Here is a 57,671-nt window from a genome sequence, read left to right on the forward strand (position 1 = left end):
TTTCCGTTGACTATCATGGTGAGTCCTTTGGTAGCAAAAGCGCCAAAACTTTGTCCGGCAGACCCTGTGAAATTCAATTTGAGGGTATTGTCGGGAAGACCGTCCGCACCGTATATTTTGGATATTTCATTACTGATAATGGCACCGACGGCCCTGTCCGTATTGTAGATCGGAAAGTCGAGGCTGGTCTTTTCTTTTCTGAAAAGGGCAGGGTGTGCCTTTGCGATGATTTCAAATTCAATGGATTTACTGATATCGTGCACCTGTTTCTCGGTATTGTAGAGCTTGGTCCCTTCGGGCACATCAACTTGGTACAATATGGGAGTAAGGTCTATTCCAGCGGCCTTGTAATGCTCTATGGCCTTTTTTCTGTCCAATTTCTGTACCTGTCCCACCATTTCATTCACGGTCCTGAAGCCTAGCTTGGCCATGATTTCCCGAAGTTCTTGGGCGACAAAGTACATGTAGTTGACCACATGCTCCGGTTTTCCTTGGAACTTTTTGCGCAATTCCGGATTCTGGGTAGCAATACCCACTGGGCAGGTATTCAAGTGGCAAACGCGCATCATGATACAGCCAGAGGCCACCAAAGGTGCGGTTGCAAAACCAAATTCCTCCGCGCCCAAGAGACAGGCAATCGCCACGTCCCTTCCTGTTTTCAATTGTCCATCGCATTCCAGTACCACCCTATTTCTGAGGTCGTTCAGTACCAATGTCTGCTGGGCTTCGGCAACCCCAAGTTCCCAAGGTAGTCCCGCATGTTTCAACGATGTCAACGGGGATGCCCCGGTACCGCCATCAAATCCAGAGATAAGGATTACGTCGGCCTTTGCCTTGGAGACCCCAGCGGCCACAGTGCCCACACCTACTTCCGATACCAGTTTCACATTGATCCTAGCTTCCCTGTTGGCCGATTTTAGATCGTAGATCAATTGGGAAAGGTCCTCAATGGAATAAATGTCGTGGTGTGGTGGTGGGGAAATGAGCCCAACATAGGGGGTCGAGTTCCTGGTCTTGGCAATCGCGGGGTCCACTTTTGGGCCTGGCAACTGCCCACCTTCGCCCGGTTTTGCCCCTTGTGCCATCTTGATCTGTATCTCTTGGGCATTGGCCAGGTAATTTGAGGTGACCCCAAAACGACCAGATGCTACCTGCTTTATGGCGCTGTTCTTCCAGTCGCCAGTTTGACTTCTATAAAAACGAGCCGGATCTTCTCCTCCTTCACCCGAATTGCTTTTTCCTCCGATCCGGTTCATGGCAATCGCCAGGTTTTCATGTGCTTCCTTACTGATACTTCCGTAGGACATGGCCCCGGTCTTGAACCGTTTTACAATTTCGGTCCAAGGTTCCACTTCCTCGATGGGAATAGGGTCATAGTTCGAAAAATCGAACAGTCCACGGATGGTCATAAGGTTTTTGGATTGCTCATTGACCAGTTCGGAATACTCTTTATAGGTTTCCGGCTCGTTATTGCGTACCGATTTCTGAAGTTTGGCAATCGTCAATGGATTGAACATGTGTTTCTCGCCATTCCTTCTCCATCGGTACTCTCCACCAACCTCAATGTCCAGATTGGCTGCTAATTCCTGTGTTGTGAATGCTTTTTTGTGGCGTTTGGCCACCTCTTTCTCAATTTCATATAGACCTATTCCCTGGATCCGTGTTGGGGTATTGGGGAAATATTTGTCCACTACTTTGGTGTTTATGCCTATGCATTCGAAAAGTTGGGATCCTCGATAGGAGTTCAAGGTGGAAATCCCAATTTTGTTCATCACTTTCAAGATGCCCTTGCCAACTGCTTTGTTGTAATTTTTGATGGCTTCGTCGAAAGTGTAGTCGGTAATGTTGTTTTCGGTCAGTTGTTCGCCTATGATCTCGTTCACCAGATACGGGTTGATGGCACTTGCCCCGAAACCGAACAACAATGCGAAATGGTGCACTTCCCGTGGTTCTGCCGATTCAATGATGATACTCAATTTGGAACGCCTGCCCAATTTGCTAAGTCCACTGTTCACATAGGAACAGGCCAGAAGTGCAGGTATCGCTGCCATTTCAGAGCTTACCATCCTGTCCGATAGGATGATGATGTTGGCTCCTTGGTCAATGGCGTCCAGGGCCTGTTGCAGCAAGGATTGTAAAGCTTCCTCTAGGCCGTTGTGCCCTTTGGCAATTTCGTAGAGCATGGAAATGGACACCACTTTATAATCCGGACTGGCATCGTAGTTTTTAATCTTGTCGAGATCCTCTTTGGAGATCACTGGGTTTTGGATCTTCAATTTTCTACAGTGCAGTTCGGATATGTTGAAGATGTTTTGGTCACTTCCCAGCGTAAGGCTGATATCGGTGATCAATTCTTCGCGGATACCGTCCAAAGGAGGGTTGGTCACTTGGGCGAAGAGCTGTTTGAAATAATTATAGATCAATTGGGGCCTTTCGGAAAGTACGGCAATAGGTGTGTCCGATCCCATGGACCCAATGGGTTCCTTACCGTGTTGTGCCATCGGCATGATGATGGTATTGATGTCCTCTTGGGTATAGCCGAAAGCGGCCCGTCTTGTTTTTAGCGGAAATTCCCCGAAAAATACCGGGCAATCATTATAAGGTATGTCCCTAAGATGGACCAGATTGTCTTTTAGCCATTTTTGATAGGGATGTTTTTTGGCAATGGATTCCTTGATTTCCTCATCGTTGACAATGCGTCCCTCTTCCATGTTCACCAAAAACATTTTACCAGGCTCCAGTCTGCCGTGGAATTCAATGTCCTCTGGCTCCAGCTCCACGACCCCGGTCTCGGAGGACATGATCACATATCCTTTTTTTGTCACTGAATATCGGGACGGGCGCAAACCGTTCCTGTCCAATACCGCGCCAATATAATTTCCATCGGTAAAGGGAATGGATGCGGGTCCGTCCCAGGGCTCCATCAAGCAGGAGTTGTATTCGTAGAATGCTTTTTTGGATTCGGACATTTCGGAATTTTTTTCCCACGCTTCCGGTACCAACATCATCATTACTTCGGGAAGGGAGCGGCCTGTCATCAACAGGAGTTCCACCACCATGTCCATGCTGGCGGAATCTGATTTTCCGGGAAGGACTATGGGCAGTATTTTTTTGATATCGTCCCCGAACCAATCACTTTTCATCAATTCTTCGCGGGAACGCATACGGGACACATTGCCCCTCAATGTATTGATTTCCCCATTGTGACACATATAGCGGAAAGGCTGTGCAAGGTCCCAGGTAGGAAAGGTGTTGGTGGAGAACCTTTGGTGGACCAGGGCCAAACGGGTGACCACTCGGGGGTCCAACAGGTCTTCGTAATATCTGCTGATGTCCTTGGGGACCAAAAGTCCCTTGAAAATGATGATCTTGGTGGAAAGGCTGGGCAAATAGAAAAACTGGCTTTGGGAAAGCTTGCTTTCTATGATGGTGTGCTCGGTGATTTTCCGGGCGATGAAAAGCTTAAGGTTGAACTGGAAATCGTCCAGTGCCTCTCCCTTTCCTATAAATACCTGCTTTAGATAGGGCTCGGTCTCTGCGGCTATCCTTCCGGGCACGGAACGGTTTACGGGGACATCGCGCCAGCCCAGCAATTGCAACCCTTGTGCTTTCATATTTTCCTCAAGGACCTTTATGCAAAAATCCCTTTGATTTTCCTTTTGTGGAAGAAATACGTTGCCCACGGCATATTCCCCGGCCTCTGGTAGGGAGAACCGGCAGACCTCATTGAAAAAGTCGTGCGGAACATCGATCAGGATCCCAGCTCCATCCCCTGTCTTTCCATCGGAACTCACTGCTCCCCTGTGCTCCAGTTTATCAAGGATCTCGAGGGCTTTGTGTATGATATCATTGGATTTTCTTCCTTTTAGGCTGCAAATGAATCCTGCACCACAGTTGTCATGCTCAAATTCTGGCAGATATAGACCTTGCTTTTTCAATTTCATCATTAACGTATTTCCTCAAAAATATCAATTCTGATGAATAAAATACAAGGTTTTAATTGATTATCAGGAGAATAATCAACGTATTCACATAAAGGTTAAAAAATGCTTAAAATGAAAATATGGGGAATGTTAATTTATCATTATCTCAAAATAGTCTCTTTCTAACCCTCTATCCCTTAAAAAAGGAAGGATAAATACAGGTTTGTTGCATATTCTGCGCAGAAGACTTGTGAAAGCGAAGGGGTGTGTCGGATAAAATAACTTTCATCTGATACCCACCCCTTAAATTATAAGGGGGTCAATCTTTAATTATACTTCTGGAGATGACTATCTTCTGTATTTCAGACGTCCCTTCGTAAATTTGGGTGATCTTGGCATCGCGCATCAATCGCTCCACGTGATAATCTTTCACGAAGCCATTGCCACCATGGATCTGCACAGCTTCGACCGCAGTTTCCATCGCCACATCCGATGCATAGAGCTTGGCCATTGCGCCAGATAAGGTGTAGTCGTTGCCATTATCCTTGTCGGAGGCTGCCTGATATACCAGAAGGCGAGCGGCCTGTATCTTGGTGTGCATGTCGGCCAGTTTGAAGGCTATGGCTTGATGGTTGGAGATTTCGGTGCCAAAAGCCTTTCGTTGTTTGGAATACTGTAGTGCCAGTTCGTAGGCACCGGCGGCAATGCCCAATGCCTGTGCGGCTATCCCTATCCGTCCGCCGGCCAGGGTCTTCATGGCAAACTTGAACCCAAAGCCATCAGCGCCGATACGGTTTTCCTTGGGAACTATCACATCGTTAAAGAGTAGGGAATGGGTGTCACTGCCCCTAATTCCCAGTTTGTTTTCCTTGGGACCTATTTCAAAGCCGGGCGTTCCTTTTTCAACGATAAGGGCGTTGATACCATGGTGTCCCTTGTCCACATGGGTTTGGGCTATTACCAAGAAAACTTCGGCCCTGCCTCCGTTGGTGATCCAGTTTTTTGTTCCGTTCAGGAGATAATGGTCTCCCTTATCGATAGCTGTCGTTTTTTGGGAGGTGGCATCACTTCCCGCCTCAGGTTCGGATAGGCAGAATGCGCCAATGATTTCACCAGAGGCCAAGCGGGTCAGGTATTTTTGTTTTTGTTCCTCCGAACCATAGGTTTCCAGGCCCCAGCATACCAAAGAATTGTTCACGGAAACCATTACGGAGGCGGAGGCGTCCACTTTGGACAGCTCTTCCATGGCCAGTACATAGGCTTGGGTGTCCAGTCCGCTGCCGCCATATTTTTCATTGACCATCATGCCCATAAACCCGAGCTCGCCCATTTTTCGGACCAGTTCGTCGGGGAACGTTTGAGAATCGTCCCGTTCTATGACACCGGGCAAAAGTTCGCTTTGGGCAAAATCCTTTGCCGCCTGCTGTATCATCAACTGTTCTTCGGAGAGTGAGAAATCCATAATACTGAAAAATAATTAAAAACGGAGTACAAATATAGCGTTCCAATGATAATCCCACATAAAAATGTCGATATAAACGAGAATGATATAATTGTTTTGAAAACCTTAAGGAGATATTTTTTGCTTTCACAATATTTTAAGGGAATAAGATTATGCGGAAAAACTCATTTTGAATATCTTTAACGCTTATATAACTACTCAACAAAAGATTCCTTAATTAAACCAAACTTAACATGGAGACCCTCTTAGTTGTCATTTTTGTAATTGGATATTTGGCAATTACACTTGAACACAATCTGAAGATAGATAAACTTATCCCGGCCTTGGCCATGATGGCCATTCTATGGGCCATGATGGCTTTCGGACTTGACGGTTTCACCACTTGGTTCGATTCTGGGAACCATGCCTTGTTGGAAAACTTTTCATCCTTTAACCATGAGGAGAAGACACATCTTTTGGAAGAAACCTTGCTGCACCATTTGGGTAAAACCTCGGAGATTTTGGTCTTCCTATTGGGAGCCATGACCATTGTTGAGATCATCGACTATTTTGACGGTTTCTCCACTATAAAATCCTTTGTGAAGACCAGGAGCAAGAAAAAGATCCTTTGGATATTTTCCTTTATGGCCTTCATTCTTTCCGCTATCATTGACAACCTTACTGCGACCATAGTATTGATTTCCATTCTCCAGAAAATTGTTAAGGACAGGGAAGTAAGGATCTGGTATGCAGGTCTGATCATCATTGCGGCCAATGCAGGTGGAGCCTGGTCCCCGATCGGGGATGTTACCACCACCATGTTGTGGATCGGTAACAAAGTGTCCACGGCCTTGTTGATAGAGCACTTGTTGGTGCCATCGCTTGTCTGTATGTTGCTTCCATCGTTTATAGCGTCCTTCCTTCCTGCTTTCAAAGGTGAAATTGATGTGGAGGATGAAGAAGTGTCAAAATCAAAGTACAGTTCCATTATGCTCTACTTGGGCTTGGGGGCCATTGTGTTTGTGCCCATCTTCAAGACCATTACCCACTTGCCACCCTATGTGGGCATGATGTTGTCCTTGGCCGTTGTGGCCACTTTTGCTGAAATATACAGTAACCGAAAAATTGCGATTTCATCCGTTGATCATGACAGTGATGCGGCATCGCACCATAGTCCCGTACACAGTGCACTTACCAAGATAGAACTGCCCAGTATCCTCTTTTTCTTGGGTATTTTGATGGCGGTGGCCGCTTTGGAGTCCTTGGGGCTTCTGTTCAATTTTGCAGAGAGCTTGAAACAGGGAATGCCGTTGATGGGTACCGAAATGGCAAGTACCCACGTTTCTGACTTGGTGGTACTTCTATTGGGAGTCGGTTCTGCGGTTATTGACAACGTGCCATTGGTGGCTGCGAGTTTGGGGATGTTTTCGGAACCTTTGGATGATCAGTTGTGGCACTTCATCGCCTATTCTGCAGGTACAGGGGGCAGTATGCTCATTATCGGTTCCGCGGCAGGTGTTGTGGCCATGGGAATGGAGAAAATAGACTTCTTTTGGTATCTCAAAAAGATATCTTGGTTGGCCTTTTTGGGCTTTATAGGAGGAGCAATATGCTTCATGGTGATGCGATATTTGTTCTAAATCATACTTTAGTCCAAAAATCTCCGTTATAATTGCAACTTAAATTGGGGATTTTATATGATTATTTTTCAGGAAGCAACGGAGGGAGCCGAGGCAATGGCCTCTATTTCAGAAGAGAAGACCCTTTCCGTAATAGACCTTATCGTTAATGGGGGTACAGGAAGTATTTTGATCATTATTGTGCTTTTTGTGCTTCTGTTCGTAGCTATGTACATTTATTTTGAACGGATTTTTGCCTTGAAGGCGGCGTCCAAGATCGACAAAAACTTCATGAACCAGATTCGTGACCATGTCATGAACGGAAAGTTGGAAGCGGCCAAATTGCTTTGTGCCCAAACCGATTCTCCTGTGGCGAGACTCACAGAAAAAGGCGTGTCCAGGATAGGAAAACCTTTGGACGACATCAACACCGCTATAGAGAATGCAGGTACGCTTGAGGTTTACAAATTGGAGAAAAACGTGAGCGTGCTGGCCACCGTGGCAGGAGCGGCGCCCATGATCGGGTTCTTGGGAACCGTGATCGGGATGATCTTGGCCTTCCACGAAATGGCAAGCAGCGGCGGACAGGCCGAAATGGGGTCGTTGGCATCGGGTATCTACACTGCAATGACCACAACGGTCGCCGGATTGGTCGTGGGAATCATCGCCTACATTGGGTATAACCACTTGGTGAACAGGACGGATAAAGTGGTCCACCAGATGGAAGCCAATGCGGTGGAGTTCTTGGACCTATTGAACGAACCCATATAGTATTCTGCTATGAAACTGAAGGGAAGGAACAAGATAAGCCCGGAATTCAGCATGGCATCCATGACGGACATTGTGTTCCTGTTGTTGGTGTTCTTTATGCTGACGTCCAATGCGCCCAATGCACTGGATTTGCTCTTGCCAAAGGCGAAAGGGAAATCTACCAACACACAGAATGTTTCGGTGACCATAAACAAGGACCTGAACTATTTTGTGAACAATCAGCAGATCAACAAAGAATACATTGAAATTGAATTAAAAAAGGCACTTGAAGGTCAAGACAAGCCTACCATCATCCTAAGGGCAGAAGAAAGCGTAGCCATTAAAGAAGCGGTCAACGTCATGGACATTGCCAATAGGAACAATTACAAGGTCATCTTGGCTGTGCGGCCAAAGTAATGTCATTTTTAGATACGAGACACAAGAAAAAATCCTTCACGCTTACCACACTTCTGTTGAGCGGGCTTTTGCTTTTGCTTTTTTACATAGGTCTTACATACCTTGACCCACCTATAGAAAATGGGATAGCGGTGAATTTTGGGACCATGGAATTTGGCAGTGGCCCGGTCCAGCCCAAGGAGAAGGTGCGCTCCGAACCCAATGAGGTGCCCAGTGAGCCCGTGCAACAGGTGCAAGAGGTGCAACCACAGGAGGAAACCGTGGAAGAGGCTCCCGTGGAAAAGGTCCTCACCAGCGAAAACGAGGAGAGCATCAAGATAAAGCAGCAGCAAGAAGCCAAACGCAAGGCCGATGAGGCAGCGGAAAAGGCCAAGGCCGAAGCAGATCGGATTGCCAAGGAGAAAAGGGATGCCGAAGAGAAAAAACGACAAGAGCAGGAGGCCAAGAAAAAGAACATAGACGCCCTTATTGGAGGCATTGGAAAATCTGATGGTACCGCCACGGGCAGTGAAGGCGACGACAATAAAGCTGGAGACAAGGGACAGCCCGATGGCGACCCCTATGCAACCAGTTATTATGGCGCCCCAGGTAGTGGAAGTGGTACCGGAGGTTATGGATTGAATGGAAGATCATTGGCCAGTCAGGGCAAAGTGCAGCAAGAGTGTAATGAAGAAGGCAGGGTGGTTGTCAGAATAGTAGTGGGAAGAAACGGACAGGTGATCGAGGCGACGCCCGGCGTCAAAGGCACCACCAACAACGCACCGTGCTTGTTGGAGCCCGCTCGAAAAACCGCTATGCTCCATAAATGGAACGCCGATTCCAAGGCACCGAACGAGCAGATTGGGTTTGTGGTGGTCAATTTTAAACTGGGGCAGTAGTGACCTATAAGGAAACCCTGGACTGGATGTTCGGCCAGTTGCCCATGTACCAGCAAAAAGGTGCCGCGGCCCTGAACGCCAAGTTGGACAACATTATCCTTTTTTCCGATGTTTTGGGCAATCCCCACACAAAGTTCAAGACCATCCATGTGGCCGGGACCAACGGAAAAGGATCCAGTAGCCATATGCTGGCATCGATACTCCAAGAAGCAGGCTACAAGGTAGGACTGTACACTTCGCCACATCTCAAGGATTTTAGGGAGCGCATCAAGATCAATGGAAAACCCGTGGATAAGAAGTTCGTAAAAGAATTTATTGACGCGAACAAAACCTTTTTGGAATACCACAGACTGTCCTTTTTTGAGATGACCGTAGGAATGGCCTTTGGCTATTTTGCCAAGGAGGAAGTAGATGTTGCCGTTATTGAAGTAGGGTTGGGAGGGCGATTGGATTCTACCAACATCATAACTCCGGAAGTGTCCCTCATCACCAACATAGGGTTGGACCATACTCAGATATTGGGGGATACGCTGGAAAAGATAGCGCTCGAAAAAGCAGGCATCATCAAACCGAATGTACCCGTGGTGATCAGTGAACGACAACCCGAGACGGAGACCATTTTTAGCTTGATCGCCCATCAATTGAAATCAAAAATTGTCTTTGCGGATGAACTGTCCCTCCCTGCCTATACTACAGATTTGCTGGGAGATTATCAGGAGCGCAATATGAAAGGGGTTCTGGCCTGTGTCCGACAGTTGGAAAGTTTTGCCATTTCAGCGGATAACATCTCCAATGGATTGAAGAGGGTAGTGGCCAATACGGGACTGATGGGAAGATGGCAAATTTTGAAGGAAAGCCCATTGGTGGTCTGCGATACCGCCCATAACAAGGAAGGACTTACATGGGTATTGCAACAAATCAAAAAGCAACAGTATAAGCAACTGCACATGGTTTTGGGTTTTGTGAATGATAAAGATGTAAAAGGTGTATTGGGGATGTTTCCCAAAGAAGCCAAATACTACTTCGTGAGACCGAGTATTTCTCGGGGCATGGATGTGGAAGAGTTGGCGTCATTGGCCTTGGGACAAGGGCTGGAAGGACAAGCATACAAGACGGTGAAGAAGGGCTATAAGGCGGCACTTACCAGTGCGGAAGCGGAAGACATGATCTATGTGGGAGGTAGTACTTTTGTAGTTGCTGAAGTGGTTTAATGGATCAAAGCCCAAGAGCGGAAAAAAAATTTGCTTTGTGGCTCTCACCAATCGGTATCCGTACATCATTGATCACAATCCTGTTCCGTTGTACCGTTTTTATGCGGCTAATATTCACCACAAATGATTTGTGCACTCGTAAAAACTGATTGGCCGGGAGTTTGTCCAAGATCTCTTTGAAGCTCATCAGGGTAAGAATGGTCTTGTTGGTGCCCACGACATGGATTTTTAGATAATCCTTTAGGCCTTGGATATACTCAATGTCGTCCAGATTGACCTTTACACTTTCATATTCCGCTTTTATAAAAATATAATTTGGGGCTGATTTTTGGTTTTCCCCGATGGATGGGAATACATTCTCTTTTGTCGGTGTGTCCTTATATGCCATCACTTCCTTTACTCTGGATATGGCCTTGATGAACCTGTTGTAGGGGATGGGTTTTACCAAATAATCGACGGCATTCAGGTTGAAGCCTTCCACGGCGTATTGGGAGTAGGCGGTGGTAAAGATGAACATTGGGATGTTGTCCAGAGAGGTTATGAAATCAATACCGTTGATCTGCGGCATTTCAATGTCGCAGAAAATAAGGTCTATCTTTTTTTCCTTGATGACTGAAATGGCTTCCAAAGGATTGGTAAAGGTCCCTTCCAGTTGGATAAAATCCATCTTTTGGCAGTAGTCCATCAAAACATCAATGGCAAGGGGCTCGTCGTCAATTATAATACATTTCATATCTTCTTTGGTTTAATGATCATCGTCTATAAGCTGTATAAGCTCAAATCTACAATATAGTTTTTCCCATTATCTGTAATGACAAGGTTGTGGGAATCTGGAAATAGGAGTTTCAACCGGTTTTTTATGTTCTCCAGGCCAACTCCTGAGCTCTTGTCGTTTTTCTTGTGGGAGCCTATTTTATTCTCTACCCTAAAGGATATGGACTTCTCTTCTATTAAAAAATTGACCCCCACATAGGTCTTTCCTTCGTAATCCGTTCCGTACTTAAATGCATTTTCTATAAATGAAATGAAGAGCAATGGCGGAATCTGCTTACCTCTGTCATCACCAGAGATCCGTAAGTTCACATTTGCACTGTCCGATAACCGGAGTCTTTGCAATTGCACATAATTTTTGATGTATTCCAGCTCCTTTGCCAAGGGAACCATTTCCTTATCGGCTTCATAGAGCATATAGCGCATCAACTCGGATAGGGAGATGATGGCTTCGGATGTTATGTTGGAATTTTTTACTGCCAAGGAATAAATGGCGTTCAGGGAGTTGAACAGAAAATGTGGGTTCAACTGAGTTTTTAGGAATTGAAGTTCAGAGGTCACCTTTTCGTTTTCGACCTTCTTTCTAATATCCTCATTCCTTTTCCATTCCAGATATACCCGAAGAAAAGCACTCACAAAAAATGGAGCGCTGAGATTCAATATGTTGACAAAAAAAAGTGCGGTGTGTCGATTTTCTGGCGGCACAAACCTATCCATTCGGACATTGGGAGATGTCCTAGGCCCAGGATCAAAACCTAGATTAGAGATAAGCCCTGTGGCTACAATCAATATCAGGCAGATTAATATATAGGATACCGTTTTCTTCTTTAGCAAGATCATTGGTACCAGTAAAAAGTAATTGATATAAAAAAACACAATTACAATGACAAGCCTCAAGGGCAGGTCAGGAGGTATTTGGCGTAGTTGGAAAAAAAAGGGAAAAAGGAAGAGGCCATAGAAAAAGCTCCATAGCAATAAATGGATGACAAATACCTGTATGTTCTTGCGGTTTAGGGTCATACGGAAGTTATTGTCCCAAAAGTACAATATCCAGTTGGTTGAGTTCCTGTAAAGTAATCTCAGGTGAAATTTTCCCTTGTATTTTCCGTATGACACTTTTTGCCACTTTTTCTGCATCTTTTTCGGATTGGAAGGGGGTTTTGCCCTTTATGGCAGGGATGAATTCTTGCTGGACCAATAATTTGTCATTCATAAAAATCTGGTAGCCATAGCCTTCTTCAAGCTTGATGACCTTAGAATATAGAGGCGGTGTCTGTTCCCTTTTTTTGTATTTGAGCAAGAAGAAGACCGATAAGGCGAGTCCTGTCAAAAGACAAACCGTGGTGATTTTTATGGCTTTTCCCATAACGGCTTTTTAAAGCAGTGGCTAAAATGGAAGGTGTTTCTTGTTCCTGTCGTTTTTATGAAGGATCAATCTTCGTCATCGTATTCAACAAACGGGAAAAATTCATCCAAGTCGTCCAAATAAAGTGATCCTGTTCGGCCAAGGCCCACAAATACCCTGCTGGAGTTTGAAAATGCGATGGCATCCTGTCTGGTGGAACCTTCAAAACTGGTTTTTTGTTCCCAAGTGTCGGATGAGGGGTCGTACTCCCATACAGTACTGGATGTACCGTTTATTTCGCCACATGCCACATAACCGTACCCATTTAATTCAAATCCCACCGCATTGCTTCGGGTAATGGCATAATCATCCTCTTCGTCCAGGTCCAACTTTCTGGTCCAGGTTTCACTGGAGATGTCGAATGCCCAAAAGTCATCCAGATAAGTGCCATTGGAGGTCCCGGTTCCTAAATACACGGTTCCATTTATCGTAAAAGTTGTGGCCGATCTTCTTTTGTTGCCCCCAAACCCTTCCAGTTCGGTCCAAGTGTTGGATGAAGGGTCATACTTCCAGAAATCCTTCCTATCGTTCTCGCCATCATACCCTGTTCCGAAATAACCAAAACCATTTCCCCCAAAGGCAATGGCGCTTCTCCTTTTTGTATCGGGCAAGGAGGCGATCAGGGTCCAGCTATTGCTCGTCGGGTCGTAGGAATAAAAATCATCAAGTTCGTTCACTCCATCATAACCGGAACCTATGTAGCCTTTGCCATCCACTTCAAACCCAACTGCCGCATTTCTGGCCACACCGGGAAAATCGGCTTTTTGTGACCAATAATCCCCATCCATATTATAAGACCAGAATGAATTCAGATAATCATCCCCATCATATCCTGTGCCCATGTATCCAATGTTGTTTATCACAAAACCTGAAACACTGCTACGGGGGCTCCCGTCAAAAACAGACCTGTTCACCCAGTTGCCCAGTTCCTCATCATCCGAATCATTGGAACATCCTGTCAGTAAAAGGAGTGATAGTATGGTGAAAAGAATGGGTCTGTGATAATGTGCTGCTTTTTTCATGCCTAACGTTTAAATTTTTTTCAAAGGTAATTTTCGGTACTAAGCTCCTATAAGGGAATATATGAAGCATGGGTTTTAGTATATGAACAAGGGCAAATCATCTACGAACGTGCAATTTGGGTTTGTAGGTAGATTCCATGTTTTCGTCTTTAAAGAAACTGGATTGGTCCATTCGCATTTTTAGACTTTGGGCCATCATATACTTTTGGGAGCAAACAAAGTTTATGGGAAAATATTTAGGACTCTTGTGTCCATTGGTTTTGATGTTTGCATCGTGTAGCTCGGAGAACATCAACACATCAGATTTTTTGGCCGGCGAAGCTTTCACCGGTAGCAATATGCGGGTAGTGTTACTGGATACCCTTACCGTGGAAACTTCGACCATGAAGTTTGATAGTATTGTCAGTAGTGAATCAACCAGGATCCTGGTAGGGAAGTATACCGATTCCATATTTGGAACTGTGAGGACGTCAAGTTATATGGGGATGGTTCCGGGTAATTTTACCATTGACAGCGAGGCGGAATATGATAGCATTGCCCTCTACCTGAAGTTGGACAAATACTATTACAATGACACCCTTCGCACCAACACCATTCACATAAAGCAGTTGTCCAAGACCTTGAAACCGGACGAAGGGAGCTATTTTTATAACACCGCGAAGGCCGATTATTTTGAAGAAGACCTGGGTTCCATCACGTATGCTCCCAGACCACTGGATGCAGATACCTTGGAAATCAAGATTTCCGATGAACTGGGCTTGGATTTCTTTGAGAAGTTCCAGGAGAAATTGATTACCAACACGAATCAGTTCAAGGATTATTTCAAAGGACTGGCCCTTTTACCGGGGGAGGACGACAATGGCTCCGTCATTGGATTTTCAAAAGAGACCGGGGCAAGTTTCATGCGGCTATACTTCAGTACTTCCGAGGAGAACGAACAGGTGCAGAGTTTTATAGACATCAATTTGGACCAATCCTCATCACCAGTTCCCTTTTTCAATCAGGTCATTGCGGAAAACCCCATTGCGCCATTGCAGGGACTGACCGACAAAGAGGTCAACCTGAGCAGCTCAGACTCCTACAACTTAAGTTTTATACAGTCAGGTGTGGGAATGGCCACCAGGATAAAGTTTCCATACATAAAAACCGTCTATGATATCCGGGGCCAGGGGACCATTTTGGACGCTGTGCTGAAGTTGAGGCCCGCCATGGGTACTTTTGACGATAACCTTATGCTTAGGGACACCCTTTCTGTCTACTTGGTGGACCAAAACAATGACCTCACGGGACAACTATTGTACTTGGATGGCGCCACTTCGGTCATGGGCATCCTTAACCGGAACAATGAGGAATTCAACGATATCTACTATGAAATTCCCTTGGGCAGCTATATCGAAAAAATATTGTTGGAAGATCGTGAAACCGATGAAGCCCTCATTCTGTTGCCGGATAATTATATTTCAACTGTGGACCGATTTGTTTTGCAAGGCATGGACCATTCGGAATACAGTGTTGTTCTAGAACTTACTTATGCAATTTATGACGAAGATGATGAATAGATACGTGATCATGGCCTCCATCCTCCTGATTCATATGGGTGCCCGATCACAGTCTGAAGGATTGACGAGTTCCCCTTACTCCCTTTATGGGCTGGGGACTATTAACCAGACCAGTATTGGGCAATCCAACGGCTTGGGATATTCGGGTATAGCCCATAGAATGGATACGGGGATAAACAATCTTAACCCGGCCAATTATGCTTTGGTGCCCCAAAATTCTTTCTTTTATGATATTGGGGTGGTCGGGGAATACAATAACTATAGCAATAGGGGTGATGATGAGTCCAAGACAACGTTCAACTTCTCCAATATAGCCTTTGCTTTCAGGATAGCCAACAGGCTGGGGGCAGGTATATCGCTCATCCCATATAGTGCGTGGGATATACGCTTTTGGGCTTGGTGTCCAACATAGAAGGGTCCGATGAGACCTTTGAGAGCAATGTTTCAGGGATTGGTGGGCTAAATGACTTTGGTATTAACCTTGGTTATGGGATAACGGACCAATTGCGTTTGGGAGTCAGGGCCTCGGTGCTTTTTGGCAATATTGAGGAGAAAGAGAATTTTGTGATAAGCAATAGCTATTTTGAACTCAATGAAACCACTAACTATAGCGCCCTGCGTCTTGGGATGGGCATGCAATATGACATTACGGACAAGATTTCGGTGGGGGGCACCGTTCAGTTACCTGTTACCTTGACTGGAAACCTCACACGTTCGGTAAGTAAGACCTTGGACGGGGAGGAGATCATCGTTGAGGACGAAGAAGAGGATGATGTCTCGGACTTTAAGCTTCCAATGGAGCTGGGGTTTGGCATCAGTGCAAAGATTCTTAAATCCTTTACCTTGAACGCAGACTACAAAAAGAATTTTTGGGACGCCACCGATCAATCCGAGAGTATAGGAACGTATGCTGACCAAGATATCTATGCCATTGGGTTGGAGTATGTCAATAAATCCAGGGGGTATAAATATTGGGAGCGCATAAGGTACCGCGCAGGGTTTAATTATGACAATGGGTATCTGGCCATCAACAACAATAAGATCGATGGATACAACATTACCATGGGGATTGGACTGCCCACAGGATATACCTCGAATTCTCTCATTAATTTGTCATATGCATATGGAAGCAAAGGGCAGATAAACAATATTCTGATCAAGGAAAACTATCACTCCATCACCCTTAATTTGAGTCTCGAAGATCTTTGGTTTGCAAAACGAAAAATAGATTGATTGCTTTTTTAATTTTTTTCTTTCGGGGATTCAAAAACTATTTTATATTTGCACTCCAATTCAGGAAAATGAATGGGCGCTTAGCTCAGCTGGTTCAGAGCACCTCGTTTACACCGAGGGGGTCGGGGGTTCGAACCCCTCAGCGCCCACATCAATAAAGATAAGGCCTCCGAAAGATTCGGGGGCTTTTTTTATAGATGCTTTTGGATGAACAAGATGATTGGGGGTAGATGAATTTCTTAGGCTAAGGACCATGACAGTTCCCAACTTTTTTAGTTGCTTTGCAATATGATTGCCACAATTTGTAGAAAGGCCCATTTTAATGCAGCGCATAGGCTCCATAATCCCAAATGGAGCAAGGAAAAGAACATCGAAGTTTTTGGTAAGTGCAATAGCCCGAGCTATCATGGCCATAACTTTGATCTTGAAGTGCGGATCAAGGGGGAGGTAGATCCAGATACAGGTTTTGTGATGGATCTTGCGGTATTGGGGAGTTTGATAAAAGATGAGGTGGAGGAGCGGTTCGACCATAAAAACCTCAACGAGGATTGCCCGGAGTTCCAAGACCTGTTGCCCACCACGGAACATTTTGTGAAGGTCATCTATGATATTTTGAAGCCCAAGCTGAAAAAGGACCAGTTGTTGCAAATTATTCTGCACGAAACACAAAAGAATTCGGCAGAGTATGGAGATTGGTAACTTTTTTCCGATATTGCACCGCTTTTTAATGGGATATTAGCTCAGTTGGTTTAGAGCGCTGCCTTGACAGGGCAGAGGTCACTGGTTCGAATCCAGTATATCCCACTTTTTCTACTCATATTTAGCTACCTTTTTTCTTAATTTTTGGTTACTGTGCTCCAAGCGCTCGTTTTGGTGCCGTAATCGGGCCAATGCCTTTTGTATAGCTTGTAGGCTCTCTTGTTGTAGGCCGATGATTTGTTCCAGGTCGGATTTGGTGAAGGTTTTACTCATAGTGAACGTTTATATTCAAAAAATACTTTAAAATGCTAAAATGAATCTTTAAAAGCAGCATAAAGATATTTATAATATTTCAATGAATATAATAAAGCATAAAATTAAGCGAATTTCATGTGGGTTCAAGTGGCTATTTTTGAGATGAAACACCTTCCCATATGGAAAAAGAAGTATTCAATCGTATTAAAGCAGTTTTGGCCGAAAAAGGAAAAACCAATAATTGGTTGGCGGATGAATTGAATATGAACCGAACTACAATTTCAAAATGGTGCCGGAATGATATGCAGCCAAGGGTTGAAACATTGTTTCAGATTGCCAATGCTTTGGATGTGGATGTACGGGAGCTTTTGGTCTCGACCAAATAACGATCTTATCTAATAAGAGATGATCAAATACATCGATTTTATGTCATTTTGGGGGTATATAGATGTATTTTTATTTATATAAACAAGTTACCAGCAAGCTAAAAAAACTACCTTAATACACCTGATATTCAGCATATTAACTATATTTTAACGCTCAAAATAAAAATAATTACGTTTTTTATTAACTATCTGCTATATTTTATATATATTTGCATTAATAAATAGTTCTTTGAAAAGATGTTTCGAAGTCGAATTGCTAAATGGAGTTCACTTGATAGCCTGAAAAGGCAACCCAATTGGGTATTTTAACGGCACACAGACCTCGCCCTATATATCAACGATACATTAGGAGAGATTTCATGCAGTTATCATTGCTTTTCATTTTATGAGGAGCAGGGAATTTTAAGTGAGTGTAAGAGAACATTGTTTACACATTTAGTAACAGGCAAGATTTAGGCGAAGGAGCAGGGCCAACAATAGTGTTGACCTGTAACTAAATATTTTTTTATTATGTCTAGATTAAAACAAAATCGAAACATTGATAGCTTAATACAAAGTATTGAGACTATTAGAAAGAGCCAGTGTTCTCTTTCGGAGGAAGACTTAAACGTCTTAAATGAAGCATTTGAAATTTTAACAGTGCTTAAAAGAAAAAAGGGTAGAACTAATGAGCAAGTCCTTACGGAAATTGTGAAAGTAGTTGAATTATTATCTAAATTTTTCCTTTAAACTGAAAGTTATGAAAGTACAATGTAAATTAACAATCCGAACACTCCTTAATTTTTTACAATAAAGAAATGGATTTAGGTATAACAATAAAAAATATTAGAAAGCAAAAAAAGCAAACTCAAAGCGAGTTTGCTTCAGCTTGCGGTATTACTCAAACTTATCTTTCTCAAATAGAAAGTAACCAAAGAGAACCTAATCTTTCAACTTTGAAGTTAATTAGTAATGAGCTTAATGTTCCATTGCCAATTTTATTTTTTTTATCACTTGACAAAGATGATGTTCAACAAAATAAGAGACAGGCTTTTGAAATTATTAGTCCTTCAGTAAAATCTCTTGTGAATGAATTCTTTGCAGTTTAAAAAAAATGAATTCAAAAAACTATGCGCATTAATTGGTTTTAAACCTGCATTAGTTTCAGAGATTATTTCAAATATTGATGATTACTACTATGAAAAGATTGAAATAAAGAAAAATAAAAAAACAGGCGAAGTAAAAAAATATAAGGATGGAACTGTCAAGAAAAGGACTATCCATCCTTCTGTTAAAGAATTAAAGGCAATTCAAAAATCAATTAAGAAAAATATTCTTGCTCCTATTCCACTCCCGAAGGAGGTTCACGGTGGTGTGAAAAAGAGAAGTAATATTACCAACGCCAAACCTCATAAAGGAAATAAATACATTTTTACTACTGATTTACAGGACTTTTATCCAAACATTAGTCACAATTATGTTCACGAGACATATTTAGGTTTAGGATTTTCCAACCACTTTTCAAATTCCTTGACAAAATTGACTACTTGGAAATATGCACTTCCACAAGGAACACCAACTAGCACTCATATTTCAAATTTAGTTTTTCTAAAAACAGATTACGAACTAATTCAATTGTGTAATAAAAACAACATAACCTATACAAGGTATGTTGATGATTTAACATTCTCATCACCTTTTGATTTTAAGCATCTTTTAAATGATATTTTAGATATTATTCGAAAGAATAATTTTAAGTTAAGTTATCGGAAAACAAAGTATAAAGGAAATCAAACAATCACAGGTATTAATGTATTTCTCAATAAAATAGAAGCTCCAGAACATATAAGGGAAAAATCAAAAATTGAATTGGAGAATAATACCGAAAAAAAGCCTTATTCGATTTATTTGAATAACATACAGAAAGAAAACAAACTAAAAGTAAAAAAAGCCAGCAGGTAACAATGGCTATAAGTAATTGCTTGCCTACCTGTCGGCAGACAGGTCCTCGCGTACTTGCTAAGTTAACCTCTAAACCACGCAACCATTCATAGCGGAGACTTTTGGAAATACTCAATTAAACGATAGGGCTACAGTACATCCAACACTCGCTCCAAGGCCATGCCACGGGAGCCTTTGATGAGGAAAGTTCCCTTTTCAAATGGCTTTTTTAGAACATACTCCTTCAAATCTTCAAAGGTCTGGAACTTTTTGGCAATGGCATTTGTCCTGAAAAAGTTCTGACCGACAAGAAAAACGTTGTCAAACCCCAATTTCTGGGTCAGGTCGGCCATCATTTGGTGCTCCTCGGCCGCAGTTTCGCCCAATTCGAACATGTCCCCAATGATGAGAATTTTGTTCTTGGCATCCATCAAACTGAAGTTTTCCAGAGCGGCCTTCATGCTGGTGGGGTTGGCATTGTAGGCATCCAGCACAATCTCATGGCCGTTCTTGGATAGGATCTGCGAACGGTTGTTCTGGGGTTGATAGGACTCGAGGGCAGTTTTGATGTCCTCCAGTGGGACATTGAAGTATTTGCCCATCAAAATTGCAGCACAGCAGTTGGGGAAATTGTATTTTCCAATGAGTTGGGTTTCCATGCGTATTCCTTCCGCCTCAAGGACCAGATACGGATTGGCTTCAATGAATTTGATGTTGTAATACTGTGGGTCTTTTGTGCTGAACCCCATTTTTTTGATGTAGGTGCCCAACTTTTCCAATTGGATAGGATCATCGGCATTCATGAAAATATGTCTGTCCTTCGAAATCAGATAATCATACAGTTCGCTTTTGCCTTTTATCACCCCTTCAACACCTCCAAAACCTTCCAAGTGGGCTTTCCCAAAATTGGTGATGTACCCAAAATCGGGTTGGGCAATCTTGCTCAGCATGGCGATTTCACCCATGTGGTTGGCGCCCATCTCCACAATGGCCATTTCGGTATCTTCCTTTATGGATAAAAGAGTGAGCGGTACCCCAATATGGTTGTTCAGGTTGCCTTTGGTGGCAATGGTCCTGTATTTTTTGGAAAGCACGGCATTGATGAGTTCCTTGGTGGTCGTTTTACCGTTGCTTCCGGTCAGGGAAACCACTTTTGCCTTGCTCAGGTTTCTGTGGTACGTGGCGAGGTCTTGAAGGGTTTTCAGGACATCTTCGCATAGCACGAACCGGTCCGAAGTTTTATACTCTTCCTCATCGATAATGGCGTAGGCCGCACCTTTCTCCAAGGCGTCCTTGGCAAAGGCATTGCCATTGAAATTGGGACCTTTTAAAGCGAAAAAAAGACAGCCCGGGGTTATTTTCCGGGTGTCCGTGCATATGGTGGGGTGCTCTATGAAAAGAGCATGAAGTTGTTCCAAAGTCATGGACCGAAGATAGAAAAAAGCCCCGATGTTTTGATCGGGGCTTTTTTAAAATACTTTAGGATATGTGCTTATTTGGCTTTTTTATGTCTGACCGTTTTGTTGTTGGTCTTGGACTTGGATCCAACCCTTGACATGGCACATCGGAACCCAATATCGTCGGTTGCCATGTACTGGGGCAGGTACCTGCGTTGGGCAGGGTCTAACCAGAAGGCCCTATCCCTCCAAGAACCTCCTTTGTACACACGCACTTCGTCGTTGATCAATGAGGTCCTGTAGTTGGAAGTGTCGTACTGGCGAATGAGTTTTCCGGTAGAATCACGCTCTACCTTATGCTTGGGTGAATCGTACATTTTTCTGTTGTCCGCTTCATCACTGAACTTCTCAAAGAACCTTGATGATCCTGGGTCACCGTCCCTGTAACCACGGTTATCACTTTTGTCAAAGTTGGTCCTTAGGTAGGTTTCTTCCTTGCCAACGGGAACTTCTTTGATCTCGCCGGGTAGATTGATGGCCACGATTTTGCCGTTGGGCAATGTGTCGTATACAATCTTGTCCTGTAGGATTTCGACCTTGCCATCTTCCCCGATGGCCTTTTTCATGAATACGTTTCCTCTGTAGTAGTTGAAGTCGCTGATTTCGTCATCCACGATGGGACGATACACATCGGCAACCCATTCGCTCACGTTTCCGGCCATATCATATAGACCAAAATCGTTAGGCTTGTATGATTTCACTTGTGCGGTGATATCGGCACCGTCGTCGGACCATCCGGCGATACCGCCGTAATCACCCTTACCTTGTTTGAAGTTGGCCAATTGGTCACCACGTCCCACACGTTGACCGTTTCGGGTGTAGTCACCTTCCCAAGGATATTTTTTTCTGCCACGGTAGTTGTTGTACTCCCTGGTGCCCACAAGGGCCTGGGCAGCATATTCCCATTCGGTCTCAGTGGGAAGCCTATATTCTGGCATGATTACACCACTGCTTCTTTTGGCGAATGCATTGATGGAATCGCGCTTTTGTTTTCCTTGGAGGGAATCGATCTCTCCTCCATAGACGGACTCTGGATTGTTCAGGTAGGCCTCAGTACTGAAAGTGCCTTCTATTTCGCCATTCAATACTTTGTATTTGGCATCTTCGGCCAAATAGCCTTCCCTTTCCAGCATCACTTCGTTCACCCTGTCCGTTCTCCATTCAGCATACTGAGTGGCCTGTACCCAGTTTACACCGACTACGGGATATTCGGCGTAGGCGGGGTGTCTAAGGTAGTTGTTGGTCATGGTCTCGTTGAAGCCCAATCGGTTTCTCCAAACCAAAGTATCGGGTAGGGCCCCGGTATAGATGTTTGCGTAATTGGGATTGTCCGGAGGGTAGACTGCCTTCAGGTAATCCAAATACTCAAGGTACATTACATTGGTCACCTCGGTCTCGTCCATATAGAACGACTGTACGTGCTGTTGGGTAGGTGTGTTGTTCCAATCGTGCATGATGTCGTCTTGGACTTGACCTTTGGTAAAGGTTCCACCCTCAACAAAAACAGTCCCTGGAGGGGTTTCCTGCTCCTTGAAGTCCGAATTGTATTGGAATCCGCCTTCTTTGGCATTTATTTTCCACCCAGTGGCTCTGGAAACATCCTTGGATGATGAGGAGTTTTTACAACTGGAAAAACTTCCCATTACAATGGCGCAAGAAAGTACAACTTTGATGAAGTGTTTTTTCATAATTTGGGCTTGAATACTTAAAGTACTTGGGGTTGTCCGCCCCAGTAAATTCAATTTGTTTTGATCTTATTTAATCCTTTCGATGGCATTAGAACGATGTTTTTGCCATTATATTTTGTGCTCATCAAATAATTGCGGCAATGTCGTTGCCAACATTTGCTATACATTTGTAACGCAAATGAATGTGAAATAGTATTGACTGACCAGCTTTTAACGGTTTCAAGAAAATGGTTGTCATATATATAGGTGGGGCATTGTCTTTTTGTGCATTAAAAAAACACATCCCATTACAAGAATTTGTGCAAAACGCCGTTTATGTTGTAATGTGTCCAAAGCTTTTTGGAGCAAAACTTTACTAAACGCTTAAATCATAGCATGAAAAAGTTACTGATATTGGCAGTCCTTCTTACTGTGGCCCTACCCGAACAGACAAGTGCCCAACAAGAAAGAGCGATCACAACGGCAGTCCCTTTTTTGACCATAGCCGCGGATGCCAGGGCATCTGGAATGGGGGATATGGGTGTTGCCACTTCTTTTGATGCGTATTCACAACAATGGAACCCGGCCAAATATGCCTTTGCTACCCAAAAATCGGGTGTGGGGGTCAGCTACACCCCTTATTTGGAGACTATTGTGAACGATGTTTCGCTATTGAGTGCCAATTATTACAATAAACTTAATGACAGGAGTGCCTTCGCTTTTGGTATAAGGTATTTTGGCCTTGGGGATATAGAACTTCGTCAAACCATTGAACAAGAGGCAACTTTGGTGAAACCCAATGAATTTGCTTTGGATGGATCCTACTCCTTAAAATTGAGCCAGAGTTTTTCCATGGCTGTGGTTGGAAGGTTTATCAGCTCCAACTTAAGGTTCCAGGACGGGACCCAAGATTCGCAGGCGGCCAACGCCTTTGCGGTGGATGTGGCGGGTTTCTACAGGTCTCCTGAAATAGCATACAACAACTACAATGGGCGATGGAGGCTTGGGTTCAACATATCCAATATTGGGGGGTCGCTCCAATATGATGAAGGGGGGCAACAAAACTTTTTGCCTACCAATCTTAAGTTTGGGGCAGGATTTGATTTCATCTTCGACCAGGACAATGTTTTGGCCATCAATTCCGAGTTCAACAAACTGTTGGTGCCCACACCCAGAGATTTTGATGGGGATGGGGATATCGATACGGAAGACAACGACCAATACCAGAGCATAGGTTTTTTTAATGGGATATTCGAATCTTTTGGAGATGCCCCGGACGGTTTCAGCGAAGAGCTCAAAGAAGTGACATGGGCCCTCGGTGCAGAGTACCGCTTCAGGGAGGCCTTTATGCTGAGAGGGGGTTACTTTAACGAGAGCGAGGAAAAAGGATCTAGGAAGTTCTTCACGTTGGGGGCCGGATTCAAGTATAAAACCGCCCAAATAGACCTTTCCTACCTGTTCTCCACTTCGCAGGTCAGAAACCCCTTGGAGAATACCCTACGCTTTTCGTTGACCTTCAACTTTGGGGAGGAATTTTTCAACGACTGACAAAGAACAGCATAAATATTGACCAAAAAACCTATCCCCGTGGATGGGTTTTCTTATTTTTGGGAGACACCTAAAACTTGAATGGAGAAAAAAAGGATTGCCTTTGAACTGCTCATTTTCCAAAACGATGATGAGCTGTCACAAAACGAGCAAAAATTGTTAAGCGCTGCAGAGCGTGCAAGGGAAAGTGCCTATGCGCCCTATTCGCATTTCAAGGTGGGTGCGGCCGTTCTGTTGGAAAACGGGGAAACGGTCATGGGGAGCAACCAAGAGAACGCATCCTATCCATCCGGGCTCTGTGCCGAGCGGGTGGCCGTGTTTCAGGCGGGGGCAAGGTTTCCGGGCGTTCCCATCGTATCCATTGCCATAACTGCAGCCTCGGAAGGGCATCAAGTGGATGTTCCGGCAGCGCCGTGTGGCAATTGCAGACAGTCCATTATCGAGTACGAGCAAAAGCAAAAATCACCCATTTCCATATTGCTCAAAGGGGAGAAAGGACCCATTTATAAATGCAGTTCGTTGGCCGATATTTTGCCCTTGGCCTTCAACAGTTCATTTTTGGGCGATTCTTAAATCAATTCTTTTTCCAAAAGGAGATATATATGTATTTTTGCTCCTCTCCCCGAAGGGGGATTTCAATTAATACTACAGTTGATGAAAAAAATCACCAAAGAAGTTTACCTAAAATGGTATGAGGACATGTTGTTCTGGAGGAAGTTCGAGGACAAATTGGCCGCAGTATATATTCAACAAAAAGTAAGGGGCTTTCTGCACCTATATAATGGGCAAGAGGCTGTTCTGGCAGGTTCGCTCCATGCCATGGACCTCACCAAGGACCGGATGATCACCGCCTACCGTAACCACGTCCAGCCCATCGGGATGGGTGTGGATCCCAGAAGGGTGATGGCCGAGCTATATGGCAAGGTGACTGGTACTTCAAAAGGGATGGGAGGCTCCATGCACATCTTTTCCAAAGAACACCGTTTTTATGGTGGACACGGAATTGTAGGTGGACAGATCCCTCTAGGCGCCGGATTGGCATTTGGTGACAAATATTTCAAAAGGGATTCCGTGACCCTTTGCTATATGGGGGACGGGGCAGTGAGACAAGGTTCCCTACACGAATCCTTCAACTTGGCCATGTTGTGGCAATTGCCTGTGGTCTTCATCTGTGAGAACAACGGATATGCCATGGGAACATCGGTGGCCCGTACCTCACACTCCACCGAGATCTGGAAATTGGGCTTGGGCTATGAAATGCCCTGCGGCCCTGTGGACGGTATGGATCCTGCCATAGTCGCCAAAGAAGTGGACAAGGCTGTGGAAAGGGCCCGTACCGGAGGAGGACCCACTTTCTTGGAAATGAAGACGTACCGTTACCGAGGGCACTCCATGTCGGATGCACAGCACTACAGGACCAAGGAAGAGGTGGAAGAGTACAAGAAAATTGATCCGATCACCCAAGTAAAGGACATCATCCTTGAAAAGGGATATGCGACTGCGGACGAAATCAAGAAAATAGACAAGAGGGTAAAAGATTTGGTGAGCGAGTGTGAACAGTTTGCAGAAGAATCGGATTTCCCACCAAAGGAACAATTGTACGACACCGTGTACGAACAAGAAGACTATCCATTTTTACAACATAAACTTTAAGTAGATGGCAGAAGTAATCACCATGCCTAGATTGAGCGATACCATGGAAGAAGGAACCGTGGCAAAATGGCTCAAAAAAGTAGGGGACAAAGTAGAGGAAGGCGATATATTGGCCGAGATAGAGACCGACAAGGCCACCATGGAGTTTGAATCCTTTCATCAAGGAACACTCCTGCATATCGGCATTGAAGAAGGCGATGGAGCCCCGGTCGATTCACTTTTGGCCATCATCGGAGAAGAAGGAGAGGATATTTCCGCTCTTTTGAACGGAGGTGCGGCCCCTGCGAAAGAAGAAACAAAAAGCGAGCCCGAACCCAAAGCTGAAAAAAGCGAAGTTCCGGCAAGCACACCAAGCTCAATTCCGGAAGGTGTGGAAATCGTGACCATGCCCCGTTTGAGCGATACCATGGAAGAAGGAACCGTGGCCAGCTGGTTGAAAAAAGTAGGCGACAAGGTAGAGGAAGGCGATATATTGGCCGAGATAGAGACCGATAAAGCCACCATGGAATTTGAATCTTTCTATTCAGGTACCTTGTTGCACATTGGCATTCAGGAAGGCCAAGGCGCCCCGGTCGATTCCCTTTTGGCCATCATCGGCCCAGAAGGAACCGATGTGAGTGCCGTGCTGAACGCCCAAGCAGGTGGAGGCTCCAGTGCCCCCAAAGCTGAAAAAGCGGAAGAAGACAAACCAAAGGCTGAAAAAGTGGAAGCGGTTGAAGCCATAACCACTTCGCAGGATGGCCATCGTATATTGGCGTCGCCTTTGGCGAAGAAGATTGCCAGTGAAAAAGGAATCAAGTTGTCTGATGTTAAAGGTAGCGGAGACCATGGTCGCATTGTGAAAAAGGATGTAGAGAGCTTTACACCTTCGCAGACCGTTTCACCAGTTACGGAAAAGGCGCCTGAAAAGGCTGCTCCAGTGGCACCTATCCATTTGCCCGTTGGTGAGGAAAGTTTCGAGGAGGTGAAGAATTCCCCTATGCGCAAGGCCATCACGAAGAGCTTGAGCGCTTCCAAATTTACCGCACCGCACTTTTATTTGACCATAGAAGTGGATATGGACAATGCGAAGGCTTCAAGGGAGCAGATCAACAACCTGCCCGATACCAAGGTGTCTTTCAACGATATGGTGTTGAAGGCATGTGCCATGGCATTGAAAAAGCATCCACAGGTAAATACCACATGGACCGATGAGGCCACCATATATAAGCACCACATCCACATGGGAGTGGCTGTGGCTGTTGATGAAGGTCTAGTAGTACCCGTGATCAAGTTTGCCGATCAACTCACATTGACCCAACTCGGAGCTGCTGTAAAGGATTTGGCTGGAAGGGCCAGGGCCAAGAAAATCAAGCTCGATGAAATGGAAGGAAGTACCTTTACGGTTTCCAACTTGGGAATGTTTGGTATCCAGGAGTTCACGTCCATCATCAACAAGCCCAACTCGGCCATCTTGTCCGTAGGGGCCATCGTGGAAAAACCAGTGGTCAAGAATGGACAGATTGTAGTGGGCAATACGATGAAGGTGACCCTGGCCTGTGATCACAGGACAGTGGATGGAGCAGTGGGCGCGCAGTTCCTGCAAACATTGAGGGCCTATTTGGAGAACCCAGTGACCATGTTGGCGTAATCTTAAAGATCCCCGAGCGAAGTCGAAGGGAAACCAAGAACATATTAGTTAAAAGCATCCTTTTAAGGATGCTTTTTTTATCTTTAGAAAATCCAAAAACAAAAATATGAAGACTATCCTATATGCCTTTACTGCCCTATTGATGATGACCTGTGGTTCGAGCAAAATTGAGCAAACCACAACCTTAGGGACTAAATCCAGATCAGCTGCGATCAAAAAAGGAGAAGGGCCATTTACCGATGCGGAGCGTGTTGGGAAAATAATGAACTATTTGGCTTCCGATGAGCTAAAGGGTAGGGACTCGGGTAGTGAGGGCATAGAGATGGCAGCAAAATACATAGAGAACCATTTCAAGTCCAATGGGGTGAAACCCTATTTTGAAACATATCGGGATACCCTTTCCAATTTTGAGAAACCATCTTTTAACATTGTGGGAATTGTGGAGGGTAGTGACCCTGCACTGAAGAATGAATATATTGTGATTGGTGCACATTATGACCATATAGGTGTTGTGAAGGCAGAAAATGGGGACGACATAGCCAACGGGGCCAATGACAATGCCTCTGGCACCAGTACGGTAATGGAGTTTGCCCGATATTTTGGGACCCGGAAGACCAATAAGCGCAGTTTGATCTTTGCCCTGTTCAGTGCCGAGGAAAAGGGATTGTTGGGATCCAAACATTTGGCAAAAAAACTGAAGGAACAGGGACTGAACCTGTATACCATGCTCAATTTTGAAATGACAGGGGTGCCCTTGCAAGGAAAGGACTATTTCATGTACATCACGGGATACGATATGTCCAACCTGGCCGAGGTGAGCAACAAATATGCAAAGGAAAACCTTGTTGGGTTTTTGCCAACGGCCAAGGAATTTAACCTGTTCCAACGTTCGGACAACTATCCGTTCGATCAAGAGTTCGGGGTGCCATCGCACACCTTTTGCACTTTCGATTTCACCAATTTTGACCACTACCACAAAGTGGGCGATGAAGCGGATATCATGGATTTTGCGCACATGGCCACCTTGGTGAACAAAACCATACCCGTGTTGGAGGGCATTGCCAATGCACCGACTCAGGAAATCCAGAAAAAATAACATAGTATTGTCACTCCGAGTGGCGTAGCGAAGTAGATGGGAATTTTTAGTTCCCAGAATGAATAAATAGTATCTGCCATGGCGAACATCATTATCACGGGAACCAGTAGGGGCATCGGTTTTGAATTGGTGAAACTTTTTGCGGGAGATGGCCACCATGTGCTGTCCCTGTCCCGAAATGCTCGACCAGTCCAGGACTTGAAGCTTCCGAATGTCCATGCGTTACCATTTGACTTGGGTGAAACCAAGGATTATGAAAAACTAAAGGAATTTTTGGAGGAATGGGATACCGTGGACGTGCTAATCAACAATGCGGGCCGTTTGCTCAACAAGCCTTTTTTGGAGATTGCCCCCAAGGAATTTGAGGACGTTTACAAAGTAAACGTGTTCGGTGTGGCGGAAATGACCAAGACCGTACTGCCCAAAATGGGGGAAAAGGGCCATGTGGTCACCATCAGTTCCATGGGAGGCGTGCAAGGGAGTGTCAAGTTTCCGGGCCTTTCCGCTTACAGTTCCAGTAAAGGGGCAGTCATCACGTTGACGGAGCTTTGGGCAGAAGAATTCAAGGAGAACGGCCCTAGCTTTAATGTGCTGGCCTTGGGTGCCGTGCAGACCGAAATGTTGGAAGAGGCCTTTCCAGGCTACCAGGCACCCGTGACCGCTCTCGAAATGGCTACTTATATCAAGGAGTTTGCCTTGACGGGACAAAAACTGTACAACGGGAAATTGCTTCAGGTAAGCAATAGTACGCCATAACAATGATGATGAAAGTGGTAGTCCAGACTTAAAATGTACCTTTGTTGCAGTGAACACCGCCCTTCAAAAATACTTGCCGGAACGTGCCGTGCCCCCATGTTTTGAGCTCATCAAGACCCATGGCGTGCACCTCAAGATCGTGAACCATAGGGTCACCCGCCATGGCGATTACCGTAGGCTGCCCAATGGTCTGCACATGATCACGGTGAACGCATCGTTGAACAAATACCGATTTTTGATCACCCTCATTCATGAAATTGCGCATTTAGTGGCCTTTGAAAAATATGGCCGCCGTATCATGCCACATGGTGTGGAATGGAAACGTACCTTTCAACATTTAATGGTTCCGTTCATCCGACCAGAGGTGTTCCCAAATCAATTATTGCCTATCATTGCGAACCATTTCAAGAACCCGAAGGCCAGTAGCAGTACGGATGCCCGTCTATCCATTGCTCTCAAGGCCTTTGATGAGGAGGAACGAAAGGACAGCTATGTGTATGAATTGCCCAAAGGCAGTATTTTTAGGCTATACAATGGCAGGCTGTTCAAAAAAGGGGACAAGAAAGTGAAACGATATGAATGTGTGGAATTGTCCACGGGCAGATTATATTTGTTCCAACCCAATGCGGAAGTAGAGTTGGTCCGAGATAGACCCGAAGGGCCATCAATGTAAAAGCAACAAGACAAATGAACAAGAATTATTATGCCGTTTTGATGGCAGGAGGAGTAGGATCCCGATTTTGGCCTGTAAGCACCACCGCCAATCCCAAACAGTTCCACGATATGTTGGGAACGGGGAAAACATTGATTCAAAAGACATTCGATAGGTTGAACAAGTTCATCCCCACAGAGAACATATTGATTTTGACCAATGAACGCTACAACGACTTGGTGCTGGAGCAATTACCAAAGGTAAAACCGGAACAGGTGGTCCTGGAACCGGCCATGCGAAACACGGCACCTTGTATTCTCTATGCTTCATTGAAGATCCAAAAAATGAACCCCAACGCCGTGATGATCGTGGCACCCAGTGACCACTGGATCGAGGATGAGGAAGCTTTTGAAAAGGACGTGACCGTATGTTTTGACAAATGTGGGAGGGAAAACGTGCTTTGCACCTTGGGCATCCAACCTACATTTCCCAACACAGGTTTTGGATACATCGAATTTGAAAAGGGAAGTGACGATAAGCTGAAAACCGTGTCCCAGTTCAGGGAAAAGCCTGATTATGAAACAGCAAAGGAATTTTTGGCCCAAGGCAATTTCCTTTGGAACGCAGGTATTTTTATGTGGAGTGTACAGACCATAGTGGATGCGTTCAAAAGCTACCAACCCACCCAGTATGAACTTTTTGGTAAGGGAATTTCCTGCTATAATACAGGAGAGGAGAAGGGATTCATCCAAGAGAATTATGCCAAGGCGGAAAACATATCGATAGATTATGCTATCTTGGAACAGTCCAGTTCCATATACACCCTTCCTGCTTCCTTTGACTGGAACGATTTGGGAACATGGGGGGCGCTGTACGATAAATTGGACAAAGACCCATCAGGCAATGCCGTGGTCAATGCCAGTGTTGTTTTGGAAAATGCAAAGGGTAATATGATCCGTTCCCCAAAGGGTAAAATTGTGGTAGTGGACGGATTGGAAGATTACATCATCGTGGACAAGGAAGAGGTCTTGCTGATCTACCCCAAGTCCAAACAACAGGACATTAAAAAAGTATTGGGCCAAGTAAAAGAAACATTTGGCGACGAGTTTGCATAACATATGAGTGAAGATCAATTGGAAAAGGGGAGTATTCCCAATCAGGATAGTGGGGATGAGGTAAAAAAGGATTTCAAAGGGCTTTTGGGCAGTGTGCGGAAGTTCCTTTCCGAGCTGTTGGAGATTCGTACCAATACGGATGCTGCGGCCACCAAGGAATCCATTATAGCCGATATTTCCTTTAAGGGGCACACCTCTTGGATCTTGGTTTGTTCCATTTTTATTGCCTCTATTGGTCTGAATGCCAACTCTACGGCAGTGGTTATCGGAGCGATGTTAATCTCCCCTTTGATGGGTCCCATTTTGGGTATGGGACTGTCCTTGGCCATCAACGATATCGATACATTGAGGCGATCCCTGAAGAATTTTACTGTTATGGTGGTCTTGAGTGTGATCACGGCCTTTCTGTTTTTTTACCTTTTTCCGCTCCGGGATGAATCTTCTGAGCTTTTGGCACGTACCAAACCGGACATCCGCGACGTATTGATCGCTTTTTTTGGTGGTCTGGCATTGGTGATTGCCCGTGCCAAAAAAGGAACCATCGCCAGTGTGATTTTTGGAGTCGCTATTGCCACAGCACTGATGCCGCCTCTTTGTACGGTAGGCTTTGGACTTGCCATAGGGAAACCTTTGTATGCGGCCGGCGCCATGTACCTTTTCACCATCAATACGATTTTTATTGGTCTGGCCACGTTTTTGGTCATTAAGTTTTTACGGTTCCCCATGGTGCGCTACGCCAATTCACAGCGAAGGCGTATGATTGCCCGACTGGCTTCCATTACGGGTATTTTGGTGATGATCCCTGCCGGTTTCACATTTTATAACGTCTTTCAGGAATCCCTTTTTAGAAAACAAGCACAGCAGTTCTTGGAGGAGACCATCGAAGTGTACCAGTTCAACGGTGCGGGAAGGTATGTGGACAACCTTACGAAGATTGAATATGTGGACGACGGGGCGTCTCTTTTAGAAGTGGTCTGTATGGGGGACGAACTTATACCAGAGAATGTGATAAACACCTGGCGTACCCAAAAGAACCAGTATTCCCGTTTGAAGAATGCAGAGCTCCATGTCATACAAGGAGGGAAGGACGATTCCGAGGAAAAGTTCAATTTCGTAAGCGAGCTCTATGAAAGGAACAAGGCAGATCTGCTGAACAAGGACGAACAGATCAGGTTATTGGAAGAGGAAGTGGCCAGCTTGACAAAGAATATGGGCAAGCAGGTCCCCTTCAAGGATGTCAGTGCCGAGGCCAGGGCCAATTACGGTAATATCGAGAGGTTGGGATTTTCGTACCAGATCCAAACCGATTTCAAGAAATTGGACACAGTTCCGGTCTTCGAAGTAAAATGGAAACAAGGGATACAAAATGCCCAAAAAGAGGCAGATATCAAAAAAATGCAGGCTTGGCTAAAAATACGCTTGCGGGATTCCACCATTGTCTTGAAGGAAGTGGAGTGATGTTTGGTTGGATTTCAGGTGTCAGTTCGTAGAATGTTGGACTTTGTTGATATGAATCTTCACCAAATAACCCCAGCAATAAAATAAGCGAACAACCATAGAAATCAATTCCGTTCCTCGATGTACATCTGCCGCACTTTTTTGAAAAGCTCGGAAGAGTAGACAAAATCGGTCACCGCTTCGTTATCCGTTTTGAAGATTTCCTTGTTGGTGCCTTCCCATTCCTTATACCCATTTTTGAGGAAGATGATTTTTTCACCGATTTCCATCACCGAGTTCATATCGTGGGTGTTGATAATCGTGGTGATGTCATATTCTTGGGTAATCTCGTGGATCAGGTTGTCGATCAAGATGGCGGTCTTGGGATCAAGACCAGAATTGGGTTCATCACAGAACAGGTACTTTGGGTTCATGACGATGGCCCTGGCAATGGCGACCCTCTTCTGCATCCCTCCTGAAATTTCCGAAGGATATCTCTTGTGGGCATCGATCAGGTTGACACGCTTCAGCACAAAATCCACCCGGTCCTGCATTTCCGATTTGGATTGTTTGGTGAACATATCCAAAGGGAACATCACATTGCCCTCCACGGTCATGGAATCGAACAGGGCACTCCCTTGGAACACCATGCCCATCTCTTGCCGCAGATCGCGACGTTCGCTGTTGGAAAGTTCCGAATAATATTGGCCGTTATAGCAGATTTGTCCTTCATCGGGTTCAAAAAGACCCAAAAGACACTTGAGGAAAACGGTTTTTCCCGAACCACTCTGACCAATGATGAGGTTGGTCTTTCCTTTTTCAAAAACGGTAGAAATGCCTTTTAGGACATGGTTGTTTCCAAACGATTTATGTACGTTTTCTACTTCTATCATCAGCCCAAGAGTAATTGCGTTAGGATATAGTTCGTTATGATGATGACCACACTCGTCCAAACAAAGGATGTGGTACTGGCCTTCCCCACTTCTAGGGCACCGCCTTTCATGTAAAAACCATGGTAGGAGGGCACTGTGGCGATCACAAAAGCAAATACTACCGATTTGATGAAGGCGTAAGTAACATGGAACGAGTCAAAATCCAGTTGAAGACCCTTGATGAACTCACCACTTGGGGCATATCCTCCAAAAACAGCGGCGATCCATCCGCCCAATATCCCGACGAACATAGAAATGGCTACGGCGAAAGGATACATCAAAGTGGCGATGATCTTGGGGAAGACCAAATAGTTGAGTGAGTTCACGCCCATCACTTCAAGGGCGTCTATCTGTTCGGTCACCCGCATGGTACCAATGCTCGATGTGATATAGGACCCCACTTTCCCAGCCATGATGATGGAGGTGAAGGTAGGCGCAAATTCCAAGATTACGGACTGTCTTGTGGCAAAGCCGATAAGACTTTTAGGCAATAAGGGACTGTTCAGGTTGAGGGCCGTTTGGATAGTGACCACCCCGCCGATGAAAAACGAAATAAAGATGATGATACCCATGGACCCATAGATCAGCTCATCGATTTCCTTTAAGATCAAGGATCTCATGATGGGCCATTTGGTCGGTTTTTTAAATACTTCCCAAATCATGATGAAGTATTTTCCAATCGCTTCTAGGTGTTTCATGTATTCGATATGGACTTGAGGTGATAAAAATAAGAATATTGTTGAGCATTTAACCTTGATTTAAACTTTTTAAAAGTGATAATTGAATAGCTTTGCCCTTGTTTGATTAAATCCACACCATGAAAAAAACCAACCTCGTTTTATTGCTTTTAGTAATGTTGATGACCAGTTTATCCTTTGGTCAGCGAAAAAAGAAGGACATTCTCGAAGAACAGCCCGAACCCATAGCCCATACGCCCAAATTGGTGGTGGGCATTGTTGTGGACCAAATGCGCTACGACTATCTTACCCGTTTCTGGGCCCAATATGGTGAAGGTGGCTTCAAAAGGTTGGTGAACCAAGGATTCAATTGCAAAAACCATCATTATAATTATGCGCCGACCAGTACGGGTCCAGGACACGCATCGGTCTATACCGGGACAACCCCGGCCACACACGGGATTATCGGAAATGATTGGTACAACAAGGAAACGGGCACCGATGTGTACTGTGCTGGTGACGATAGTTATACCTCCGTAGGGACCACTTCCGATGCAGGGCAAATGTCACCCCACCGAATGCTCACCACAACCGTTACCGATGAGTTGCGTATGCATACCCAAAAAAGGGGCAAGGTGATCGGAGTGGCCCTCAAGGACAGGGGCGCCATACTTCCCGCGGGCCATGCGGCAAATGCCGCTTATTGGTTTGAGGGAGGTGCAGCAGGAAACTGGATCACCAGTTCCTATTATATGGATGCACTGCCACAATGGGTGGTTGATTTTAACAATTCAGATGCCGTGGAAGTCTATAAAAAACCATGGAACACCCTAAAGCCAATAGAGACTTATGTTGAGAGTGGTACCGATGCCAATACCTATGAAGGGATGTTCAAAGGGGAGGCCACTTCGTCTTTTCCGCATGACCTTCCCGCCTTGTGGGAAGCCAATGGACAGTTTGGTCTGCTGCGAACCACTCCCTATGGGAACAGCATGACCGCTGACTTTGCCTTGGCAGCCGTTGAAGGAGAAAGTTTGGGCGTGGATACCATTACCGACTTTTTGGCGGTCAGTTTTTCCAGTACGGACTATGTGGGCCACTTTTTTGGGGTGAACTCCAAGGAAATTGAGGATACCTATATCCGGTTGGACCGAGATTTGGCCCGTCTCTTTACTGCTTTGGACGAAAAAGTGGGCGAGGGCGAATACACTGTTTTCCTTACTGCCGACCATGCAGCCATCGATGTACCGGCTTATTTGAAGGATTCAAAACTGCCAGCGGGCTATTTGGACATGAAAGGGCTGCAGGCTGAGTTTGCGGAATTTCTAAAGTATAAATATGGTACTACCGATGTGGTAAAAGATCTCTCCAACCATCAACTCTTTCTTGATCATAAGATTTTGACCAATTTGGATATCGACCTAAAGGAGGCCCAAGAGGATATTGCAAAGGAGCTTTTAAGCTATGAGGGCATTGGTCAGGTATATACGGCCCATCAAATGTGGACAAACAATTATACCAAGGGCATTCCCTATATTTTGCAGAATGGCTATAACCAAAAACGATCGGGAGATGTGCTCATCGTGCCCAACCCAGGGTTCATTTCGTATGGAAGAACGGGTTCCACGCACGGCTCCCCACAGATCTATGATACGCATGTGCCTCTATTGCTCTACGGAAAGGGCATAAAACAAGGCAGTACGGTGAACCGAACCGAGATTCCCGACATTGCCCCTACCATTTCGGCCTTGTTGGGTATTGCGTTCCCGAGTGGAACTACGGGTAGGCCCATTGGAGAGGTGTTGGAGTAAAAAAGAGCTGTTTTAGCAATGAGTTTCCAGTTCAGACCAAAAATCACTGTAAAAATTTTGTGATTTCATCAATTTGTGATGTGTGCCAAAGTTTGATGTGATTTTGTTCTCTATAACATAGATCTGATTGGCAATTTTTGGTAGGTGATGAATTCTGTGTGAAATAAGGATGACCGTCAGTTTGGATTTCAGTTTTTTCAACAGTTCAAGGACAAATTTTTCTTTGGTCCTGTCCATTGCGGATGTTGGTTCGTCCAAGATCAAAAGTTGAGGTTTTCGATATAAGGCTCTCATTAAGCCGATGATTTGTTTTTGCCCACCAGATAAATTGATTCCTTCTTCTCCCAAGATTGTGGCATACCCTTGGGGAAGTTCGGTGATGAAATTGTCGAACCCATAATCCTCGCAAAATTGTTTTAAGTTGTCGAAATTTTCTTTCCTTCCCAAAAGGATGTTGTCCACTACATTTCCTGAAAAAATTGTTATTTCTTGGGGGACAATACCTATAAGGGTTCGCCAATCGAGAGTGGAAATATTCTTAAGTTCAAAATGATTGTTTATGATGATTGACCCGTTTTCAATAGGGTAAAATTTTTGTAGTATCTGTGCCAACGTACTTTTTCCACAACCACTTTCACCTACAATGGCCACACACTCATTTTTTGAGATGGAAATATTGATGGATTTGAGTAGTTGACTGCGTCCAGGGAAACGGAAGGACAAGTCCTTGATGGTCATTTTTTCAAATGAAGCCAAATGAATGCTGCCAATATCTTCTTTGTCCAATGAAGCAAATTCATACATTCTGTTGAAGGCCACCTTTGCCTCATTTATAGGGATTGCAATCAATGCCAAACTGGCCATTGATGGCAAAAGCGACCCCGAAATACCCAATATGGCCATCAACTCTCCCAGCAAAAGATTATCGCTATAAACTTCTATTGAAGTATATGTTAAAATGGCCATCAGAAAGAGTACACTAAAAATAGCTGAAAACAATGATAGCCTAACATTGATTTTCCCTAAATCAAATACTTTTTCTTGATAGCTCCCATAAATTATTTGATTGATCTTTTTGAAGAGCTCCTGTCCATTGCTATTTTTAATGCTTGCTATTCCTTGGATGGAGGAAATATAGTTACTTTCACTATGCGCATACCCTTGCATTACATTTTTTTGAGCGTTGATAATTCGTTGATTGAATCCATGGACCAGAACAAAGTATAGAGGAATACTGGCAAAGGCTATCAACCCCGTTTGCCACGAATAGTAAAAGAGAAATATCAATGAGGTCAGAGTAATTAAAATGTTTATGATGACATTGGCAACAATGGTTTTAATTACCCTTTGCACCCGTTCAGTATCGTTGAGTCTACTTGCCAACTCGCCTATTTTTCGGGTGTCAAAAAAAGGTTTGGGCAAATTTAAGAGAGAGGAATAAAAACTGTCAATAATCCGGTTGTTGAAATCCTTTGTCTGTCTAATCAGAAAATAATCCCGTAAAGCGATAAACACTATCTTCACAAGCAATAAAACAGAGACTAAGACAATGCCGGTAACCAATTTATTGAAGTCCTTGGAGGGTAGTATTTCATCTATGAGTTTCTGGGAGAATATGGCCATGGCCATTCCTAATATCGCTATGCCAACTCCTAGCAGAATGCTGAAGTTTATCAATCTGAAATCTTCTTTTAAAAGGCTCAGGAACCATTGTCTTTTATCCTTGTGGAGGTTTTCTTTTAGGTTAAATTTTTTATTTGGTGTTAGGGTAAGGCAGGTCTTGGTCTTCCATATTTTTTCCAACTCTTCAGGGGAGCACATGGAAATACCCTTTGCAGGGTCGCCAATTATAAATGTGTCATTTTGATAGCCATAAGATACCAGATAATGTTGTAACCTTTCTTCCAATGTCACGTGCAAAATTATGGGCTCCGGGTGCTCTTTCAGAATTCTTATGTTTGCTTTATTGCCTTGTGCCGTAAAGCCAAGTTGGTTTGCAGCTTGGTAAAGTCCCAGTAGTGTAGTGCCTTGTTTGTTTGTGCCACTGAGTTCCCTAAGTTTTTCCAAAGAGTTTTGGCCACCGTAAAAATTGATCAAAGATAACAGGCAGGCTACACCACAATCACTTTGGTCATGTTGTAGAACGAATGTTTTCTTTATTTTCCTAGTGTCCAGAAGTGCGGCCCTGTTCATATCTATTTTTGTTTGATGGTATTTAGAATACCATGGACACTCAACTGCCCTTTTTGGATTTTCAAGAGTTTTTGATCTTTGTCATAGATGAGGCTAAAAGGTATTGAAGAGGGTTGGAACAATTTGGAAAAACTGTCGTCCTTATCACGTAAGAAATTCACGTTGGGTATGTTGCCAAGACGGTTGTGTTCTGAAAACTCTATGATTTTCTCCATGGATTCTGTTGAAACAAATACAAGATGGGCACCTTTTAATAGATGGATATTCTCGGAGATGTTTTTTGCTTCGTGTTGACAAAACTCACAGTCGGAATTAAAATACAGGAACACGGTGGGGATTCCTTCATGTAAATGTTCTTTTGTGAACAATGAATCATCGAGTGTTTTGAAACTAAAATTGGGTATGGTTTCAATACTTTGTACAAGCTTCTGTTTTTCTTGAACTTTGTCCACTATTTGGTGGCCGAGAAGGACGGAAATACCAAGAACCAATATCAAGATGATGTTTTTTAACTTTCTTTTGTGCATTTTAGCCCATACTTAAGGTGAAGAACATGATGCCGATGACCCATATCAATAATCCGGTCCCATAACTGCTCGCCACGATTTTTATTCCAGTGTTTTGCTTTTTTGGGGTTTTTAATGCCTTGTCCAAGAGATAGGCGAGAACGATCCAGTAGGTAATTTCAAAAACATTGATTGTTTGGAGGGGATAAACCCACCAAATATCCAAGCCTTCATGTCCCACAATGTTCAATGCCGAAAAAGGATAGAAATATTGAAGGTCTTCCAAGGTATAATCTTTCTGGAAAAAATGGAACCAAAGGGTTTTGAGGATAATGGGTACAAGAAAAATAAACTCACTCAACAATACAATACCGAACAAGCGGCCATACTGTATTTTTTTCTCCATTAGGAAACAGCCTGTATCCAAAATAACGGCTATAATGGAAATTTTGATCAATAAAATAAGGGGAACCAATATGCTCCAGGTGAATTCCCATTTTTTTTGAAAGTTGATGATTTCCTCAATCTGTTCAATGGTGTAGTGGTTGGAAAGTGATTCTATCAATAGGTTATCCCCATTCAATAGTTCCTTTGATAGTAAACCAATGCCAAGTGATAGGACAATTAAAACTGAAAAATAGAATATATTCTTTGTCGTCAAAAGAGATAAGTCTATTAATTTGAAAGTTTAGATATCCTTAGGTAATTATTTCTGCCAAAGATTTGCCAGCCAACAATAATGGCTATGGGGGAAATAAGGGCCAAATAAGCAAATGGATTGATGTAATCGAGAATCATTAATAAATTACCTATTATGAAGCATCCAAATATTAATATGAACAAACCATTGTGGATTTGACTAGATATAATTAGAGAATCTTTGTTAGCAATGTTTTGATTTTCCCTTTTTGAAATTTTAATGGTGTTTGAAGAGCACCAATCAACTTTTATATTCAACGTTGAACCGGCTTCGACTACAATTTCTTTACTTTTTTCATTCGGTTCGAAATAATCTATAAATTCACCATTCACATAAATTTTCAAGGCTCTGAAAATAATCATGTAATCTTTACTTCTCTTTAAAATGATTGTTGACATTTTTTCTGTTTTTTAAAGATGAATCCTGGACTCTCACATTAGGGAATCCAGGACTTTAATGATTTTCTTTGTTAACACCCAGCTAAATCTGCAGCATATGCCGCTGCGCTTATTGCCAGTGCAATTCCTGCTCCAACACCAGTCCACCATGAAGCCACTCCAAAAATTAGAGCAGCTCCTCCTAACCCTTCAGATAGACCGTCACATTCTACACGGCCACCTTGAACATTTTCCATTTCATTAAAATTCATTGTTCTCATAATTATTACATTTTTTGGTTATACCATCCAGGTTAAGTTTGTGGCAAAGAATTGGGATGGCAAAACAATTCTCTGTCTTTGTAAGAATTGGTTCACTTATATAGAGTAATATATTTATTTTTGTAAGGGAAGTTCCTGTAAATTGATAGATGTCTGTTTTCAATTGACGGATGGGCCATTTGAATTGATGGATAAAGATTTTGATGGTCATTTTGGCTAGAAATACCGGGCATTGCCCCTACCATTTCGGCCTTGTTGGGTATTGCGTTCCCGAGTGGAACTACGGGTAGGCCCATTGGGGAGGTGTTTGAGTAAAGGAATTCTCTACCTCAATACAATCATTTTTTTTCTGATGACCTGCATGGAAGAAGGGTCTGTATAGATCAATAGATAAGTGCCGCTGGAAAGGTGATCAATCTTGAGGGTGGTTTGATTTGTCACTCGCAGCACCAATCTGCCGTTGGCATCAAAAATTTGGACCACGAAATCTGAAGCATTGTCTTTTTTGATAAATATTTGATTTCTTGCTGGGTTGGGATAAATGATTACCCCATTTTTAATTTCTGGTTCTGGTTCTGGTTCTGGTGTGGTCTCCAATAGTCCATCGCAGTTTTCGTCCACTTCATTATCTGGTATTTCATCGGCTGAGGGATTGATACTTGGGTCATTGTCATCACAGTCATCCGCATTGTCAAATCCATCTTGGTCGAGATCATCGTCCAAGGTTAAGGGATCACAATCATCATCGACGCCGTTGTATGGGATTTCCACGACAGTTGGATTGATGTTGGGGTCATTGTCATCACAGTCATCCGCATTGTTGAACCCATCCTGATCAAGGTCATCGTCCAGAGTAGCGGGATTGCAATCGTCATCGACGCCGTTGTATGGGATTTCTACGACAGTTGGATTGATGTTGGGGTCATTGTCATCACAGTCATCCGCATTGTTGAACCCATCTTGGTCAAGGTCATCGTCCAGAGTAGCGGAATCGCAGTCTTCATCGATACCATTGTACGGGATTTCCACAACACTTGGATTGATGTTCGGGTCATTGTCATTACAGTCATCCATATTGACAAAGCCATCTTGGTCGAGGTCATCGTCCAGTGTGGCGGGATTGCAATCATCGTCGATGCCATTATATGGAATCTCAGCTGCATTTGGATTGATGTTCGGGTCATTGTCATCACAGTCATCCGCATTGACAAAACCGTCCTGGTCGAGGTCATCGTCCAGTGTGGCGGGATTGCAATCGTCATCAATGCCATTGTATGGGATTTCTACGACAGTTGGATTCATGTTGGGGTCATTGTCATCACAGTCATCCGCATTGGCAAAACCGTCCTGGTCAAAGTCGTCGTCCAGCGTGGCGGGATCACAATCATCATCGATGCCGTTGTAGGGAATCTCCGCGGCAACGGGATTGATGTTCGGGTCATTGTCATTGCAGTCATCCGCATTGTCAAATCCATCTTGGTCAAGGTCATCGTCCAGGGTAGCGGGATTGCAGTCCTCATCGATACCATTGTACGGGATTTCAATCGAACTGGGGTTGATGTTGGGGTCGTAATCGTTACAATCCTGTTCGGAAGTAAATCCGTCTTGATCAAAATCTATCACCCCAATGTCATAATGTAGACTCAAATATTGGGTTAAAGTGAGGGTCAAGGCATCTACAAAAAGTGCTCTATCTGCGGGGTCGAAACGTACATCTTGGTTGACTTCAATTTGAATCCCATCAATTTCACCAGCATTTAATCGGGACCCATGTATCCAAACGTTGTAACCGCCATTGTAATAATCCTCGTTCGGATTGGGATAAGGGTCCACGGAACTTGGAACTGTCGGATAACCTTTTTCATGGAGCAAGGTTCCAAAACTATAAGGTCCCTTCAGTAGTTCCACATGCTTCAGTCCACCCTGATTATCGTTGATCAAAGTCCGGATACTGTTTTTGTTGATATAGGCGTTGGTGTTCAAGGTGGCATCCGAAAGCCGAAGTTCATCCCCTGTCAATGTGTAGCCCAGTTCAACTCTTTCAATGGCATGCGCATGTCCATGAAGGTCCAAGAAAAGGCCACGCCCAAAGTTTTGGATGATATCTACTTTCGCGGATTCTATATAACCGTGGTAATTGTCAAAAGCCAATTCTACGGTAGGGTTGCCATTCGCTGCTTCGGGCTTTTCACGGTTTGCATCAAATTTTGCCCGGGAGAGTCTGTTGATGATGACATAAGGGTAGAAACCAGTTTCATTAAAATAGGCTTGGGCAATGGCCCTTCCCATGGACTGGGTATGAGTATCATTGCCAGTGATGCAGCCCATGCAGTTCCTGTCGGGGATTATGTTGGGATTCATATCCCCATCATGTGGAACGGAAATGATGATGGGGTGGTTACCATGGATGTATTCCACAAATCCCGTATTGTCGAAATAGGCTTGTCCGGGCTGCTGGGCCAAGACCCGACCCGATAGTAGGGTAAGGACCAATGTGAAAAACAATGCCGAAGGGGAAAATGGGTATGGTTTCATATGCATAACCGTTTTGCGGCCCTATCCTGATGATCATATCAGGTACGGTTGCCATTATTGGGTTATGCCGTTCTTGGATTAAAGGTAGGGGGATTTGATTCTTGGATATGGGTCGAATTGATGGAAGTCCGTTTCCAATTGACGGATTGATTTTTGCTTGAAATCCTGTAGGACAATCAATACGATAAGAGCTGTAAATACGTGTGAAATCTTATATTTTGGACCAAATCCCCTTCCAACGGTAACTTCGGATAAACTTTCCTTCTTCCTTGGAAACATAAAAGGCGCTTTGTTGGAACCATGCTTTTAGGAACCCGAAAATGGTTTGAAAGTAGAGTCTTGGGCTTTTGGCCAGCAAAGCCATCTTGAGTGCCGCCACTTTGGTCAGAACAATACCGTAGCGCATTTTGTAGAGTGCTATCCCCTTGGCCTGGTAGTTCTTGGAACTGTACCCATGTCCGGTAGGGCGGAGGTGTTTGACCTTCAGTTCTGGAACGGTCTGTGTGTCAAAACCATGGTATTTGGCCAAGAGGGTGTCCACAGTATCCCAGCCCACTCCGGGCCGCAACCCTCCAATCCTATTGAAACAGGCTTTGTGGTACAGTTTGATAGGTCCACGGATATGGGTTTTGTCCGCAATGTTCTCATATGCCCAATCCCTTCCTTTTTGAACAAAGAGCAGACCTGAGCACATACCCAGTTTCCAATTGGCTTGGAACAGGTTTACCATGCTTTCAAAATAATGGGGAGGTAGGATGATGTCCGCATCAAATTTTCCGATAAGATCAAATTCAGCGGTGTGTTGCAAGCCGAAATTAAAAGTGTCCACCACTTTCTTACCGGGGATGTGCTCATCCGCAGACATTCGTTGAAGCACTTTGATCCATGGAAATTCTTGGGCAAAGTTTTGTGCAATCGCAAAAGTGTCATCTGAAGAGTTGTCGTCCACCACAATAACCTCATTGGGCAAATGGGTCTGTCCCACAAAGGAATCCAGACAATCTTTTAAATAAGCCGCCTCGTTATGTGCAGGAATGACAATGCTGATCCACATGCGTTAAAATTCCAAAAAACAAACCACAAATCCCAATTAAGTTATTAGGTTATTTAGTTGTTGGGTTCCTGTTTCTTGACTCTTGTTTTCTTTGTCTGACACAAACTCCATGAACTAGGGCTAACCTATTTGCAGTTGAACTTGAGCTTGTTGTTTGGTCATTGCGCTCCAATTTCTTGATTCCTGGGTCCTGTGCCTTATTTTGACACGAATTTCACGAATTTCCACAAACCTTTTATCAATTGAACTTCAACCTGAGCTTGTCGATTAAATTATCTTTCCGCGTAAACAATATAGTATCGATTGGTAAAATATCTTAACAAAGGCCGGATTCCGATTTTTTTGGCGGGATTGGTCCATTTTGCAGAATCTTTTATGGTCCACCCGGCTTTTTCCAACAACCAATCAAATTGCCAGTCCTCAAATTCATGGTAATGCCTGTCCCAAAGATCGGTCTTGCTCCGATAGGCAGGGGAAAACCACAACCGCATCGGGATACTGGCCACCAATTTATTGGCCTTTATCTCTTTTAGCACATTGTAGGGGGCTACCATATGTTCAAAGATTTCAAAGGCGGTCACCACACTGGCATCGGATCGGGAAACGGCTTCAAAATCAACGTCCAGATCCTCACCTTTGGTGTTTTCCACATGGTACCCACTCGCCTTCATGATTTCCGAAAAAGGATTTTCAACTCCCAGATCCAATATGGATTCTGAAGTACCAATGTGTTTCTGTAAAAACGCCAAGGTGTGCTTGTAACGTTTGTTGGGAAAGTTGTTCTCGTACATTCGCTAAAATTCCAAAAAACAAACCACAAATCCCAATTAAGTTATTGAGTTATTTGGTTATTGGATTATTGTTTTTTGAATCCTGCATCTTCGTTTGACACGAGTTACACAAATTACACGAATCTTTTGAACTTGAACTTGTCATTTAGTATCGATAAACAATCGCATTGATGTTCATACCAGCGCCAACACTGGCAAAGATGACCACATCCCCTTTTTTGAGCTCATGTTGGGGCAGCCCACCTTTCAATACCATGTCATACAGCGTGGGTACTGTGGCGACAGAGCTGTTGCCCAGTTCATGGATGCTCATGGGCATGATGTTTTCGGGAACATCTTTTCCATAGATCTTGTAAAATCGCTTGATGATGGCCTCGTCCATTTTTTCATTGGCCTGATGGATGAATATCTTTTTGACCGCATCGATCCCCACCCCGCTTTCATCCAAACAGCTAGCCATGGCCTTGGGTACGTTGATACAGGCAAATTCGTAGATTTTACGTCCAAGCATTTTAATATATCGGGTATCCTTGCAGCCCTCGGCACTGTTGGTCTTGTCAAAATAGAGATAGTAAGCCTCCTCGCCCGCATAAGTGACAGAGTCATGTGCTAAAATATCACCCGAATTCTCTGTTGATTCTATGATGGCCGCCCCGGCACCATCGGAAAAGATCATGCTGTCACGATCATAGGGGTCCACCACCCGAGAGAGAGTTTCGCTGCCAATCACCAAGCATTTTTTTGCCATACCGCTCTTGATGAATGCTGAAGCATGGATGACCCCTTCTATCCATCCTGGGCAACCAAAAATAAGATCGTATGCCACACATTTGGGGTTTTTTATCTGTAAAAGGTGTTTTACCCGTGTAGCTAAACTTGGCAAGGTATCCCCTTGGACTTTACCTGGGGTCATATCGCCAAAATTATGGGCAAAGATGATGCGGTCCAGTTCCTCTTTATCGATTCCAGCATCAACAATGGCCTTCTCCGCAGCCAAATACCCAAGATCGGAAGTCTTCAGCTCAGGTTCGGCATATCTCCGCTCCGCAATTCCGGTGATGGCTTTGAACTTATCAATGATGATTGCATTGTCCTGCTCAAATTTACTACCATCAACCCCCAAGAACTGATGCTGCAAAAAGGCTTCATTTTTGGTGATGATGGAGGGAATATAGCTCCCGGTGCCTGTAATCCCAATTTTCATGTTGAGGTTTTTAAAATTGATAGAAGATACGCATTGATAACGACATATATTATGCATGCATAATAAACCTTACAATGTCCAAATGCTCCTATCTTGAATTTTATAATGGAAAAAGCCTCGACCTAAACTATAGGCCAAGGCTTTTTGTGTGTATCTATAAGGGTTTGTTATGCTTCTGCGTAAGCTTCAATAGGAGCACAAGTGCATATCAAATTACGATCCCCAAACGCTTCATCTGTCCTTCGGATGCTGGGCCAAAACTTATTTTCCGCTACGTAGGGCAACGGAAATGCCGCTTTTTGTCGGCTGTAGGGATGTTCCCAGATATCGTTGGTGATCATGCCCAACGTATGTGGGGCATTTTTAAGGACATTGTTGGGTTCGTCGGCACTCGCCTCATCAATTTCCTCTCGAATGGAAATCATGGCATTGCAGAATCGGTCAAGTTCGGCCATACTTTCACTTTCCGTAGGCTCTATCATCAGTGTTCCGGCCACTGGGAAAGATACTGTCGGGGCATGGAAGCCGTAATCGATGAGCCGCTTGGCAATATCTGTTACCTCAATCCCATTGGCCTTGAAAGGTCGGCAATCGATGATCATTTCGTGGGCGGCCCTTCCTCTTTCACCGGTGTAGAGCACATCAAACTTGCCTTTGAGTCGATCTTTGATATAGTTGGCGTTCAGGATGGCCGCTTTCGTGGCGTTTGTGAGTCCTTCGGCACCTAACATCTTGATATATCCGTAAGAGATCAAACAGACCAATGCACTTCCCCAAGGGGCTGCGGAAATGGCCGTGATAGCCTCTTTTCCTCCTGTTTTGATCACGGGGTTGGATGGAAGGAAAGGTTTCAATTGCTCTGCCACGCAGATGGGCCCTACTCCTGGTCCACCACCTCCGTGCGGGATGGCAAAGGTCTTGTGAAGGTTGAGGTGGCAGACGTCCGCACCAATAGTGGCAGGATTGGTCAACCCGACCTGTGCGTTCATATTGGCACCGTCCATATACACTTGTCCCCCGTTATCGTGGATCAATTGGGTGATCTGTTTGATGGACGATTCAAAAACCCCGTGGGTGGATGGGTAAGTGACCATTAAAGCAGCAAGATTTTCAGAATACAGCTTAGCTTTTTCTTCCAAGTCGGCCATATCGATGTTGCCTTTCTCATCCGTTTTGGTCACCACCACTTTCATGCCTGCCATTACAGCGGAGGCTGGGTTGGTCCCATGTGCGGAAGCGGGGATCAAACAGATGTTCCGATGTCCCTCGCCCCTGGATTCGTGATAGGCACGGATGACCATCAGACCGGCATATTCTCCTTGTGCCCCAGAGTTGGGCTGAAGGGAAGTGGCCGAGAACCCGGTAATGACATTCAACTGTTCTTCCAAAGATTTCAATACTTCTTGGTAGCCCTGCGCCTGTTCCAATGGAACAAAAGGGTGGATGTTGCCCCAATGCGGCCAGCTCAAGGGAAGCATTTCGGAGGCTGCGTTCAACTTCATGGTGCAACTGCCCAAGGAGATCATGGAATGGTTGAGGGCAAGGTCCTTACGTTCCAATCGTTTGATGTAGCGCATCAACTCGGTCTCGGAATGGTAGGAGTTGAACACTTCATGCTCCAAGAAAGGGGTTTTTCGTTGTAGTACAGCCGGTATGGCCTCTTCTTTGGCAACATTGGCTTCTTTTCTTTGGATGTTATGGGCTTCCAAAAAGCAGGAAACCAATATTTGCACATCTTGATCGGAGACCGCTTCGTTCAAAGAAATGGAGACCGTTTCGTGGTCAACATAATTTAGGTTGACTCCTTTTCCTTCGGAAATCTCTTTTAGTTTTTCAATCTGTTTTACCTTGACCGTTATCGTGTCAAAGTAAGCGGTATTTGTCTGTTGGAACCCATGGGACTCCAGTGTGCTTGCCAACGATCTGGCGTGCTTATGTACTTTGTTGGCAATATATTTCAACCCTTCTGGGCCATGGTACACGGCATACATGCCTGCCATGACGGCCAACAATACTTGTGCGGTACAGATGTTGGATGTGGCCTTGTCCCTTTTGATGTGCTGTTCCCTGGTCTGTAGCGCCATACGTAGGGCACGGTTGCCATCGGTATCCTTGGTCACACCTATGATCCTTCCAGGAATACTTCTTTTGTATTCTTCCTTGGTGGCAAAAAAGGCCGCGTGGGGACCTCCATAGCCCAACGGAATACCAAATCGCTGGGTGGTGCCCACCACTACGTCCACGCCCCATTCACCGGGAGCCTTCAACATGATCAAGCTCAGGATATCGGCGGCTACGGCCACTTTGATCTCATTGGCCTTTGCTTTTTCCACAAAAGAACCATAATCATGTACTTGGCCATGCTTTCCAGGATATTGCAAGAGTACGCCATAGAATTCAGAAGAGAAATCAAAGGTTTCATGGTTACCGATCACCAACTCAATACCTAAAGGTATGGCACGGGTCTCGAGTAGGCTCACTGTTTGTGGGAGCACTTCCTCCGACACAAAGAATTTGGCGGCACCATCCTTTTTTTGTTGCCTTCCGCGAAGTTCGAACAACATGGTCATGGCCTCGGCCGCAGCGGTACTTTCATCCAATAGGGATGCATTTGCGATTTCCATGCCCGTGAGATCGCTCACCATGGTCTGGAAATTGAGCAGGGCCTCCAACCTTCCTTGGGCAATCTCTGCCTGATAAGGCGTATAGGCGGTGTACCATCCTGCATTTTCCAAAATGTTCCTTTTGATGGGGGAAGGAGTGAGCGATTCATGGTAGCCCAAGCCTATGTAGGTCTTGAAGACCTTGTTCTTTTGGGCTAGCTCCTGCAAATGGTTCAGGAACTCGTGCTCACTGATCCCTTCGGGAAGGTCCAGTTGTTTTTTGAGTTTGATATCATCGGGAATGGTCTCATGGATGAGCTGTTCCACACTATCGACCCCAATCGTTTTGAGCATTTGGGGAAGGTCTTTTTCTGATATGCCGATATGTCTGGCGGCAAACACTTCTGTATTCATGTTCAATCCAATAAAGTGCACAAAATTAGGGATTAATTCAATGAAAATAGGCAATTTTGAAGGTCAGTGAAGCAAAGTTGTTAACCACTGATCAACCTTTTGAGAGCGAAGGAAAACCCTGTGAAGATGAAGACCTTGAAGTCCATTTTTGATTTTTATCTGGATGCCAGTATCCATGTGGCCTTGGCCGTATTGTCGTTGGCAGGTGTTACCTTTCATTTGTTGGGCATTTCTTCCGATATCGACCTATTGGGGTTCATTTTTTTTGGGGTGATCGTCTGTTACAATTTCATCAAGTATGGGGTGGAGGCCTATAAATATTTGATAGTGTCCAATGCCTATCACAAGGTCATCCAAGTCTTCAGTTTTGTATCATTTGGCTTTTCGCTCTATTTTTTGCTGCAACTGGATGCCATGATCTGGTGGGCCACGGGAATCTTGGGCCTGTTGTCCGCATTGTATGCCGTTCCATTTTTGCCCAGCACAAAAAACCTAAGGAGCCTCGGTGGTTTGAAAATCTATATTGTGGCCATTGTATGGGCCGGGTTTACGGTGCTTTTGCCTGTTTTGGATGCACAAATGCCCATCAATTGGGATTTTTGGGTGCTTTTTCTGCAAAGGATGGTATTGGTATTGGTGCTCATCATACCTTTTGAGATCAGGGACCTGCAATGGGACGACAAGGACCTTAGGACCTTGCCACAGGTACTGGGGGTTAGGCGGGCCCGAAATTTGGGCATCGTCCTATCTGTCGTTTTTTTTCTCCTTACTTTTTTGAAAGATGAAATCCATCAAGTTGAGGTTATACTGAGGTTGACCCTGACAGTGGTCTTGATCTTTGTACTTATCGCCAACGAAAAAATGAAATCCCGATACTTTGTATCGTTTTGGGTAGAGGCCATCCCGGTCTTCTGGTTTGGGATGTTCTGGTGGGTGGAGCGGTTTTTTTAGAGCCTTTTTTCGAGGTCACGTTTCATGCATTCCTTGTCATGTTCGGACAGAGTGGAAAGGCCAGCGCGATCACAAAGGGAAGTCAACTTGGAATTCTTTTTGGAATACGTTTTACAGGTCTTGCAATACCACAGATGGAACCGAAGCTTTACAATGTCCCAAAAGCTTGCCTCCTTGTATTGGGATTTGTTACAGATATGTGACGCCTCTTCGCATGAAATCTTCATAGCTAAAACCAATTTTCGTTCAAACAACCCATGAGCGAGGTCCTTGCCCTATGGATCATTACCCACAAATTGGACGGATTAATGTCCAACTCATTACAAATATCTTCAGTTTCCATTCCTTGGATAGTCTTCATTTTAAAGACTTGGGCCTGTTTTTTTGGCAATTTGTCCAAGCATTCCTGCAAGGCGAGTCCCAGCTCCTCGTTCTCCAATATGTTGTCCCCATCCCTGGTAAACGGGTCGGCTACTTGCTCTTCCAACCAATCTCCTTCGGATTCGGAATCCGTGCTATAGTTGATGCGTACCTCAGCCTTTCCTTTTTTGGAATTGCTCTTGCGGTAATGGTCTATGACTTTTCTTTTCAATATGGAGACCAACCAAGTACGTTCGGCGGCGTCACCCTTGTAGTTTTTGGAGGAATTGAGACCGGCGAAAAAGGTTTCCTGTACCAGATCCTTGGCAATTTCTGCATCGCTGACCCTGGCTACGGCGTAGTTGAAGAGGTAATCTGCATAGAGATCTACCCAATTCTGTGGATGGAGTTCGTGCTTGCCCATAGTTTCGAAGTAGCAAAAATAGTGGTTTTTATGCAGCAAAGGATGGCCAGGAAAAAGTTGTGTCCCAATTTTGGCCCAAAACCATCAAACTGTTGCACATCCACTACGTTCAACTGGCTTTTTTGATGAGTCCGGCCCTTTCCAAGAGCGCATCGATATTGGGTTCGGCTCCCCTGAAACGTTTGTAGAGTTCCATCGGGTTCTCCGTTCCTCCTTTGGAGAGCACATTCTCCTTGAACTTATCAGCGACCGTTTTGTTGAAAACACCATTCTCCTTAAAATAGGCGAAGGCATCTGCATCCAGCACCTCGGCCCATTTATAACTGTAATATCCAGAGGAATAGCCGCCTTGGAAAATATGGGAAAACGATGTGCTCATACAGGTTTGTGGGGTGTCGGGGAACAAATCCGTACCTTCAAACGCCTTGGCCTCATATGTCTTTACATCTTTGATGTCTGCAGGGTCGTTGCTGTGCCATGCCATGTCCAAAAAACCAAAGCTCAACTGGCGCACCGTGGCCATTCCCTCCTGAAAGGTGGCGGATTCCTTTATTTTTTCCACCAATTCCATGGGGATCAACTCGCCGGTCTCATAGTGAAAGGCGAAAAGTTCCAAGGCCTCTTTCTCGTAACACCAATTTTCCATGATCTGACTGGGCAGTTCCACAAAATCCCAATACACTGAAGTGCCCGAAAGGCTAGGGTAGGTGGTGTTGGCCAACATGCCATGGAGCCCGTGCCCGAATTCATGGAAAAGAGTGGTCACCTCATTGAAGGTGAGCAGCGAGGGTTTGGACTTGGTCGGTTTGGTGAAATTGCAGACGTTGGAAATGTGGGGCCTATTGTTCTTTCCGTTCAAGGTGTACTGGGATTTGAACGAGGTCATCCAGGCACCGCCTCGTTTGCCGGGTCTGGGATGGAAATCGGCGTAGAAGAGGGAAATGAAGTTGTTGGCGTCGTCATACACTTCATACGTCTTTACCTCCGGATGGTATTTTTCAATGGTCTGGACCTCTTTGAATGTAAGTCCGAACAGTTTTTCGGCCACTTTAAAGACACCGTTGATTACATTTTCCAGCTTGAAATAGGGTTTCAGTTTCTCATCATCCAAATTGAAGAGCTTTTGTTTCAACTTTTCGGAATAGAAGGCGCTGTCCCATTTTTCCAATCGGTCGATTTGGTCCAGTTCTTTGGCGAATGCCTCCAATTCCCCGAATTCCCTTTCTGCGGCAGGTTTTGCCTTTTCAAGCAGCTCGTTCAGAAAATCCATCACTTTTTCAGGGGTCTCTGCCATGCGCTCTTCCAGAACGAAATGGGCATGGGTGGCATAGCCCAGAAGGTTGGCACGTTCGTGGCGCAATGAAACTATTTTTAGAATATTTTCTTGGTTGTCCAGTTCATCTCCATGAAAACCCTTACTGCCAAACGCAATGGAAAGCTCTTTGCGAAGTTCCCTGTTCTCCGCATATTTCATGAAGGGGATATAGCTGGGGTAATCCAACGTGATCAGCCAGCCATCTTTTCTTTTGGATTCGGCCAATTGCGCAGCGGCCTCTTTTTCACCTTCAGGCAGACCTTTGAGGTCATCCTCGTGGGTGAGGTGCAGTTCATACCTATTGGTCTCGGCCAAAACATTTTCCCCAAACTTCAATTTCAGTTTGGAAAGTTCGGCATCGATTTCCCGTAACCTCTTTTTGTCCGAATCGTTCAAATTGGCCCCGTTCCTGCTAAAACTTTTATACTTTTTTTCCAAAAGGGTTTCTTGTTCGGCAGTAAGCTTCAAAGTGTCTTTTTGGTCATAAACCGCCTTGATGCGTTCAAAAAGGCCTTGGTTAAGGGTAATGTCATTGCTGAATTCGGACAATAATGGGGAAATCTCTTGGGCTATCTTTTGGATGTCCTCATTGGTCTCCGCAGAATTCAAATTGAAAAACACACTGGAAATGCGGTCCAACTGTTGCCCTGCAAAATCCAAGGCCTCCAAGGTATTTTGGAAAGTGGGAGCATCTGGGTTTTCCACGATATCGTCGATTTCTTTTTTGGCATCATCAATAGCCTGAAGAAAAGCTGGTTTGAAGTGCTCGTTTTTTATTTTGGAAAAGGGAGCTTGGTCAAAAGGCTCCAATAGTGGGTTGTTCATGGGTAAATCGGTAATAGTATGTGATAACCTGAGCTTTACAAAGTAAAGTGGTTTTGTTTAGGACGGATTACTTCGTTTTTCTAACCTCTTCCGCTCCTTTGATGACTTTTTCCTTCAGCCCTTCTTTATAGGATTGGATCTTGTTGAGGATCTCCGCATCGGAACTGCCTATGATCTGTGCGGCCAAGATGCCTGCATTCTTGGCGCCGTTCAACGCTACGGTGGCCACAGGCACCCCGCCGGGCATTTGGAGTATGGAGAGGACAGAATCCCAACCATCTATGGAATTGCTGCTCTTTACGGGCACGCCTATCACGGGCAATGGGGACAATGAAGCCACCATTCCGGGTAGGTGGGCAGCGCCTCCGGCCCCGGCAATGATCACCGAGTATCCGTTTGTATGGGCATTTTTGCCAAAATCGAACAGTTTTTCGGGGGTGCGGTGGGCGGAAACAATGTCCACATAAACAGTGATCCCAAATTCTTTCAATATATCGATGGCATCTTGCATAACGGGAAGGTCGCTGGTGCTTCCCATGATCACGGCTACTTTTTTCATAAAATTCCAAACTATAAATTCCAAAAGCCAATTGGTCTGGCATTTGTAATTTGATTATTGTGATTTGTTTGTTGTTACCTTGATGGTTTCCTTTACTTCTTGGGCCACTTGTCTGGCTCTGGCCATATCCTCATCCACAATGGTGACGTGTCCCATTTTCCGGAAAGGTCTTGTCTCTCTTTTTCCATAAATGTGTGGGGTCACGCCCTCCATTTTCAAGATATCGGCCATATTCTCATAGACCACATCGCCCGTATGTCCTTCGGCCCCTACCAAGTTGACCATGATTCCGGCCACTTTGCTGTCGGTTTTTCCCAAGGGAAGCCCCAAAATGGCACGAATGTGTTGTTCAAACTGGTTGGTATAGCTGGCTTCAATGCTATAGTGTCCACTGTTATGGGGTCTGGGTGCCACTTCGTTTACCAAGATCTCATCGTCCTGGGTCTGGAACATTTCCACAGCAAGTAGGCCAATATGTTTCATCTGTTCCGAAACCTTCAAAGCAATTTCCTGCGCCTTTTGGGCAACGGTCTCATCGATTCGGGCGGGACAGATCACATATTCCACTTGGTTGGCCTCGGGGTGGAATTCCATCTCCACCACTGGGTAGGTCTTCACCTCACCTTTGGTGTTCCTTGCCACGATAACGGCCAGTTCGTTTTTGAAACCGATCATTTTTTCTGCAATACACTCCACATTGGGCAGGCCCTGGAGGTCTTCCAGTTTTCGTACCACCTTCACGCCCTGGCCATCATAACCAAACTGGGCACTTTTCCACACAAAGGGCAGTTGTAGGCCCCCGTTGTGAATGCTGTCCTCGATTTCCGAAGTATAGGCAAAACGGGTAAACGGCGCCGTAGGGATGCCATGGTCCGTGTAAAAAAGCTTCTGTGTAGCCTTGTTCTGTATGGTCCTCAGGGTTTTGGTAGGGGGGTAGACCCTGATACCCTCGTGTTCCAGTTTTTCAAGGGCGTCCAGGTTTACGTTCTCGATTTCGATGGTGAGCACGTCCACGTCCTTTCCAAAATGGTAAACGGCGTCAAAATCCATCAAATCGCCCAACACAAATTCGTTGGAGGCTATTTTGCAAGGAGCTTCGGGCGAGGCGTCCATCACCTTCGTGCGGATGTCCCATTTGCGGGTCTCGTAGAGCATCATTTTGCCCAATTGACCGCCTCCCAAGATCCCCAGTTTAAAATCGGATGAAAAAAATTGCATTGATCAGCGAATTGGAATGAAAGCAAAAATACATGAATTCCTTGAAGGGATAAAAGATAGGTGGACATACCACCCCAAAAATACTATCTTTGCCAACCTGACTTATAATTGCACAACATTGATCAAGCTTCACGACAAGTATTTTAAGCCCTATTTAAAGGAAGAGGAAATCCTTGCCGCCATCAGGAAAATGGCCGAAGATATTGCCAAAGACTACAAGGACGAGACACCTCTTTTTGTAGGTGTACTGAATGGAGCCTTTATGTTCGTTTCCGATTTTTTGAAGGCCTACCAGAATCCCTGTGAGGTTTCTTTTGTACGGTTGAGCTCTTACCAAGGGTTGACTTCCACGGGAATCGTGGAGACCTTGCTGGATGCCCCGGAAGAAATCGAGGGCAAGAGCGTGATCATTTTGGAGGATGTGGTGGACACGGGCCGCACCTTGAAACAGTTGGTGCACCTGTTTTCCCATACCAATGTGAAGGAATTTAAGATAGCGGCCCTTTTTTACAAGGCCGAAGTATATAATGGTGAGTATGCCATCGACTATGTGGGTCTGGAGATCCCCGACAATTTTATTGTGGGATATGGATTGGACTACAATGAGTTGGGCAGAAACCTTAGGGAAGTTTACCAATTAAACCAATCAGATATGATCAACCTAGTGCTTTTTGGAAAGCCAGGAGCTGGAAAAGGGACCCAAGCGGGGTTTTTGAAGGAAAAGTATAACCTGAAACACATATCCACAGGGGATGTGTTCCGATACAATATTAAAAATGGCACCGATCTGGGCATGTTGGCCAAGTCCTTCATCGATAAGGGCGATTTGGTGCCGGACGAAGTAACGATAGACATGCTGAAGGCCGAGGTGGAGAAAAGTCCGGATGCCGCAGGGTTCATTTTTGATGGTTTTCCCCGTACGGCTGCCCAAGCAGAGGCACTGGACAACTTTTTGGAATCCAAGAACATGAAGGTGAACGCTACCATTGCCCTGGATGCCGATGATGACGAATTGGAGAAAAGGATATTGGAAAGGGGCAAAACCAGTGGAAGGACCGATGATCAGGATCCAGGGAAAATCCGCAACCGATTTGCCAACTACCAAAAAGAAACTGCCCCGCTAAAGGCCTACTACGAAAAACAGGGCAAGTTCCATTCCGTGAACGGGATAGGCAACATAGACGATATTACAGGGCGACTGAGCAAGATAATTGATACCTTGTAATAAAGAAGGGGTCGTTTTAAAGAGGCTTTTTTTGACAAGCAATACAATACCAAGAGCATGACCGAGGGCAATTTTGTGGATTATGTAAAAGTGTACGTCACCTCCGGAAAAGGGGGCAAGGGCTCTGCGCATTTGCACCGCGAAAAGTATGTGGCCAAAGGAGGTCCCGATGGAGGTGATGGGGGCCGTGGTGGCCATGTCATCATCAAAGGGAACAAAAACCTATGGACCTTGGTCCATTTCAAGTTCAAAAAGCATTTTAAGGCAGAACATGGGGAGCACGGCAGTAAAAACCGTAGCACTGGGGCCGATGGGTCCGATGTGTATCTGGAAGTGCCCTTAGGCACTGTGGTCAGGGACACGGAGACCAACGAGGTATTGTTCGAGATTACCGAGGACCAAGAGGAAAAGATTGTTTTGGAAGGAGGAATGGGAGGCCGCGGCAACTGGCATTTCAAGAGTCCCACCAACCAGACACCGCGATATGCACAACCCGGAATGCCCGGGCAAGAGGCCAATATCACTCTGGAACTCAAAGTGTTGGCAGATGTTGGTCTGGTGGGTTTTCCCAATGCGGGAAAATCGACACTACTTTCTGTGATGACATCAGCAAAGCCCAAGATCGCCGATTATGAGTTCACCACCCTCAAACCCAATCTGGGCATCGTGGAATACAGGGACTTTAGAAGCTTTGTCATGGCAGATATTCCGGGAATCATTGAAGGTGCGGCCGAAGGCAAGGGGTTGGGACACTATTTCTTGCGCCATATAGAACGGAATGCCACCTTACTTTTCCTGATTCCCGCCGATAGCAAGGACATTAGTCAGGAATACGCCATTCTTTTGGATGAATTGCGAAGGTACAATCCGGAGTTGTTGGATAAAAAACGTTTGGTAGCCATTTCCAAATGTGATATGCTGGATGCTGAGCTCATCGAAGAAATGAAAGAGGACATGAAGGAGGATTTCAAGGATGTTCCCTATCTCTTCATCTCATCGGTAAGTGGCTTGGGCATACAAGAACTCAAGGATAGGCTTTGGGTGTTTTTGAACGAATAAAGCTTTTACTTCCATACTCATAATCAATATATTGATTATTTTTAGGAAATCCAGAAACGACCGTTATGCGCAATACTTTGATCGTGGTTTTCAGTTTGTTGTTGGCGTCCTGTTCTTCCGTACGGGTAAGTTATGATTACGACAAGGAAGTCGATTTTTCTGGCTACACCACCTACAATTATTTTCCTGAGATGAATTCTGGATTGAGCCAGTTGGATGAAAGACGGCTCGTCCGTATTTTGGATTCTACCCTTCAATCTAGGGGATACCGCTTGGCCGAGGAGCCTGAAATCTTTGTGAACATAATAAGCAACGAATACCAGGCAGCCCCCAAAAATTCTGTGGGAGTAGGTCTTGGTGGGGGCGGAAGAAATGTTGGTGGAGGGATATCCGTGGGATTGCCCCTGGGCAGCCCAAGCGTCCAACGTAGTATCCAGTTCGATTTTGTTGATGCCCAAAGGGACGCCCTCTTCTGGCAGGCCACTGCGGAAAGCGGATATCGGGAAAATGCATCGCCCAGTGAAAGGGAGCACAGGCTCGAAGTAATGGTTAAAAAAGTGTTCTCCAAGTTTCCGCCGAAGAACTAGTACGGTTTTCCAAATCTTTAATATAAAAACCGGAATTCATTACCGTTCAGGTGATCCATATGACCATTGGTCATAAACCCATTTGGTGCCAAGCCATCTTCCATTACTTTAGCCATGCGTAATATAAAAGCAAACCACCATGATAGCACTGGCAAAATTGATCATCACCCTTTTGGTTAGCATTCTTCTTTAGTCCAACTGTAAAATCCGATAAGATGAAAAAATTCAATACATCCCAAAAAGTGGTTCTGACCATGGGAATTTTAGGAGGGATCATAGGTGTTTATGGTAGGTTCACCGACTGGGAATATGCGGATTATTTTCCATTCTTTTATACCGGCATGACCATGGTCTGGATAGTCTTTTTGCCTTCCAGTAAAACGTGCTGTGGTCTTTTCAAAAGAAAGAGCGCGCAAGAATCATAGCGGCATTGGACAAATTTCAAGGAAACAATGGATTATATTTGGCGGAATAGCCAAGTGATATGGAATTAAGCAAAAAAAGGAGAAACCAGATTTTTTGGATCTTGCAATTTTTGGGTTGGGGCTTTATCAATTCCATAGCGGCCTT

At 44.7% G+C, this 57,671-nt stretch carries 54 protein-coding genes and 2 tRNA genes (2 of these 56 only partly in view); 30 read left to right on the forward strand and 26 right to left on the reverse strand.

The features are described 5' to 3' along the window. Together gltB and D2V93_RS10250 are read right to left on the reverse strand one after the other, a co-directional pair. Window positions 1–3,944, reverse strand: partial view of a glutamate synthase large subunit gene (gltB, locus tag D2V93_RS10245; protein WP_119619432.1) — the 5' portion only. Its footprint begins 562 nt before the window's first position; 3,944 of the gene's 4,506 nt are visible here — the first part of the coding sequence; its start codon is at window positions 3,942–3,944; the stop codon falls past the left edge of the window. Between the two features lie 298 nt (window positions 3,945–4,242). Continuing rightward, complete coding sequence (locus tag D2V93_RS10250; protein WP_119619433.1) at window positions 4,243–5,385, reverse strand: acyl-CoA dehydrogenase; 1,143 nt, start codon at window positions 5,383–5,385, stop codon at window positions 4,243–4,245. A 233-nt stretch (window positions 5,386–5,618) separates the two neighbouring features. Here D2V93_RS10250 and nhaD point away from each other — a divergent pair, with 233 nt between their 5' ends. Genes nhaD through D2V93_RS10275 form a run of 5 tightly spaced genes read left to right on the forward strand, consistent with a single transcriptional unit; the run spans window position 5,619 to window position 10,239 of the window. Then, entirely contained in the window at window positions 5,619–7,004 is a 1,386-nt protein-coding gene (gene nhaD, locus D2V93_RS10255) for a sodium:proton antiporter NhaD (protein ID WP_072881088.1), read from the forward strand. 57 nt (window positions 7,005–7,061) lie between these two features. Continuing rightward, complete coding sequence (locus D2V93_RS10260) at window positions 7,062–7,754, forward strand: MotA/TolQ/ExbB proton channel family protein (protein WP_119619434.1); 693 nt, start codon at window positions 7,062–7,064, stop codon at window positions 7,752–7,754. Window positions 7,755–7,763: 9 nt separating this feature from the next. Further along, a complete protein-coding gene (locus D2V93_RS10265; RefSeq protein WP_072881092.1) occupies window positions 7,764–8,150 on the forward strand; it encodes an ExbD/TolR family protein in 387 nt (128 codons plus the stop codon). After that, a complete protein-coding gene (locus D2V93_RS10270) occupies window positions 8,150–9,028 on the forward strand; it encodes an energy transducer TonB (RefSeq protein ID WP_072881094.1) in 879 nt (292 codons plus the stop codon). Before D2V93_RS10265 ends, D2V93_RS10270 begins: the two co-directional genes overlap by 1 nt. Further along, window positions 9,028–10,239 carry a bifunctional folylpolyglutamate synthase/dihydrofolate synthase gene (locus D2V93_RS10275; protein ID WP_119619435.1) on the forward strand — a complete coding sequence of 404 codons (1,212 nt, stop codon included), beginning with the start codon at window positions 9,028–9,030 and terminating at the stop codon, window positions 10,237–10,239. The genes D2V93_RS10270 and D2V93_RS10275 overlap by 1 nt, the downstream gene beginning before the upstream one ends. A gap of 4 nt (window positions 10,240–10,243) precedes the next feature. On the opposite strand, the gene D2V93_RS10280 is transcribed toward D2V93_RS10275, so the two are convergent. From D2V93_RS10280 to D2V93_RS10295, 4 genes are all read right to left on the reverse strand, one after another. Next, a complete protein-coding gene (locus D2V93_RS10280; protein WP_119619436.1) occupies window positions 10,244–10,972 on the reverse strand; it encodes a LytR/AlgR family response regulator transcription factor in 729 nt (242 codons plus the stop codon). A 26-nt stretch (window positions 10,973–10,998) separates the two neighbouring features. After that, the gene (locus tag D2V93_RS10285; RefSeq protein WP_245978187.1) at window positions 10,999–11,799 is read right to left on the reverse strand and encodes a sensor histidine kinase; all 801 of its coding nucleotides are present in this window, start codon (window positions 11,797–11,799) and stop codon (window positions 10,999–11,001) included. Between the two features lie 238 nt (window positions 11,800–12,037). After that, a complete protein-coding gene (locus D2V93_RS10290; RefSeq protein ID WP_072881102.1) occupies window positions 12,038–12,376 on the reverse strand; it encodes a DUF4907 domain-containing protein in 339 nt (112 codons plus the stop codon). Between the two features lie 65 nt (window positions 12,377–12,441). Then, a complete protein-coding gene (locus tag D2V93_RS10295; RefSeq protein ID WP_119619438.1) occupies window positions 12,442–13,437 on the reverse strand; it encodes a Kelch repeat-containing protein in 996 nt (331 codons plus the stop codon). 224 nt (window positions 13,438–13,661) lie between these two features. Between D2V93_RS10295 and D2V93_RS10300 the strand changes: the two genes are divergently transcribed. The 6 genes from D2V93_RS10300 (at window position 13,662) to D2V93_RS10320 (ending at window position 17,033) form a co-directional block, all read left to right on the forward strand. Further along, window positions 13,662–14,996: a DUF4270 family protein gene (locus tag D2V93_RS10300; protein WP_072881539.1), complete on the forward strand. Its 1,335-nt coding sequence runs from the start codon at window positions 13,662–13,664 to the stop codon at window positions 14,994–14,996. Next, entirely contained in the window at window positions 14,986–15,408 is a 423-nt protein-coding gene (locus D2V93_RS18845; RefSeq protein ID WP_245978189.1) for a hypothetical protein, read from the forward strand. The genes D2V93_RS10300 and D2V93_RS18845 overlap by 11 nt, the downstream gene beginning before the upstream one ends. Beyond that, a complete protein-coding gene (locus tag D2V93_RS10305) occupies window positions 15,372–16,229 on the forward strand; it encodes a BamG family beta-barrel-assembly machinery protein (RefSeq protein ID WP_245978190.1) in 858 nt (285 codons plus the stop codon). The genes D2V93_RS18845 and D2V93_RS10305 overlap by 37 nt, the downstream gene beginning before the upstream one ends. Before the next feature lie 74 nt (window positions 16,230–16,303). Then, window positions 16,304–16,378: transfer RNA gene (locus D2V93_RS10310), tRNA-Val, on the forward strand. A gap of 139 nt (window positions 16,379–16,517) precedes the next feature. Next, window positions 16,518–16,928, forward strand: coding sequence for a 6-pyruvoyl trahydropterin synthase family protein (locus D2V93_RS10315; RefSeq protein ID WP_119619439.1), 411 nt, complete (start codon window positions 16,518–16,520; stop codon window positions 16,926–16,928). A 30-nt stretch (window positions 16,929–16,958) separates the two neighbouring features. Then, window positions 16,959–17,033 (forward strand) — tRNA-Val (locus D2V93_RS10320). A 6-nt stretch (window positions 17,034–17,039) separates the two neighbouring features. Here D2V93_RS10320 and D2V93_RS18660 read toward each other — a convergent pair. Next, a complete protein-coding gene (locus D2V93_RS18660; RefSeq protein WP_182849983.1) occupies window positions 17,040–17,201 on the reverse strand; it encodes a hypothetical protein in 162 nt (53 codons plus the stop codon). Between the two features lie 161 nt (window positions 17,202–17,362). On the opposite strand from D2V93_RS18660, the gene D2V93_RS10325 reads away from it, so the two are divergent. The 3 genes from D2V93_RS10325 to D2V93_RS10340 all read left to right on the forward strand — a co-directional run bounded on the left by D2V93_RS10325 (window position 17,363) and on the right by D2V93_RS10340 (window position 19,510). Beyond that, window positions 17,363–17,569: a helix-turn-helix transcriptional regulator gene (locus D2V93_RS10325; protein WP_119619440.1), complete on the forward strand. Its 207-nt coding sequence runs from the start codon at window positions 17,363–17,365 to the stop codon at window positions 17,567–17,569. A 797-nt stretch (window positions 17,570–18,366) separates the two neighbouring features. After that, window positions 18,367–18,657: a helix-turn-helix domain-containing protein gene (locus D2V93_RS10335; RefSeq protein WP_119619442.1), complete on the forward strand. Its 291-nt coding sequence runs from the start codon at window positions 18,367–18,369 to the stop codon at window positions 18,655–18,657. Further along, window positions 18,638–19,510: a reverse transcriptase family protein gene (locus D2V93_RS10340; RefSeq protein WP_119619443.1), complete on the forward strand. Its 873-nt coding sequence runs from the start codon at window positions 18,638–18,640 to the stop codon at window positions 19,508–19,510. The genes D2V93_RS10335 and D2V93_RS10340 overlap by 20 nt, the downstream gene beginning before the upstream one ends. 128 nt (window positions 19,511–19,638) lie before the next feature. On the opposite strand, the gene D2V93_RS10345 is transcribed toward D2V93_RS10340, so the two are convergent. Both D2V93_RS10345 and gldJ read right to left on the reverse strand, forming a co-directional pair. After that, complete coding sequence (locus D2V93_RS10345; RefSeq protein WP_119619444.1) at window positions 19,639–20,913, reverse strand: UDP-N-acetylmuramoyl-tripeptide--D-alanyl-D-alanine ligase; 1,275 nt, start codon at window positions 20,911–20,913, stop codon at window positions 19,639–19,641. A 68-nt stretch (window positions 20,914–20,981) separates the two neighbouring features. Then, window positions 20,982–22,634 (reverse strand): gliding motility lipoprotein GldJ, encoded by a 1,653-nt coding sequence (gene gldJ, locus D2V93_RS10350; protein ID WP_119619445.1) that lies wholly within the window; start codon window positions 22,632–22,634, stop codon window positions 20,982–20,984. 375 nt (window positions 22,635–23,009) lie between these two features. Here gldJ and porV point away from each other — a divergent pair, with 375 nt between their 5' ends. The 9 genes from porV (at window position 23,010) to D2V93_RS10395 (ending at window position 32,521) form a co-directional block, all read left to right on the forward strand. After that, window positions 23,010–24,161 (forward strand): type IX secretion system outer membrane channel protein PorV, encoded by a 1,152-nt coding sequence (porV, locus tag D2V93_RS10355; protein ID WP_072881136.1) that lies wholly within the window; start codon window positions 23,010–23,012, stop codon window positions 24,159–24,161. 81 nt (window positions 24,162–24,242) lie between these two features. Then, window positions 24,243–24,734, forward strand: a complete 492-nt coding sequence (cdd, locus tag D2V93_RS10360; RefSeq protein WP_119619446.1) for a cytidine deaminase — start codon at window positions 24,243–24,245, stop codon at window positions 24,732–24,734. A gap of 81 nt (window positions 24,735–24,815) precedes the next feature. Next, window positions 24,816–25,814: a pyruvate dehydrogenase (acetyl-transferring) E1 component subunit alpha gene (gene pdhA, locus D2V93_RS10365; protein ID WP_072881139.1), complete on the forward strand. Its 999-nt coding sequence runs from the start codon at window positions 24,816–24,818 to the stop codon at window positions 25,812–25,814. 4 nt (window positions 25,815–25,818) lie between these two features. Next, window positions 25,819–27,444 carry a pyruvate dehydrogenase complex dihydrolipoamide acetyltransferase gene (locus D2V93_RS10370; protein ID WP_119619447.1) on the forward strand — a complete coding sequence of 542 codons (1,626 nt, stop codon included), beginning with the start codon at window positions 25,819–25,821 and terminating at the stop codon, window positions 27,442–27,444. A gap of 106 nt (window positions 27,445–27,550) precedes the next feature. Further along, complete coding sequence (locus D2V93_RS10375; RefSeq protein ID WP_119619448.1) at window positions 27,551–28,540, forward strand: M28 family metallopeptidase; 990 nt, start codon at window positions 27,551–27,553, stop codon at window positions 28,538–28,540. Between the two features lie 78 nt (window positions 28,541–28,618). Continuing rightward, a complete protein-coding gene (locus D2V93_RS10380) occupies window positions 28,619–29,296 on the forward strand; it encodes an SDR family NAD(P)-dependent oxidoreductase (protein WP_119619449.1) in 678 nt (225 codons plus the stop codon). A 49-nt stretch (window positions 29,297–29,345) separates the two neighbouring features. Then, the gene (locus D2V93_RS10385) at window positions 29,346–29,969 is read left to right on the forward strand and encodes a SprT-like domain-containing protein (protein ID WP_119619450.1); all 624 of its coding nucleotides are present in this window, start codon (window positions 29,346–29,348) and stop codon (window positions 29,967–29,969) included. 14 nt (window positions 29,970–29,983) lie between these two features. Beyond that, complete coding sequence (locus D2V93_RS10390) at window positions 29,984–31,063, forward strand: mannose-1-phosphate guanylyltransferase (protein ID WP_119619451.1); 1,080 nt, start codon at window positions 29,984–29,986, stop codon at window positions 31,061–31,063. Window positions 31,064–31,066: 3 nt separating this feature from the next. After that, window positions 31,067–32,521: a DUF389 domain-containing protein gene (locus D2V93_RS10395; protein ID WP_119619452.1), complete on the forward strand. Its 1,455-nt coding sequence runs from the start codon at window positions 31,067–31,069 to the stop codon at window positions 32,519–32,521. Window positions 32,522–32,625: 104 nt separating this feature from the next. Here the strand turns inward: D2V93_RS10395 and D2V93_RS10400 are convergent, their stop codons facing one another. Then, window positions 32,626–33,393 (reverse strand): ABC transporter ATP-binding protein, encoded by a 768-nt coding sequence (locus D2V93_RS10400; protein WP_119619453.1) that lies wholly within the window; start codon window positions 33,391–33,393, stop codon window positions 32,626–32,628. Beyond that, a complete protein-coding gene (locus D2V93_RS10405) occupies window positions 33,393–34,130 on the reverse strand; it encodes an MlaE family ABC transporter permease (RefSeq protein WP_072881155.1) in 738 nt (245 codons plus the stop codon). Before D2V93_RS10405 ends, D2V93_RS10400 begins: the two co-directional genes overlap by 1 nt. 119 nt (window positions 34,131–34,249) lie before the next feature. Here D2V93_RS10405 and pafA point away from each other — a divergent pair, with 119 nt between their 5' ends. Further along, window positions 34,250–35,920 carry an alkaline phosphatase PafA gene (gene pafA / locus D2V93_RS10410; RefSeq protein WP_119619454.1) on the forward strand — a complete coding sequence of 557 codons (1,671 nt, stop codon included), beginning with the start codon at window positions 34,250–34,252 and terminating at the stop codon, window positions 35,918–35,920. A 12-nt stretch (window positions 35,921–35,932) separates the two neighbouring features. Here the strand turns inward: pafA and D2V93_RS10415 are convergent, their stop codons facing one another. From D2V93_RS10415 to gcvP, 10 genes are all read right to left on the reverse strand, one after another. After that, a complete protein-coding gene (locus D2V93_RS10415; protein ID WP_119619455.1) occupies window positions 35,933–38,113 on the reverse strand; it encodes a peptidase domain-containing ABC transporter in 2,181 nt (726 codons plus the stop codon). A 2-nt stretch (window positions 38,114–38,115) separates the two neighbouring features. After that, complete coding sequence (locus tag D2V93_RS10420; RefSeq protein ID WP_119619456.1) at window positions 38,116–38,640, reverse strand: peroxiredoxin family protein; 525 nt, start codon at window positions 38,638–38,640, stop codon at window positions 38,116–38,118. 1 nt (window position 38,641) lies between these two features. After that, window positions 38,642–39,184, reverse strand: coding sequence for a hypothetical protein (locus D2V93_RS10425; RefSeq protein ID WP_245978192.1), 543 nt, complete (start codon window positions 39,182–39,184; stop codon window positions 38,642–38,644). A 110-nt stretch (window positions 39,185–39,294) separates the two neighbouring features. Further along, a complete protein-coding gene (locus D2V93_RS10430; protein ID WP_147377403.1) occupies window positions 39,295–39,717 on the reverse strand; it encodes a hypothetical protein in 423 nt (140 codons plus the stop codon). 71 nt (window positions 39,718–39,788) lie between these two features. Continuing rightward, window positions 39,789–39,977 carry a hypothetical protein gene (locus tag D2V93_RS10435; protein WP_147377404.1) on the reverse strand — a complete coding sequence of 63 codons (189 nt, stop codon included), beginning with the start codon at window positions 39,975–39,977 and terminating at the stop codon, window positions 39,789–39,791. A gap of 324 nt (window positions 39,978–40,301) precedes the next feature. Beyond that, window positions 40,302–42,512 (reverse strand): T9SS type A sorting domain-containing protein, encoded by a 2,211-nt coding sequence (locus D2V93_RS10445; RefSeq protein WP_182849984.1) that lies wholly within the window; start codon window positions 42,510–42,512, stop codon window positions 40,302–40,304. 211 nt (window positions 42,513–42,723) lie between these two features. Beyond that, the gene (locus D2V93_RS10450; RefSeq protein WP_119619462.1) at window positions 42,724–43,566 is read right to left on the reverse strand and encodes a glycosyltransferase family 2 protein; all 843 of its coding nucleotides are present in this window, start codon (window positions 43,564–43,566) and stop codon (window positions 42,724–42,726) included. A 272-nt stretch (window positions 43,567–43,838) separates the two neighbouring features. Further along, window positions 43,839–44,357 (reverse strand): class I SAM-dependent methyltransferase, encoded by a 519-nt coding sequence (locus tag D2V93_RS10455; protein ID WP_072881163.1) that lies wholly within the window; start codon window positions 44,355–44,357, stop codon window positions 43,839–43,841. A 145-nt stretch (window positions 44,358–44,502) separates the two neighbouring features. Then, complete coding sequence (locus D2V93_RS10460; RefSeq protein ID WP_072881165.1) at window positions 44,503–45,561, reverse strand: 3-oxoacyl-ACP synthase III family protein; 1,059 nt, start codon at window positions 45,559–45,561, stop codon at window positions 44,503–44,505. A gap of 167 nt (window positions 45,562–45,728) precedes the next feature. Further along, window positions 45,729–48,578 carry an aminomethyl-transferring glycine dehydrogenase gene (gcvP, locus tag D2V93_RS10465; protein ID WP_119619463.1) on the reverse strand — a complete coding sequence of 950 codons (2,850 nt, stop codon included), beginning with the start codon at window positions 48,576–48,578 and terminating at the stop codon, window positions 45,729–45,731. Window positions 48,579–48,704: 126 nt separating this feature from the next. Between gcvP and D2V93_RS10470 the strand changes: the two genes are divergently transcribed. Beyond that, window positions 48,705–49,529, forward strand: coding sequence for a UbiA prenyltransferase family protein (locus D2V93_RS10470; RefSeq protein ID WP_119619464.1), 825 nt, complete (start codon window positions 48,705–48,707; stop codon window positions 49,527–49,529). Here the strand turns inward: D2V93_RS10470 and D2V93_RS10475 are convergent. The 5 genes from D2V93_RS10475 to D2V93_RS10495 all read right to left on the reverse strand — a co-directional run bounded on the left by D2V93_RS10475 (window position 49,526) and on the right by D2V93_RS10495 (window position 54,230). After that, window positions 49,526–49,756 (reverse strand): hypothetical protein, encoded by a 231-nt coding sequence (locus tag D2V93_RS10475; protein WP_119619465.1) that lies wholly within the window; start codon window positions 49,754–49,756, stop codon window positions 49,526–49,528. The two genes, D2V93_RS10470 and D2V93_RS10475, sit on opposite strands and share 4 nt — an antisense overlap. A gap of 2 nt (window positions 49,757–49,758) precedes the next feature. Further along, complete coding sequence (locus tag D2V93_RS10480; RefSeq protein ID WP_072881173.1) at window positions 49,759–50,313, reverse strand: sigma-70 family RNA polymerase sigma factor; 555 nt, start codon at window positions 50,311–50,313, stop codon at window positions 49,759–49,761. A 109-nt stretch (window positions 50,314–50,422) separates the two neighbouring features. Next, on the reverse strand, window positions 50,423–52,453 hold the full coding sequence (locus tag D2V93_RS10485) for a M3 family metallopeptidase (RefSeq protein WP_119619466.1): 2,031 nt from the start codon (window positions 52,451–52,453) through the stop codon (window positions 50,423–50,425). Window positions 52,454–52,520: 67 nt separating this feature from the next. Continuing rightward, a complete protein-coding gene (purE, locus tag D2V93_RS10490; RefSeq protein WP_119619467.1) occupies window positions 52,521–53,012 on the reverse strand; it encodes a 5-(carboxyamino)imidazole ribonucleotide mutase in 492 nt (163 codons plus the stop codon). 54 nt (window positions 53,013–53,066) lie between these two features. Then, window positions 53,067–54,230: a 5-(carboxyamino)imidazole ribonucleotide synthase gene (locus tag D2V93_RS10495; RefSeq protein ID WP_119619468.1), complete on the reverse strand. Its 1,164-nt coding sequence runs from the start codon at window positions 54,228–54,230 to the stop codon at window positions 53,067–53,069. A 118-nt stretch (window positions 54,231–54,348) separates the two neighbouring features. On the opposite strand from D2V93_RS10495, the gene D2V93_RS10500 reads away from it, so the two are divergent. From D2V93_RS10500 to D2V93_RS10520, 5 genes are all read left to right on the forward strand, one after another. Beyond that, a complete protein-coding gene (locus D2V93_RS10500) occupies window positions 54,349–55,455 on the forward strand; it encodes an adenylate kinase (RefSeq protein ID WP_119619598.1) in 1,107 nt (368 codons plus the stop codon). Between the two features lie 57 nt (window positions 55,456–55,512). Then, a complete protein-coding gene (obgE, locus tag D2V93_RS10505; RefSeq protein ID WP_119619469.1) occupies window positions 55,513–56,514 on the forward strand; it encodes a GTPase ObgE in 1,002 nt (333 codons plus the stop codon). A gap of 65 nt (window positions 56,515–56,579) precedes the next feature. After that, a complete protein-coding gene (locus D2V93_RS10510; RefSeq protein WP_119619470.1) occupies window positions 56,580–57,101 on the forward strand; it encodes a DUF4136 domain-containing protein in 522 nt (173 codons plus the stop codon). A gap of 215 nt (window positions 57,102–57,316) precedes the next feature. Beyond that, a complete protein-coding gene (locus tag D2V93_RS10515; RefSeq protein ID WP_119619471.1) occupies window positions 57,317–57,526 on the forward strand; it encodes a hypothetical protein in 210 nt (69 codons plus the stop codon). A 59-nt stretch (window positions 57,527–57,585) separates the two neighbouring features. Beyond that, window positions 57,586–57,671: the 5' end (the start) of a sensor histidine kinase gene (locus tag D2V93_RS10520; RefSeq protein ID WP_119619472.1), read on the forward strand. Its footprint extends 973 nt past the window's final position; 86 of the gene's 1,059 nt are visible here — the first part of the coding sequence; its start codon is at window positions 57,586–57,588; the stop codon falls past the right edge of the window.

It is taken from the genome of Flagellimonas taeanensis, from assembly GCF_003584105.1.
GTDB classification, from domain to species: Bacteria; Bacteroidota; Bacteroidia; order Flavobacteriales; family Flavobacteriaceae; genus Flagellimonas; species Flagellimonas taeanensis.

Excerpts from the sequence above, each read along its gene's own strand:
- D2V93_RS10250 (WP_119619433.1), bottom strand. The coding sequence starts at position 5,385 with ATGGATTTCTCACTCTCCGAAGAACAGTTGATGATACAGCAGGCGGCA.
- nhaD (WP_072881088.1), top strand. The coding sequence starts at position 5,619 with ATGGAGACCCTCTTAGTTGTCATTTTTGTAATTGGATATTTGGCAATT.
- D2V93_RS10260 (WP_119619434.1), top strand. The coding sequence starts at position 7,062 with ATGATTATTTTTCAGGAAGCAACGGAGGGAGCCGAGGCAATGGCCTCT.
- D2V93_RS10265 (WP_072881092.1), top strand. The coding sequence starts at position 7,764 with ATGAAACTGAAGGGAAGGAACAAGATAAGCCCGGAATTCAGCATGGCA.
- D2V93_RS10270 (WP_072881094.1), top strand. The coding sequence starts at position 8,150 with ATGTCATTTTTAGATACGAGACACAAGAAAAAATCCTTCACGCTTACC.
- D2V93_RS10280 (WP_119619436.1), bottom strand. The coding sequence starts at position 10,972 with ATGAAATGTATTATAATTGACGACGAGCCCCTTGCCATTGATGTTTTG.
- D2V93_RS10290 (WP_072881102.1), bottom strand. The coding sequence starts at position 12,376 with ATGGGAAAAGCCATAAAAATCACCACGGTTTGTCTTTTGACAGGACTC.
- D2V93_RS10295 (WP_119619438.1), bottom strand. The coding sequence starts at position 13,437 with ATGAAAAAAGCAGCACATTATCACAGACCCATTCTTTTCACCATACTA.
- D2V93_RS10300 (WP_072881539.1), top strand. The coding sequence starts at position 13,662 with ATGGGAAAATATTTAGGACTCTTGTGTCCATTGGTTTTGATGTTTGCA.
- D2V93_RS18845 (WP_245978189.1), top strand. The coding sequence starts at position 14,986 with ATGATGAATAGATACGTGATCATGGCCTCCATCCTCCTGATTCATATG.
- D2V93_RS10315 (WP_119619439.1), top strand. The coding sequence starts at position 16,518 with ATGATTGCCACAATTTGTAGAAAGGCCCATTTTAATGCAGCGCATAGG.
- D2V93_RS18660 (WP_182849983.1), bottom strand. The coding sequence starts at position 17,201 with ATGAGTAAAACCTTCACCAAATCCGACCTGGAACAAATCATCGGCCTA.
- D2V93_RS10325 (WP_119619440.1), top strand. The coding sequence starts at position 17,363 with ATGGAAAAAGAAGTATTCAATCGTATTAAAGCAGTTTTGGCCGAAAAA.
- D2V93_RS10335 (WP_119619442.1), top strand. The coding sequence starts at position 18,367 with ATGGATTTAGGTATAACAATAAAAAATATTAGAAAGCAAAAAAAGCAA.
- D2V93_RS10340 (WP_119619443.1), top strand. The coding sequence starts at position 18,638 with ATGAATTCTTTGCAGTTTAAAAAAAATGAATTCAAAAAACTATGCGCA.
- D2V93_RS10345 (WP_119619444.1), bottom strand. The coding sequence starts at position 20,913 with ATGACTTTGGAACAACTTCATGCTCTTTTCATAGAGCACCCCACCATA.
- gldJ (WP_119619445.1), bottom strand. The coding sequence starts at position 22,634 with ATGAAAAAACACTTCATCAAAGTTGTACTTTCTTGCGCCATTGTAATG.
- porV (WP_072881136.1), top strand. The coding sequence starts at position 23,010 with ATGAAAAAGTTACTGATATTGGCAGTCCTTCTTACTGTGGCCCTACCC.
- cdd (WP_119619446.1), top strand. The coding sequence starts at position 24,243 with ATGGAGAAAAAAAGGATTGCCTTTGAACTGCTCATTTTCCAAAACGAT.
- pdhA (WP_072881139.1), top strand. The coding sequence starts at position 24,816 with ATGAAAAAAATCACCAAAGAAGTTTACCTAAAATGGTATGAGGACATG.
- D2V93_RS10370 (WP_119619447.1), top strand. The coding sequence starts at position 25,819 with ATGGCAGAAGTAATCACCATGCCTAGATTGAGCGATACCATGGAAGAA.
- D2V93_RS10375 (WP_119619448.1), top strand. The coding sequence starts at position 27,551 with ATGAAGACTATCCTATATGCCTTTACTGCCCTATTGATGATGACCTGT.
- D2V93_RS10380 (WP_119619449.1), top strand. The coding sequence starts at position 28,619 with ATGGCGAACATCATTATCACGGGAACCAGTAGGGGCATCGGTTTTGAA.
- D2V93_RS10390 (WP_119619451.1), top strand. The coding sequence starts at position 29,984 with ATGAACAAGAATTATTATGCCGTTTTGATGGCAGGAGGAGTAGGATCC.
- D2V93_RS10395 (WP_119619452.1), top strand. The coding sequence starts at position 31,067 with ATGAGTGAAGATCAATTGGAAAAGGGGAGTATTCCCAATCAGGATAGT.
- D2V93_RS10400 (WP_119619453.1), bottom strand. The coding sequence starts at position 33,393 with ATGATAGAAGTAGAAAACGTACATAAATCGTTTGGAAACAACCATGTC.
- D2V93_RS10405 (WP_072881155.1), bottom strand. The coding sequence starts at position 34,130 with ATGAAACACCTAGAAGCGATTGGAAAATACTTCATCATGATTTGGGAA.
- pafA (WP_119619454.1), top strand. The coding sequence starts at position 34,250 with ATGAAAAAAACCAACCTCGTTTTATTGCTTTTAGTAATGTTGATGACC.
- D2V93_RS10415 (WP_119619455.1), bottom strand. The coding sequence starts at position 38,113 with ATGAACAGGGCCGCACTTCTGGACACTAGGAAAATAAAGAAAACATTC.
- D2V93_RS10420 (WP_119619456.1), bottom strand. The coding sequence starts at position 38,640 with ATGCACAAAAGAAAGTTAAAAAACATCATCTTGATATTGGTTCTTGGT.
- D2V93_RS10430 (WP_147377403.1), bottom strand. The coding sequence starts at position 39,717 with ATGTCAACAATCATTTTAAAGAGAAGTAAAGATTACATGATTATTTTC.
- D2V93_RS10435 (WP_147377404.1), bottom strand. The coding sequence starts at position 39,977 with ATGAGAACAATGAATTTTAATGAAATGGAAAATGTTCAAGGTGGCCGT.
- D2V93_RS10445 (WP_182849984.1), bottom strand. The coding sequence starts at position 42,512 with ATGAAACCATACCCATTTTCCCCTTCGGCATTGTTTTTCACATTGGTC.
- D2V93_RS10450 (WP_119619462.1), bottom strand. The coding sequence starts at position 43,566 with ATGTGGATCAGCATTGTCATTCCTGCACATAACGAGGCGGCTTATTTA.
- D2V93_RS10455 (WP_072881163.1), bottom strand. The coding sequence starts at position 44,357 with ATGTACGAGAACAACTTTCCCAACAAACGTTACAAGCACACCTTGGCG.
- D2V93_RS10460 (WP_072881165.1), bottom strand. The coding sequence starts at position 45,561 with ATGAAAATTGGGATTACAGGCACCGGGAGCTATATTCCCTCCATCATC.
- gcvP (WP_119619463.1), bottom strand. The coding sequence starts at position 48,578 with ATGAATACAGAAGTGTTTGCCGCCAGACATATCGGCATATCAGAAAAA.
- D2V93_RS10470 (WP_119619464.1), top strand. The coding sequence starts at position 48,705 with ATGAAGACCTTGAAGTCCATTTTTGATTTTTATCTGGATGCCAGTATC.
- D2V93_RS10475 (WP_119619465.1), bottom strand. The coding sequence starts at position 49,756 with ATGAAGATTTCATGCGAAGAGGCGTCACATATCTGTAACAAATCCCAA.
- D2V93_RS10480 (WP_072881173.1), bottom strand. The coding sequence starts at position 50,313 with ATGGGCAAGCACGAACTCCATCCACAGAATTGGGTAGATCTCTATGCA.
- D2V93_RS10485 (WP_119619466.1), bottom strand. The coding sequence starts at position 52,453 with ATGAACAACCCACTATTGGAGCCTTTTGACCAAGCTCCCTTTTCCAAA.
- purE (WP_119619467.1), bottom strand. The coding sequence starts at position 53,012 with ATGAAAAAAGTAGCCGTGATCATGGGAAGCACCAGCGACCTTCCCGTT.
- D2V93_RS10495 (WP_119619468.1), bottom strand. The coding sequence starts at position 54,230 with ATGCAATTTTTTTCATCCGATTTTAAACTGGGGATCTTGGGAGGCGGT.
- obgE (WP_119619469.1), top strand. The coding sequence starts at position 55,513 with ATGACCGAGGGCAATTTTGTGGATTATGTAAAAGTGTACGTCACCTCC.
- D2V93_RS10510 (WP_119619470.1), top strand. The coding sequence starts at position 56,580 with ATGCGCAATACTTTGATCGTGGTTTTCAGTTTGTTGTTGGCGTCCTGT.
- D2V93_RS10515 (WP_119619471.1), top strand. The coding sequence starts at position 57,317 with ATGAAAAAATTCAATACATCCCAAAAAGTGGTTCTGACCATGGGAATT.